At 39.2% G+C, this 57671-nt stretch carries 47 protein-coding genes and 3 other annotated features (2 of these 50 cut by a window edge); of the genes, 7 read left to right on the top strand and 40 right to left on the bottom strand.

Annotated elements, in window-relative coordinates:
* Positions 1–8 (bottom strand) — a binding site (T-box leader); it reaches 202 nt to the left of the window's first position.
* 41 nt (positions 9–49) lie between these two features.
* Positions 50–299 (bottom strand) — a binding site (T-box leader).
* Positions 300–602: 303 nt separating this feature from the next.
* The 3 genes from adhE to R8923_RS02445 all read left to right on the top strand — a co-directional run bounded on the left by adhE (position 603) and on the right by R8923_RS02445 (position 5397).
* Positions 603–3203, top strand: a complete 2601-nt coding sequence (adhE, locus tag R8923_RS02435) for a bifunctional acetaldehyde-CoA/alcohol dehydrogenase (RefSeq protein ID WP_485871160.1) — start codon at positions 603–605, stop codon at positions 3201–3203.
* Between the two features lie 230 nt (positions 3204–3433).
* Complete coding sequence (locus R8923_RS02440) at positions 3434–4348, top strand: ABC transporter ATP-binding protein (RefSeq protein WP_485871161.1); 915 nt, start codon at positions 3434–3436, stop codon at positions 4346–4348.
* Positions 4345–5397 (top strand): ABC transporter permease subunit, encoded by a 1053-nt coding sequence (locus tag R8923_RS02445; RefSeq protein ID WP_485871216.1) that lies wholly within the window; start codon positions 4345–4347, stop codon positions 5395–5397. The genes R8923_RS02440 and R8923_RS02445 overlap by 4 nt, the downstream gene beginning before the upstream one ends.
* A gap of 42 nt (positions 5398–5439) precedes the next feature.
* On the opposite strand, the gene R8923_RS02450 is transcribed toward R8923_RS02445, so the two are convergent.
* The 7 genes from R8923_RS02450 to R8923_RS02480 all read right to left on the bottom strand — a co-directional run bounded on the left by R8923_RS02450 (position 5440) and on the right by R8923_RS02480 (position 17219).
* On the bottom strand, positions 5440–6024 hold the full coding sequence (locus R8923_RS02450; protein WP_485871162.1) for a DNA-3-methyladenine glycosylase I: 585 nt from the start codon (positions 6022–6024) through the stop codon (positions 5440–5442).
* Positions 6025–6031: 7 nt separating this feature from the next.
* Positions 6032–6262: a hypothetical protein gene (locus R8923_RS02455; RefSeq protein ID WP_485871163.1), complete on the bottom strand. Its 231-nt coding sequence runs from the start codon at positions 6260–6262 to the stop codon at positions 6032–6034.
* 109 nt (positions 6263–6371) lie between these two features.
* A complete protein-coding gene (gene acnA, locus R8923_RS02460; protein WP_485871164.1) occupies positions 6372–9068 on the bottom strand; it encodes an aconitate hydratase AcnA in 2697 nt (898 codons plus the stop codon).
* Positions 9069–9324: 256 nt separating this feature from the next.
* Positions 9325–9741 (bottom strand): general stress protein, encoded by a 417-nt coding sequence (locus R8923_RS02465; protein WP_485871165.1) that lies wholly within the window; start codon positions 9739–9741, stop codon positions 9325–9327.
* Between the two features lie 4 nt (positions 9742–9745).
* Complete coding sequence (locus R8923_RS02470; RefSeq protein WP_485871166.1) at positions 9746–12955, bottom strand: DEAD/DEAH box helicase; 3210 nt, start codon at positions 12953–12955, stop codon at positions 9746–9748.
* An 86-nt stretch (positions 12956–13041) separates the two neighbouring features.
* The gene (locus tag R8923_RS02475; RefSeq protein ID WP_485871167.1) at positions 13042–16101 is read right to left on the bottom strand and encodes an AAA family ATPase; all 3060 of its coding nucleotides are present in this window, start codon (positions 16099–16101) and stop codon (positions 13042–13044) included.
* The gene (locus tag R8923_RS02480; protein ID WP_485871168.1) at positions 16098–17219 is read right to left on the bottom strand and encodes an exonuclease SbcCD subunit D; all 1122 of its coding nucleotides are present in this window, start codon (positions 17217–17219) and stop codon (positions 16098–16100) included. The genes R8923_RS02475 and R8923_RS02480 overlap by 4 nt, the downstream gene beginning before the upstream one ends.
* 95 nt (positions 17220–17314) lie before the next feature.
* Here R8923_RS02480 and R8923_RS02485 point away from each other — a divergent pair, with 95 nt between their 5' ends.
* The gene (locus R8923_RS02485) at positions 17315–17923 is read left to right on the top strand and encodes a lysophospholipid acyltransferase family protein (protein ID WP_485871169.1); all 609 of its coding nucleotides are present in this window, start codon (positions 17315–17317) and stop codon (positions 17921–17923) included.
* A gap of 42 nt (positions 17924–17965) precedes the next feature.
* On the opposite strand, the gene R8923_RS02490 is transcribed toward R8923_RS02485, so the two are convergent.
* From R8923_RS02490 to yneA, 9 genes are all read right to left on the bottom strand, one after another.
* Positions 17966–18475 (bottom strand): hypothetical protein, encoded by a 510-nt coding sequence (locus R8923_RS02490; RefSeq protein WP_485871170.1) that lies wholly within the window; start codon positions 18473–18475, stop codon positions 17966–17968.
* Positions 18476–18566: 91 nt separating this feature from the next.
* Positions 18567–19049: a CcdC family protein gene (locus R8923_RS02495; protein ID WP_485871171.1), complete on the bottom strand. Its 483-nt coding sequence runs from the start codon at positions 19047–19049 to the stop codon at positions 18567–18569.
* A 69-nt stretch (positions 19050–19118) separates the two neighbouring features.
* The gene (locus R8923_RS02500; protein WP_485871217.1) at positions 19119–20918 is read right to left on the bottom strand and encodes an ABC transporter ATP-binding protein; all 1800 of its coding nucleotides are present in this window, start codon (positions 20916–20918) and stop codon (positions 19119–19121) included.
* Positions 20902–22659 (bottom strand): ABC transporter ATP-binding protein, encoded by a 1758-nt coding sequence (locus R8923_RS02505; protein ID WP_485871172.1) that lies wholly within the window; start codon positions 22657–22659, stop codon positions 20902–20904. Before R8923_RS02505 ends, R8923_RS02500 begins: the two co-directional genes overlap by 17 nt.
* Positions 22660–22946: 287 nt before the next feature.
* Positions 22947–23378 (bottom strand): hypothetical protein, encoded by a 432-nt coding sequence (locus R8923_RS02510; protein WP_485871173.1) that lies wholly within the window; start codon positions 23376–23378, stop codon positions 22947–22949.
* A gap of 88 nt (positions 23379–23466) precedes the next feature.
* Positions 23467–23706: a YneF family protein gene (locus R8923_RS02515; RefSeq protein WP_007544272.1), complete on the bottom strand. Its 240-nt coding sequence runs from the start codon at positions 23704–23706 to the stop codon at positions 23467–23469.
* A 123-nt stretch (positions 23707–23829) separates the two neighbouring features.
* On the bottom strand, positions 23830–25827 hold the full coding sequence (tkt, locus tag R8923_RS02520) for a transketolase (protein ID WP_485871174.1): 1998 nt from the start codon (positions 25825–25827) through the stop codon (positions 23830–23832).
* Positions 25828–25958: 131 nt separating this feature from the next.
* Entirely contained in the window at positions 25959–26186 is a 228-nt protein-coding gene (locus R8923_RS02525) for a DUF896 domain-containing protein (RefSeq protein WP_485871175.1), read from the bottom strand.
* A 126-nt stretch (positions 26187–26312) separates the two neighbouring features.
* Positions 26313–26642 carry a cell division suppressor protein YneA gene (gene yneA, locus R8923_RS02530; RefSeq protein WP_485871176.1) on the bottom strand — a complete coding sequence of 110 codons (330 nt, stop codon included), beginning with the start codon at positions 26640–26642 and terminating at the stop codon, positions 26313–26315.
* A gap of 155 nt (positions 26643–26797) precedes the next feature.
* Here yneA and lexA point away from each other — a divergent pair, with 155 nt between their 5' ends.
* Positions 26798–27412 (top strand): transcriptional repressor LexA, encoded by a 615-nt coding sequence (gene lexA, locus R8923_RS02535; RefSeq protein ID WP_088808802.1) that lies wholly within the window; start codon positions 26798–26800, stop codon positions 27410–27412.
* A 125-nt stretch (positions 27413–27537) separates the two neighbouring features.
* Here the strand turns inward: lexA and R8923_RS02540 are convergent, their stop codons facing one another.
* The 7 genes from R8923_RS02540 to zapA all read right to left on the bottom strand — a co-directional run bounded on the left by R8923_RS02540 (position 27538) and on the right by zapA (position 36035).
* Positions 27538–28752, bottom strand: a complete 1215-nt coding sequence (locus tag R8923_RS02540; RefSeq protein ID WP_485871177.1) for an aspartate kinase — start codon at positions 28750–28752, stop codon at positions 27538–27540.
* An 11-nt stretch (positions 28753–28763) separates the two neighbouring features.
* A complete protein-coding gene (uvrC, locus tag R8923_RS02545; protein ID WP_485871178.1) occupies positions 28764–30572 on the bottom strand; it encodes an excinuclease ABC subunit UvrC in 1809 nt (602 codons plus the stop codon).
* A gap of 73 nt (positions 30573–30645) precedes the next feature.
* Entirely contained in the window at positions 30646–30963 is a 318-nt protein-coding gene (trxA, locus tag R8923_RS02550; RefSeq protein WP_485871179.1) for a thioredoxin, read from the bottom strand.
* Positions 30964–31039: 76 nt separating this feature from the next.
* Positions 31040–33394: an endonuclease MutS2 gene (locus tag R8923_RS02555; protein WP_485871180.1), complete on the bottom strand. Its 2355-nt coding sequence runs from the start codon at positions 33392–33394 to the stop codon at positions 31040–31042.
* Positions 33395–33409: 15 nt separating this feature from the next.
* On the bottom strand, positions 33410–35119 hold the full coding sequence (gene polX, locus R8923_RS02560; protein ID WP_485871181.1) for a DNA polymerase/3'-5' exonuclease PolX: 1710 nt from the start codon (positions 35117–35119) through the stop codon (positions 33410–33412).
* Positions 35120–35181: 62 nt separating this feature from the next.
* Positions 35182–35724: a CvpA family protein gene (locus R8923_RS02565; protein ID WP_485871182.1), complete on the bottom strand. Its 543-nt coding sequence runs from the start codon at positions 35722–35724 to the stop codon at positions 35182–35184.
* The gene (gene zapA / locus R8923_RS02570) at positions 35721–36035 is read right to left on the bottom strand and encodes a cell division protein ZapA (protein ID WP_485871218.1); all 315 of its coding nucleotides are present in this window, start codon (positions 36033–36035) and stop codon (positions 35721–35723) included. The genes R8923_RS02565 and zapA overlap by 4 nt, the downstream gene beginning before the upstream one ends.
* A gap of 139 nt (positions 36036–36174) precedes the next feature.
* Between zapA and rnhC the strand changes: the two genes are divergently transcribed.
* On the top strand, positions 36175–37092 hold the full coding sequence (rnhC, locus tag R8923_RS02575; protein ID WP_485871219.1) for a ribonuclease HIII: 918 nt from the start codon (positions 36175–36177) through the stop codon (positions 37090–37092).
* A gap of 16 nt (positions 37093–37108) precedes the next feature.
* On the opposite strand, the gene R8923_RS02580 is transcribed toward rnhC, so the two are convergent.
* The 10 genes from R8923_RS02580 to R8923_RS02625 form a co-directional block, all read right to left on the bottom strand.
* Complete coding sequence (locus R8923_RS02580) at positions 37109–37783, bottom strand: uracil-DNA glycosylase (RefSeq protein WP_485871183.1); 675 nt, start codon at positions 37781–37783, stop codon at positions 37109–37111.
* A 133-nt stretch (positions 37784–37916) separates the two neighbouring features.
* The gene (locus R8923_RS02585; protein WP_485871220.1) at positions 37917–41105 is read right to left on the bottom strand and encodes an MMPL/RND family transporter; all 3189 of its coding nucleotides are present in this window, start codon (positions 41103–41105) and stop codon (positions 37917–37919) included.
* Positions 41105–41572 (bottom strand): MarR family winged helix-turn-helix transcriptional regulator, encoded by a 468-nt coding sequence (locus R8923_RS02590; RefSeq protein WP_485871184.1) that lies wholly within the window; start codon positions 41570–41572, stop codon positions 41105–41107. Before R8923_RS02590 ends, R8923_RS02585 begins: the two co-directional genes overlap by 1 nt.
* Before the next feature lie 96 nt (positions 41573–41668).
* Positions 41669–44842: an ABC transporter permease gene (locus R8923_RS02595; RefSeq protein ID WP_485871185.1), complete on the bottom strand. Its 3174-nt coding sequence runs from the start codon at positions 44840–44842 to the stop codon at positions 41669–41671.
* Between the two features lie 11 nt (positions 44843–44853).
* Positions 44854–45555: an ABC transporter ATP-binding protein gene (locus R8923_RS02600; protein ID WP_485871186.1), complete on the bottom strand. Its 702-nt coding sequence runs from the start codon at positions 45553–45555 to the stop codon at positions 44854–44856.
* Between the two features lie 103 nt (positions 45556–45658).
* Positions 45659–48067 (bottom strand): phenylalanine--tRNA ligase subunit beta, encoded by a 2409-nt coding sequence (pheT, locus tag R8923_RS02605; RefSeq protein WP_485871187.1) that lies wholly within the window; start codon positions 48065–48067, stop codon positions 45659–45661.
* Between the two features lie 2 nt (positions 48068–48069).
* Entirely contained in the window at positions 48070–49119 is a 1050-nt protein-coding gene (pheS, locus tag R8923_RS02610; RefSeq protein ID WP_485871188.1) for a phenylalanine--tRNA ligase subunit alpha, read from the bottom strand.
* A gap of 50 nt (positions 49120–49169) precedes the next feature.
* Positions 49170–49393: a binding site (T-box leader), on the bottom strand.
* 43 nt (positions 49394–49436) lie between these two features.
* Positions 49437–49979: an ECF transporter S component gene (locus R8923_RS02615; protein WP_485871189.1), complete on the bottom strand. Its 543-nt coding sequence runs from the start codon at positions 49977–49979 to the stop codon at positions 49437–49439.
* The gene (locus R8923_RS02620; protein ID WP_485871190.1) at positions 49966–50346 is read right to left on the bottom strand and encodes a DUF4430 domain-containing protein; all 381 of its coding nucleotides are present in this window, start codon (positions 50344–50346) and stop codon (positions 49966–49968) included. The genes R8923_RS02615 and R8923_RS02620 overlap by 14 nt, the downstream gene beginning before the upstream one ends.
* A gap of 63 nt (positions 50347–50409) precedes the next feature.
* Positions 50410–50742 (bottom strand): winged helix-turn-helix transcriptional regulator, encoded by a 333-nt coding sequence (locus R8923_RS02625; RefSeq protein ID WP_485871191.1) that lies wholly within the window; start codon positions 50740–50742, stop codon positions 50410–50412.
* A gap of 154 nt (positions 50743–50896) precedes the next feature.
* Here R8923_RS02625 and R8923_RS02630 point away from each other — a divergent pair, with 154 nt between their 5' ends.
* On the top strand, positions 50897–51253 hold the full coding sequence (locus R8923_RS02630; RefSeq protein WP_485871192.1) for a DUF6054 family protein: 357 nt from the start codon (positions 50897–50899) through the stop codon (positions 51251–51253).
* A 22-nt stretch (positions 51254–51275) separates the two neighbouring features.
* Here R8923_RS02630 and R8923_RS02635 read toward each other — a convergent pair whose 3' ends face one another.
* The 7 genes from R8923_RS02635 to R8923_RS02665 form a co-directional block, all read right to left on the bottom strand.
* Positions 51276–52031 carry a TrmH family RNA methyltransferase gene (locus tag R8923_RS02635; RefSeq protein ID WP_485871193.1) on the bottom strand — a complete coding sequence of 252 codons (756 nt, stop codon included), beginning with the start codon at positions 52029–52031 and terminating at the stop codon, positions 51276–51278.
* 146 nt (positions 52032–52177) lie between these two features.
* Positions 52178–53260, bottom strand: a complete 1083-nt coding sequence (locus R8923_RS02640; protein ID WP_485871194.1) for a M42 family metallopeptidase — start codon at positions 53258–53260, stop codon at positions 52178–52180.
* 127 nt (positions 53261–53387) lie between these two features.
* A complete protein-coding gene (locus tag R8923_RS02645; protein WP_485871195.1) occupies positions 53388–54416 on the bottom strand; it encodes a glucosaminidase domain-containing protein in 1029 nt (342 codons plus the stop codon).
* Positions 54417–54672: 256 nt separating this feature from the next.
* A complete protein-coding gene (locus R8923_RS02650) occupies positions 54673–55530 on the bottom strand; it encodes a glucosaminidase domain-containing protein (RefSeq protein WP_485871196.1) in 858 nt (285 codons plus the stop codon).
* A 145-nt stretch (positions 55531–55675) separates the two neighbouring features.
* On the bottom strand, positions 55676–56308 hold the full coding sequence (locus tag R8923_RS02655; protein WP_485871197.1) for an NAD(P)-dependent oxidoreductase: 633 nt from the start codon (positions 56306–56308) through the stop codon (positions 55676–55678).
* A 63-nt stretch (positions 56309–56371) separates the two neighbouring features.
* Positions 56372–56800, bottom strand: coding sequence for an Rrf2 family transcriptional regulator (locus R8923_RS02660; RefSeq protein WP_485871198.1), 429 nt, complete (start codon positions 56798–56800; stop codon positions 56372–56374).
* Positions 56801–56879: 79 nt separating this feature from the next.
* Positions 56880–57671, bottom strand: the 3' portion of a protein-coding gene (locus R8923_RS02665) for a glycosyltransferase family 2 protein (RefSeq protein ID WP_485871199.1). The gene runs 222 nt beyond the window's last position; the window shows 792 of its 1014 coding nt (coding positions 223–1014); the start codon falls outside the window, past its right edge — the gene reads right to left on this strand; its stop codon occupies positions 56880–56882.

A 57671-nucleotide genomic window follows, 5' to 3' on the forward strand; every position in this document is an offset into this window, starting at 1 on the left:
GCTTTTTCTTATAAAACGAAAAAGGTCTCCCGCCCGTGTCTAATTACTAGACAAGGACGGAAGACCCGTGGTGCCACCTTGATTAACTTAAAAATTTTAAGTTCACTTTATTCCATCTGCTTTAAGCTAAATGGTGCCTTGTATAACGATAAGGCTTAATCGCTAAATCCTACTTAGTTTCCCGTTCAGTTTAGAGCTAGAAAGTCCATTCACACTAATCGTTGTTACCGACTCACACCAAACGCCGGCTCTCTTCAAACAATTTTTTAGGCTACTTACTCTTTCATTCACGCTTTTATTTTAAGTTGTTCCTATCTTAACAAAATCAAATTTAAATTGCAAGTATATTTTTTAGTTCTAAAACAAAAGAACCATAAAAGATTCCTAAAATAAGCTATAAGACTTAATTTTAATATTTTGTGAATCTTTTCACGTGAAACTATTTACAAACTTTTTGTGCTGATGTATACTTACGGTGTAATCAAGTCATACCTTAAAAAAAGCTGGTAAAAGTCGACTGCCAATTTTTTTTAAACACACAGGGACATTTTAAGTCTTTGTTGGACGTTTTAAGTCCCTTATAATTTTAGGAGGTTGTAAAAATGGCGATTAAAGAAGAAGCTACTCGCGAAGTTTTAGAAGTTCAAAAAGTGATTGATAAATTAGCAAACAACGGTGCAGAAGCGCTAAAGGCATTTGAGAGTTATACTCAAGATCAGGTTGACTCCATTGTTCATGCAATGGCTCTAGCTGGACTTGACCAACATATGCCACTTGCCAAGATGGCTGTAGAAGAAACTGGTCGTGGTTTGTATGAAGATAAATGTATCAAAAATATTTTTGCCACTGAATATATTTGGAATAACATTAAAACTAATAAAACGGTAGGCATTATTAACGAAGATAAACAAACTGGTGTTATTGAAATTGCTGAACCTGTTGGTGTTGTTGCTGGTGTTACACCCGTAACGAACCCAACTTCGACTACACTATTTAAAGCGATTATCGCTATTAAAACGCGTAATCCAATTATCTTTGCTTTCCACCCAAGTGCTCAAAAGTGTTCCTCTGAAGCAGCACGCGTCGTATATGAAGCTGCCGTTAAAGCCGGGGCGCCTGAAAACTGTATTCAATGGGTTGAAAAGCCTTCTCTTGAAGCAACAAAACAATTAATGAATCACGATAAAGTTGCATTGGTTCTTGCTACAGGTGGAGCCGGAATGGTTAAATCCGCATACTCTACTGGTAAACCAGCTCTTGGCGTTGGACCTGGTAACGTTCCTGCTTATATTGACAAAACGGCGAAGATTAAGCGTGCTGTTAATGACATCATTCTTTCTAAATCATTTGACCAAGGTATGATTTGTGCATCTGAACAAGCTGTCATTGTTGACAAAGAAATAGCAAAAGAGGTTAAAGAAGAATTTACTGCAAATGACTGCTATTTTGTAAAAGGTGCTGAATTTAAGAAACTTGAAAGCTATGTTATCAATCCTGAAAAAGGTACATTAAATCCTGATGTTGTTGGTAAATCCCCTGCTTGGATTGCTGAACAAGCTGGCTTTAAAGTGCCTGAAACAACGAAAATTTTAATTGCTGAAATTAAAGGTGTTGGCGATAAATATCCGCTTTCACATGAAAAATTAAGCCCGGTGCTTGCGTTCATTGAAGCAAAAAATCAAACTGAAGCTTTTGATCGCGCGGAAGAAATGCTTGAATATGGTGGTTTAGGTCATTCTGCTGTTATTCATTCTACTGATAAGGAAGCACAAAAACAATTTGGTATTCGCATGAAAGCTTGTCGTATTATTGTCAATGCACCTTCTGCTCAAGGTGGTATTGGTGACATTTACAACGGCTTCATCCCTTCCCTAACACTTGGATGTGGTTCTTATGGTAAAAACTCTGTTTCGCAAAACGTTAGTGCGACAAATCTTTTAAATGTAAAGCGTATCGCAGATCGGAGAAATAATATGCAATGGTTTAAATTACCACCAAAAGTATTCTTTGAAAAATACTCCACACAATACTTGCAAAAAATGGAAGGTTTAAATCGTGTGTTTATCGTAACTGATCCTGGTATGGTTCAATTTAAATATGTTGATGTTGTAATCGATCACTTAAAACGTCGTTCAAATGATGTGGATTACCAAGTATTTGCTGACGTTGAACCAGATCCGTCTGATGTTACCGTTTATAAAGGTGCGGAACTTATGAAAGACTTTAAACCAGATTGCATTATCGCGCTTGGTGGTGGTTCAGCAATGGACGCGGCAAAAGGTATGTGGCTATTTTATGAACACCCAGAAGCTTCATTCTTTGGTTTAAAACAAAAATTCTTAGATATTCGCAAACGGACATTTAAATATCCTAAACTTGGTGAAAAAGCTAAATTTGTTGCTATTCCAACAACAAGTGGTACTGGTTCTGAAGTAACACCATTTGCTGTAATTACGGATAAAGAGAACAACATTAAATATCCACTAGCTGACTATGAACTTACACCTGATGTTGCGATTGTTGATGCGCAATATGTGACAACTGTCCCTGCTCACATTACTGCAGACACTGGTATGGACGTATTAACACACGCGATTGAGTCATATGTTTCTGTTATGGCAAGTGATTATACACGTGGCTTATCTATTCAAGCTATTGAATTAGTATTTGCTAACTTACGTGATTCAGTTCTTCGGGGCGATGAGGATGCGCGTGAAAAAATGCATAATGCCTCTGCCCTAGCTGGTATGGCCTTTGCTAATGCCTTCCTTGGAATTAATCATAGCTTAGCGCATAAAATTGGACCGGAATTCCACATTCCACATGGTCGTGCGAACGCTATTTTAATGCCACATGTTATCCGCTATAATGCGCTTAAACCTAGAAAACACGCTTTATTCCCTAAATATGAAAGCTTTACTGCTGATGAAGACTATGCTCGTATTGCTCGTATTCTTGGATTAAAAGCAAACACTGCTGCAGAAGGTGTTGCATCCCTTGTTGATGCTATTATTCAACTTGGTAAAGATATTGGAATCGATATGAGCCTTAAAGGGCAAAATGTTGATAAAAAACAATTTGATGCTGTTATCGATACTTTAGCGGACCGTGCATTTATGGATCAATGTACGACTGCAAATCCAAAACAACCGCTTGTAAGTGAATTGAAGCAAATTTATGTAGAAGCTTACAAAGGTGTTTAAAAATACTAGCTCCCACTTTTATATAAATGAGTTAGATGAGTGAAGTAGATTGTTTTTTCATGCCAGATATACAATCACTAAAAACAACCTGTTAGATAAGTATGCCAAGCTTATCTGACAGGTTGTTTTCATCTACTACTAAGGACTTAATAAATAACCAAACCACGGCTTCATGCACATGTAATAGATTTTGTTATAATTAATATATTCTGTGAAAAGGAAGTGGAAAAATGCCTGAAATCATTTTACAGCTTGAAAATGTTTCAAAAAAAATCGGCAAAAAAGAAATCATACATAATATCAGTTTTGAAATTGAAAAGGGAGAAGTTTTCGGACTACTGGGACCGAATGGTGCGGGAAAAACAACTATCATCCGTTCAATTGTAGGGTTAATCTCAAAGACAAATGGTCAAGTTTCTATTTGTGGTACCAATTTAGATGGCAATTTTAAAGAAGCCATTCAAAATATTGGAGCTATTATTGAAAATCCTGAATTCTACATGTATATGTCTGGCTGGAAAAACTTAAAACAGTTTGCACGTATGAGTCGAAAAAATATTTCTGATGAGCAAATGAATGCAATTGTAGATAAAGTAAAACTAAGTCATGCTATCCATAATAAAGTTCGAACTTATTCTCTAGGTATGCGTCAACGCCTCGGTGTCGCACAAGCGTTGATTCATCAACCTGCCCTACTCATTCTTGATGAACCTACGAATGGGCTTGATCCACAAGGTATGGCAGAGTTTCGTTCCCTTATTAAAGAACTTGCTGAAGGCGGAACATCCGTTTTAATTTCAAGTCACTTGCTCGCTGAAATTCAGCAAATTACAGATCGCTTTGCTATCATCGATAAAGGACATTTAACGCATATTGAAAAAATGACAGATTTAAACGCCGAAAAAAACTTAAAAGTCACGCTTGAAGTATCAGATGCTGCTAGCGCAAGACTTGTTTTAGATACGCTTGACCTTGAAATCATTCAGCAAGAAGAGCAGCATTTTGTACTAAATGTAACACGCGAAGTCCTTCCAGAAATCGCCCGCGCGCTTATTCGGGCAAATATAGATATTCTTGAATTATCTAAAGTCCACTTCTCTCTTGAAGATCGCTTCTTAGCACTTACAAACGGGGGTGAAAAATAATGCGTTTAGTTCAAAATGAATTTCAAAAACTAATTCTAAAAAAATCAAGTTGGATGATGCAAATCATTCTCGTTATCCTTGTTTTCTTGATGACCATGCTCATGCTTGCCACTTCTGATACAACTGGTAACGATGAAAAAACACAGCCTCAAGGAATCACAGCCTATTATAATGCTGATGGACAAAGAATTTCAGAAGAAGAGTACTTCAATACTCAAGATAATCAAAAAGACAGTTACTCTAGCGAAATCCTTTCTCCTAAAGAGTCTGTAGCAGCTTTAAAAGTAGCTAAAGAGAACGCTCCAAAAAAAGAACAAGCATCGATTCAAGAGCAAATTGATTATTATCAAGCTTATGCAGATGCTGGCAAGACACCAATCACAGCACTCGGGTCGATGACTGGACCAGAATTTTTTGCAAGTCTTGGTATTATGAACATGATTGCAGGCATTTTAGTCGCCGTAATAGCGAGTATGATTGTTGCCTCTGAATTTTCAGGCGGAACCATTAAATTACTATTAGCTCGGCCGTATTCACGTAGTCAAATTCTCGCCTCTAAACTGTTCGTTGTTATTCTTTACGCCGTAATTACAAGTATTGTACTATTTATTTCGGCCTTTCTATTCTCATTTATTTTACCTGGTGGCGAGTATTTAATGCCCGTATCTCCGGATTCTGGGACATTAAATGCGCTTCAAGCTGCGCTCATTTTGCTTGGCTCTAACTTCATTATGATGATTGTCTATGCAAGTATTGCCTTCTTATTTTCATCCGTTGTTCGCTCTCAAGCACTTGCAGTTGGCGTAAGTTTAGGTGTTTTATTTTCTGGCTCTATTCTTGCAGCATTCTTACCAATTGCCATCGAGAAATATGACTGGTTAAAATGGATTATTTTTAACCTGCTGAATTTAAACAGTGCTGTAGTTGGAAATCCAACACCTGGTGGACTTGATGTGTGGCAAATCATTGTCGGTCTTTCCATATATGTTCTCCTATTTTTATGGATAAGCTTTTACTTTTTCAAAAAGCGCGACGTAGCGCTTAGTTAAAACAAAAATGCCCCTATGCATGTGTATAGGGGCATTTTTAACTTATGAATCGCGATTTTTTTCATTTTGGTAAAAAGCACATGTCACGTTATGATCGTTAATCACACCGATTGCTTGTAAATATGAATAGATAATAACGGGACCGACAAATTTAAATCCTCGTTTTTTCATATCTTTACTAATTCGCTCAGAAAGCTCATCTTTTGCTGGCATTTCCTGATTCCAAGCAAGCTTGTGATCAATCACTTTACCATCTGTAAAATGCCACATATATTTAGAAAAAGAACCGAATTCAGCCTGCACTTTTTGAACAGCCTGTGCATTCGTTCTGACGGCTTGAACCTTCGCTCTATTCCGAATAATCTTAGCATTTTTTAGAATTCCAGCTAACTCTCCGTCCGTTAACTTGGCACAAGCGTCAATATTAAATTGTAAAAACGCTTCTTGATAACCGACTCGCTTATTTAATATCGTTCGCCAAGATAAACCAGCTTGAGCCCCCTCTAAATTTAAAAGCTCAAAAAGATATGTATCCTCGTAACTTGGCTCGCACCATTCATCATCGTGATACGCAAGCATGATTTCGTCCCCACTCTCCGCCCAACTACATCGCTTTATTTCACTCATACAAGACTCACCCCACTAAAATATATTGCATGCACAGAAAAGCACCGCAAAAAAACGCGATATATGCAAAATAAAAATGCTTCGCCCGCCACTCTATTAGCCCCAGCGCAAGACAAATCGCAGTAAAAACAACTAAAACAAGTGGTGGTAACGGAATTTTATAACCACTTATTGTCATGACTAAACTAAGCATCAAACTAATTATAATAAGTAAAATTAATAAAGTTGTTTTTCGCATCTCATCTTCCTTTCTCTCCTATTATAGAACATTAGTTCGCACAATGCAATAGAGAAAGAACCAAAAATTAAACAATACCTTGCTTAATTTTTGGTTCCTAGCCTTCTTATTAATCCTCTAATTTCCCACGTAAAACCATTTGTAAAATGCCGCCATGACGATAGTAGTCAATTTCCACTTCTGAGTCAAAACGAGCAATAGCCTCAAACAATGTTACTTTCCCACTTGGTGAAGTGGCAGTTACTGTTACAGAACCTCTAGGTGTGATAGATTCACCAATTGCCACATGAATAGTTTCTTCGCCAGTAAGACCGAGTTCGTCCGCACCCTCACCTTGTTTGAATTGAAGTGGTAACACACCCATCATCACGAGATTAGAGCGATGAATGCGTTCATAGCTTTTGGCAATAACCGTTTTAATACCAAGTAAATTAGTTCCCTTAGCAGCCCAATCACGTGAAGACCCCATACCATAATCATCACCAGCAAGAACCACTAATCCTGTTCCATCTGCCATATATTTACGCGAAGCATCATAAATGGACATGACTTCTTTGGTTGGGAAGTATGTCGTGTATCCACCTTCTGTGCCTTTGGCGATTTGATTTTTAATGCGAATGTTGGCAAAAGTTCCGCGCATCATCACATCATGATGACCACGTCTTGAGCCATATGAGTTGAAATCACGAATCGCGACACCTTGTTCTTGTAAAAATTTACCAGCAGGTGTGTCTTTCCCAATTGCTCCAGCCGGTGAAATGTGGTCAGTTGTAACTGAATCACCAAACTTCCCGATAACTCGAAGGTCAGATAAAGTTTCTACTTTCCCCTTTTCCTTTGACAGGTTTTCAAAAAATGGTGGGTTGGCAATGTATGTTGAAGCATTGTCCCACTTATACAGTGCTTCATCTGTTGTATTGATTTCGTTCCACGCCTCATTTTCATCAAAAACACGCGCATATTGTTCTCGGAAAAGTTCCGGTGTTACAGTTTCTTCAACAAGTTTCTTCACTTCATCTGAGGAAGGCCAAATATCTTTTAAGAAATAAGCATTCCCGTCATTGCCATATCCAATTGGCTCATTTTCTAAGTCAATATTTGTTGTACCCGCTAATGCGTAAGCTACAACAAGTGGCGGTGAAGCTAAGAAATTTGCTTTTACAAGCGCATGAATACGACCTTCAAAGTTTCGATTTCCACTAAGCACTGCCGAAACTAATAAATCATTTTCTTGAATCGCTGCTTCAATTTCATCTTTTAATGGACCAGAATTTCCGATACATGTTGTACAACCATAACCAACTAAATCAAAACCAAGTTTATCTAAATAAGGAAGTAAGCCAGCTTTTTCTAAATAACCTGTTACGACTTTTGAGCCGGGAGCGAGCGAGGTTTTTACAAATTTAGGCACTTCAAGTCCCAGTTCTACAGCCTTTTTCGCAACTAATCCAGCAGAGAGCATCACATACGGATTAGAAGTATTCGTACAACTAGTAATTGCAGCTATCGCAACAGAACCCGTCTTCATCACAGATTCATCACCGTTTCCATACACGACTTTCGCTGTTTTATTTAGTGCACCAGGCTCTAAACCGAAACCTTGGTTCCCAGCAGGAGCTGAAATGGATTTCTGGAATGTTTCTTTCATCGCGGATAATGGAATCAAATCTTGTGGTCGTTTCGGTCCTGAAAGATTTGCTTCAATTTCACTTAAATTAATTTCTACCGTATCAGTATAATCAGGCTCACGGTTTTCTTTTGTAAAGAATAGGTCATTTTCCTTTAAATAAGTTTCAACTAAGCGAATTTGCGCTTCATCACGGCCAGTTAAACGTAAATATGTGAGTGATTCGGCATCAACAGGGAAAAATCCGCAAGTGGCACCATATTCTGGCGCCATATTGGCCACCGTTGCGCGGTCTGCAAGCGGTAACGTCGACACACCTGGACCGTAGAATTCCACAAACTTCCCTACGACTTTTTTCTCCCGAAGTACTTGAGTCACTTTAAGTGCAAAATCTGTTGCGGTTGCCCCGTTTGGGAGAGAGCCTGTTAGCTTGACACCAATTACTTCTGGAATCGGGAAATAAGAAGGCTGTCCGAGCATACCCGCCTCAGCTTCAATTCCGCCAACGCCCCAACCAAGTACACCGATACCATTAATCATTGTTGTATGGCTATCCGTCCCAACAAGTGTATCAGGAAATGCGATTGTTTCGCCATTTTCCTCTTTTGCAATCACAACACTCGCCAAATATTCCAAATTGACTTGATGGACAATGCCGGTTGCCGGCGGAACAGCACGATAATTATCAAAGGATTTTTGTGCCCAGTTCAAAAATTGATAACGTTCCATATTACGCTTAAACTCAAGCTCCATGTTAATTTTAAGTGCTTCTGGATTCGCATAACTATCCACTTGAACAGAGTGGTCAACAACAAGATCCACGGGAATCTCCGGATTAATTTTTTCTGGATTACCCCCAAGGTCCGCAACCGCTTTGCGCAGTGATGCTAAATCAACAACAGCAGGAACACCCGTGAAATCTTGTAAAATCACTCGTGCTGGTTTAAACGGAACCTCTCCGTCGTTTTGACTCGCTTCTTTCGACCAATTACTAAGCCCCTTAATGTGCTCCTCTGTGATCGTCTTCCCGTCGCTCTGCCTTAAAACCGATTCCAAGAGCACTCGAATCGAATAAGGTAGCCTTTCAATGTTCGCTTCTAACGATTTTAATTTAAAATAGTGATACGTTTTATCATCCAATTGAAAAGATGATTTTGCTTTCATTTTTAAGTTTGCCATCCACGTTTCCTCCTCAATTTCGAAACGATTGATATTCCCTACTTTATTTTACTGGAAACTACTTGATAAGTAAACTAAGTTATTTTGCATAAAAGCAATAAGTTTTAGTTATAAGAAAAAAGGCATACAAGTATGCCCTTAGACTGCTAACAAACGGCCATCTTCGTTGCTCATGCATCCGTTTCAATGTTCACGAGCTTAATAGGCTTCGTACTAGCTTTGCCTAGAATCTTACTGTTTGTCATATGTTTTTTAGTTATCTAGCTAGTAACAATAACTTTCCTTCATCCAGTTCGTTTACAAAATGAGCAATTTGCTCGTCCGTTAAATCGAAGTCTTCTAGTAGTCGCGTTACCGTTTTGTCGTTTGTACGCGAAAACCATTTAGCAAATGGACCCGCCGCATAAAGCGCACCGTATTTTGGATTATAGGCTTGGGGAATAACAATGGCACCACTTAAGCTTTGCAAAATACCTGAAATGATACCAAATGCTTCTTCATTCACTGGACGTTCTTGCTCCGTTTCAGTTCGCTCCGCTACTTCCTCACTCATTTTCTTATTTTTGGCTAAAACAGAAATATCTTCTTTTGTGTAACCTTTTTGAACAAGATATTCAATTTGTTTCACTGCTTCCTCTTCATTTTCTACTGATAAAACTTCCCATTTATCCATTTTTTTACAACATCCCTTCTTTATTAAATGTAAGTAACGCCTTCATTTCATCAATGGTGAGCTTATTAAGTAGCTGTTCACCAGGTTGAATGAGCGCATCCACTAAGGCTTGTTTCTTTTGCTGAAGCTCAAAAATACGTTCCTCAATTGTTCCTCTCGCAATAAAACGAATTACTTGTACAACTTTCTTTTGACCAATTCTGTGCGCTCTACTTGCTGCTTGTTCTTCAATAGCAGGGTTCCACCATAAATCAAATAAAATTACCGTGTCAGCGCCTGTTAAGTTTAGCCCTGTTCCCCCTGCTTTTAAGGAAATTAAAAACACATTTTTTTCTCCTTGATTAAAAGCCATAACATCATCGACGCGTTTTTTAGCATTTGTTTTTCCGTCGAGGTAAAAATACGGAATTTCTTGCTCCTCGCATCCTTCTGCAATTAATTGTAGCATACTTGTAAATTGAGAGAAAATAAGAACACGTTTTTCCCCTTGAAGCGCTGTCCTCAGTGTATCAAACAGCTGGGTAAACTTACTTGATTCCCCTGTGTAATCAGGCATAAATAATCTTGGGTCACAGCAAATCTGTCGAAGGCGTGTCAAACCAGCCAGCAAACGGATATGCTCCTCCCCTTGATTTAAGCCGCCAGAAGCAAGTTCTGCTTGAATTTTTTCCACATAGGCTAAATAAATTTGTTTTTGTTCTGTCGTAAGCTCTGAATAAAGATTCGTTTCAATTTTCTCTGGCAATTCACGTGCAACATCCTTTTTAAGTCGTCGCAGTAAAAATGGCCGAATGAGCGAAGCGATACTTTGATGATCGACCTCTTTAAATTTATGAAGTGCTGGGAAAAAACCTGGTAAAATTGTTTGGAAAATCGTCCAAAGTTCATCTACCGAATTTTCAAGTGGCGTTCCACTAAGTGCAAACATGGATTTTCGATTAAGCTTTCTAACAGCTTGTGAAACCTTTGTTGTATAATTTTTAATCATTTGCGACTCATCTAAAATAATCGTGTGAAACAAATTTCCTTGGAGTAAATCCGCATCTTGACGTAATGTTTGATAAGAAATCAAATACACTTGATTTTTTTTAAGTTTTGCTAATTGTTCGGCGCGTGAAGACTTACTTCCCTCCACTATTTCCACGTTTATACTACTTGCAAACGTTTGAAATTCATTTAGCCAATTATAAAGAAGTGACGCTGGCGTTACAATTAAAATAGGTTCAATGTCCCGCTCAAGCTCAGATAGCAGAAAGGCTATTGTTTGAATGGTCTTTCCAAGACCCATATCATCGGCCAAGACACCACCCAATTGGTATTTCGCGAGCGATTTCATCCACTCAAAGCCAACAATTTGGTAATCGCGAAGTGTGGCATTAAGCGCTTTTGGAACGCTATAATGTTCATCTGAAAAATGCTGAACTTCTTCTAATAATTGGCGATATTTTTTACTGAATTTCTGTCTGTCTTGTTGCCCTTTTTCAAGTTCATAAAGCTGAATTCCTCGGTAGACAGGCAATTGCATCGTTTGTCTCACTTCCGTTTGCCTCACATCAAGGACTTCAAAAATCCGTTTAATTTGCTCAAAACTTTCGTCTTCAAGGGATAGAAATTGCCCATTCTTTAAACGATGATACGTCTTTTTCTCACGTAAAGATAATAGTACATTCTTTGTTTCATCTTCTGGAATGCCCAGAAATTGGAAAGAAACGGATAAAAAGGCATTATCCTCAGCCACATCAAAGGAAGTTATAGGTTGAATATCATGGAAAGCCATATTTTCCATACCATCTGCCATGAAAACCGCAACATATTCGCTAAGCTTTGGTACGATATGCGCATAAAAATGATATAAGTCCTGTTCTTTTGTGCTTAAAACCATACGATTACTGGAAAATAAAATCGGTGCATTTTCAATAAACTGCATAATTTTTGTTTCCGTTTCAATGTCACGGATGACAATTTGTTCGTCACTCACTTTATTTTCTCTTGTGTGAAAGGGTTCAAAAACCCATTCTCCATACTCATATTGCAAGCGTAGTTCATGTTTGTTGTCTTCCGTCATGGAAATAAACAGTTTTGCCTCAAGTGGAAAATTGATTATTCGATTTTGAATCGACTCGTCTACATCGACCGTCCCACTTTTTTGTAGTGCTGGTAAAACGTAGGACACCATTTCGCTTAGTCTTGCTTCATTAAATTGCACAACGTCACTTTTCGTTACTTTTTGAAATTCAAAAAGCGGCATGATGCCCAGCCATTCTTTTCTCACCAAGTAGTGGAAGGTGCCATCTAAAAAGATGAGTTGATATTTTTCTAAAAAAACAGCTTGCTGTAAAGACTCGAGTTCAATTTGGTACTTCCCGTTTGATGCGCTTCTAAAAATATAATTGAAATCCAGTTCTCCTTCGACCATTTTAATAGCGGGATAGCGCATTAATACTTCATTTTTTTCACTCAATATTTGTAAACTCGCATTTTCTCCTATGAGTTTTTGAAGTAATTCCTTTGCCAAAAACGGCGTCACAATAAGCGTTTTACCATCCTCGTAGCTTCTCGAAAAATAGCTATCGGACAACTCATACATTTTTTGGGTGTCAGAAATTTGTGTAAGTAAGTCTAAAATTGCATAATCCTTCTCTGAAAAAGTATGTTCGTTCGGATCAAAGGTGAAATTTTTTGTAAAAACGAGCAGCTGATTGTATCTCACTGCATCAAGGAAAGCTTGGATGTTTTTCACAATATACGTCCGTTCAGCACCTACTTTTATCTCCAGTACCATTTGTCGCTCTTCATTTTCCATTTTTAATGAAAGATGATAGGCAATTCGTAGTTTCTTTTTTGCATCTAAACTTGGAACTTCAAATTGATCTGCTAAACTTTCTTGAAAAAGTGATAAAAGCGTGACGGATTCCTGTTCTAAAATCCGTTCCTTCAAACTTAATTTTTTCTTTTCGTGCAGCAACTCTACTTTCTTCAAATAGGTGCTATACATATGTTTGCAAACACGTTCCCCGTAAATATGGCTGTCACAAGTACAGTCCAGTACATCTTGTTTGGTTTCTGTAACAACTTCTCCGTCTGTAAAATAAAAATTAGTTTGCCCCTCTTTTTCATCTATTTTATATATTGCTTCGTTTTTCATAAGTCCTTTGGCATCTTGCTTTATTTGATAAGGCACCATTTCATCTTGAATGTTGATTTGCCGTTTCATCATTATCCCTCGCTTTAAGAGTCCTCTAAACTTTCATTTTACCACAAAAAAAAGAGACCCGCGACAAAGGGACGTCGCGAGCTTCTTTATATATGGAGCATAAATTCCGTCTTGCTCCCTTGATTCGTTGCTGTTACTTCAAGCCGAGCAGGAATGCGCTCTTTTAGCTCTGGTACATGCGAGATAATTCCAACAAGTCGCCCGTTTTCCTGTGTTTCGAGCAAACATTCAATTGCAGACTCCAAAGATTCAGGATCAAGCGTTCCAAAACCTTCATCAATAAACATCGTATCAAGGGAAATACCACCTGCCATCTCCTGCACCACCTCGGCTAGAGCAAGTGCAAGTGCAAGCGATGTCTTAAAACTCTCGCCGCCAGACAATGTTTTCACATGACGCGTTAATCCTGTATATTCATCGTACACCAAAAGCTCCAGCCCACTCTGTGCATTTCCTTTCGCTTTATCCCGCTTTCGACTAAGCTCAAAACGTCCATTTGTCATCTTTTGCAGTCGCACATTCGCATGCTTTACAATCGTATCAAGGAACGTCGCAAGCACATACCGCTCAAACGTAATACGCAAGTCATTTTTCCCGCGTGCCGTATCCGCAAGAAGCCCTAAATCCGCATACTCTTCTTCAAACACAAGTAATTCTTCTTTTTTGGTAGTAAAAAGCGCATAACGATTCGACGTTTCACCACCACGTTCGCGCACAACTAGCATTTTTTGTTCAGCTTCACTTTGAACTGCTTTCGCTGTATCTAGTTCTGCTTGGAGTTTTGTGACATCTTTTCTATCAACATTTTTTAGTTTTTCTTCTAAAACTTGTTTTCTATCTTCCGCAACAAAAAGCGCTTTTTTATAGTCGGCTATTTCCGTTTCGTTAGCGGGGATTTCATTTTCCTTCGCCAAATAAGTCTTGAAATCAGCTTCGTCTTGGAATCCAAGCTCGACTCGCTTTTCTTCAAAAAGCGTTTGATCCGTTTGCCATTCGTTCGAAAGTTGTTCGAGCTGTTTTTCTGCGGCAGCTAAGCGCGTTTTCATGTTGCTATATAGCTCTTTTTGTGCAGCAATGCCTTTTGAAACTTCCTGTTCCCGATTTTCAAATTCTAATAATGAGGCCGCAACTTGATTTTGCAAACGTTTAAAAGCTTCTGGTTGGCGTAAATTTTCTGGAATATCCGTATAAAGCCAATTGATTTCCGTCTCCAAAAGTTTCAGCTCATGTTGCAAGTCATCTTTTTCAATTTGTGCTTCCGTCATTTGATTCGTCAACTTTTGTTTCGCATTTTGCTGTTCGCCTAGTTGTGCTTTAAGTTTATTTCGCAACTCTAGCTGTTCATTTAGCTTCGCTTGTTTTTGTTTGGCCATTTCAATCGTAGTTGCGAGTTTAGTAAGCCGTTTTGACCAAACTGAAAAGTCATTTCCGCTTAATTCCTCCCACTGCTCCGTTTGCCATTTTAAACGCGTAATATTCTCCTCAACTTCCTTTAATAAAAGCGATTTTGTTTCTACCTCTTTTGAAATTTCATCTAACTTCAAAGTATCAAACGTGCTAGAAAATGTTGCGAGCTCGGGGTGTTCTTTCGCGCCGCAAACTGGGCATGCCTCTCCGTCATGAAGGTGCGCTGCTAACATGGCTGCCTGCTCTTTTTTGGAAGCTGCCAAAAGTTCAGTCTCTTCTTTTTGAAGCAAATCTAAACTAGCCTTTTGCGCCGCTTGTTCTTGCTGCAACTTCACTATTTGTTCCTCTATTTTCGCCAGTTGACTTGTCTTTTCCGTATTTTCAGCTGCTTGTTTACGTTCAGTTTCCAGCTCATTCACTTTCTCCAGCAGTTGAAAACGTTCTTGCTCAATGGTTTCAAGCGCCAAAATGCGATCCTCAAGCGAACTCACATCATGTTTTAATTTCTCAAAATCTATTTCAAACCCTTTAAAAGCCTCTTCCTTTGCAGTAAAAGCAACCTTTTTACGCTCAACTTCTGTCAGATTTTCAGAAAGCTGCTTCATCTTCGGCGCCATTTTCTCAAATTCGATTTGATTACGCCGCCATTTTGCCACACGCTCTGCCATTTCTAAAAGTGCCTTTTGTTGCTCCTCCCAGTTTAAAAGCCCCACGCGCGCCTCTTCCGTCTGATTGATAAGCTGTTCTTCCTCTTGCTTTACAGTACGTATTTTCCCGCTCGTACGCTCTCGCTGCATGAAAGTAGCTTGTAATTCCTTCGCCGCCTTCATTTTCGTTAGCTCCTGCTTTAGCATCTCTATCTGCTCTTGTTTCCCGTATAATTGTTTGAGAACCTCTACTTGCTTTTCAAGTTGAGCATAATCTGCTTCAATATTTTCCGCCACAGCAACGCTTTGAGCCGCTGCAACACTCACCTTTTCAAGTGTCGTGAGTTCCTCTTGCAAGACTATCAGTTGTTTTTTTTGTTCTGCCATTTTGACTTGGAATTGTTCCTCAATTTCGGCAATTGTTAGCGTTTCGTCTCCAAATTCGCCAACAATCACTTTTCCAAGTTCTGCCCTAGTATTTTCAGCTAAAAGCTGTAGCTCCTTTTGTTTATCAAATAAAAGATTTTCAACATACTTATAAAAGTCTGTATGGGCAAGCCGTTGTAAAATCACTTCTTTCTCCTTGCTTTCAGAAATAAGCAATTCACGAAACTCACCTTGCGGAATCATTAAAATTTGCCGAAATTGATCGACATTAAGCTGAATTAACTCCTCCATTTTGACTTTAACATCTCGCACCGAACTAGCAAGTAGCTTCTCTCCGTCATTTGTCAGTTCAAATAACTCGGCTTTTTGATTTAAAGAACGCATCCCGTCGCCACGTGCTTTTTTCACTTCTTGTTGTGGCATGCGTTTAACCAGATATGTTTTCTCTCGTAGCATAAAGGTTAGCGTCACTTCCGTTAAATCCGTATCTGCCGCAAAATCACTTCGCATCGATGCGCCTTCTCGGTCAATAAGATTAGTAACACCAAAAATCGCAAAACTAATCGCATCAAAAATTGTCGACTTCCCCGCACCTGTTTTTCCAGAAATAACAAAAATTCGTTCCGTTCCAAGTTCTGTAAAGTCTATCGTTTCGCGTTTTTTATATGCACCAAATGCCTCCATTGTTAGTTTTAACGGTCTCATTCTTTACCTCCCGAACGCGCTTCTTTGAAAATCTCTGCCATAAGTTCCTTTTGTGCTGCTGTCATGCTTTTCCCTTCAGCAAATTCAAAAAACTGATCAAATAGCGCCACATCGTCTTTTTTCATCAGCTCATCAAACTTCACCTCAAGCTTATCTTCCATCTGATGCCGAATGCGCTCTAAATGCAAAATATTCGGATAGAACTTACGCAGTTGCCCCATCGGATCAAGAAGCGCACCAGAATCTTCTAATTTCACCTGTAAATAATCCTCATTATTGTCTAAAATATTGGTCGTAAGCTCCTTCAAGCTTCCGCTCACAATTCGCATATCACGTTTTGGTTTTAAGAATACTTCACGTACGTCTAGTGTTTCCTCGAGTGTTACGATGCGCACACTTTTTTTATCCTTGCTTTCTGAAAAAGAATATTTTAATGGTGAGCCGCTATAATGAATGGTGGGATGCGTGATAGCATGTGGGTGATGCAAATGACCAAGCGCAACATAGTCAAAACCTAGAAAGCAATTTGTTGAAACACGGTCGACATTTCCGACAGCCAGTTGACGTTCAGAGTCACTTGGAATACCGCCAGCCACAAAGGCATGACCAACTAAAATTTGCTTTTTCGTTTTATCAGCACGCACCCAAATTGAATCGGTTATTTTTTGCATCGCTTCTTCATAAGTACGAATCTCTCTATCATTAAATTTTTCGCGCACAATTGCAGGCTCGTGAAACGGAACAAGCCAAATTTCAGCATTTTTGAATGCTACTTTTTGAACTGGGTCTGTGATTTTTCCCGCCAAATAAAGGGCTGTTTTTTCATACCATGCCGCACCAAATTGGAGTCTTTCCGAACTATCATGATTACCACTAATGGCAAAAATTGGCAAGCCGAGCGTCACATTCCATTCATAAAAAATATCATTCAAAACATCAACAGCACTTGCCGGGGGAACCGCGCGGTCATACAAGTCCCCGGAAATAATAATACCGTCCACTTTTTCTCGTTTTATGATTTCGGTTATTTGATTTAAAATATATTTTTGATCCTCAAGCATCGAAACACCTGATACAATTTTTCCAAGGTGAAGATCAGCTGTATGTAAAAGTTTCATTCCGGCCTCTTTTCTACTGCTTTATTTTTTTAATGCAAAAATCTACGTTTTTGAGTATACTTATACTAGTTGATGTCTTTTAGGGAGTGAAGAAGTTGTTTTATAAATTTGCTAAAACCCTCGTCCATATTATTTTAATCATCATTGGTGGACGATTTCAAGTACAAAACAAAGAAAAAATACCTGCGGCCCCTTATGTTGTTGTATCGCCGCATACTTCATGGATTGAAATTCTTTATCTTGGTTTTGCCATCTATCCTGTATCTGTCCATTATATGGCGAAACAAGAGTTATTTAAAGGAAAGTTCCTTAATTGGCTGATGACGCATTTAAATGCCTTTCCAGTTAACCGCGACAATCCAGGTCCTAGCGCCATTAAAGCGCCAATTCGCTTGTTAAAACAAGGTAAAGTGGTTGGTATTTTCCCAAGTGGTACACGTAAACAAACGAACTTACATTTAAAACGCGGGGCGGTTACCATTGCGCTTAAAGGAAAAGTACCGATGTTACCAGCCTTCTATGATGGTCCAAAAAACTTCAAAGAAATTTTAAAAAGAAAGAAGGTCATCATTCGCTTTAGTGACCCGATACATTTCAATGACACGGAAAAAGAACAAAAAGAAGTTTTAGAGGAAAAATCTCTTGAACTAATGGCGACATTCGAACGATTGGAACAAGAAATTCAAGCAACGAAGAAAAAATAGGGTTAAAAAAAGCATTTTGGGTGAGCCCAAAATGCTTTTTTATTACATTGTATCAGTTAAAATATCAGAACCTGCTAAACCATTGTCCTCTAGGATTTTTGAAATTTCAGCAGATGCTTTTTGAAGTTTTTCATCAGCGCTTGTTGTATCAACAGGCGTTGTTTTTAATGCTGTTGCTTCATCGGCATAGGCAGCACTTAAATCAGAAACGGCTTTTTTAAAGTCCTCCGTAGATTTCCCTAAATCTGGAACTTTTTCATCTGCTAAAGCATCTGAAACAGCTTGTGCAGAAGTCGATGCTTTTTTAGCAAGTTCTAAAAGCTCAGCTTCAGAAGGCATTGGATCTGCAGTTGAAGCACTCAAATAGGCAGTGTAATCTGCATTTTTATCACTAATTGTCGAAACTAAATCCATATAATAATTTAGTACATCTTCACTCGATGTTTTCTTTGAATCCTCTTTTTTGTCTGCATCGCTATTCGTTGAAGACGAACAAGCAGCAAGCGTGAAAGCTAACACAAACATAAGTAATGCAATTAACGTTTTCTTCAAAATATTTCCTCCTTTTTGTCACATAAATGTAACCTTTCTCATTATAACTTTTACACAAATCTTGCACAAGCTTTTTTACAATTTAATCGTCTTATTCGACCATTTCTTTAGTAGGTTCGAGATTTTTAGCTACAATTTTATATTGAAAATACATCGCAACTCGCCACGGAACGATCATCGCAAACGCCATAATCCAAAACATTCCTGACAACTCCCCAACTTCAAGGCTTCCACTGATTAAATATTTAATTAAAATGCGAATGAGTAACAGAGACATTAAAATAACAGGGAAAGCCTTCGTTCGTTTAATAAAAACAAAACCCTCTTTAATTTCAAATTTCGTCGTCCAAATGAGAATGGCAGAAAATACGAGTCCCATCAAAATTGCTTCGATAATATCAATACCTGATACCCGAAAAAAAGGGACGACGAACATGAGTGCACCAGTCGACATCATTACTGGCGGCAAAATAATACCTTTTATAGATGCAGGACGTTTCGACGCTTTCATTCGAATTAAAATAATCATTGAACCAAAAACAAGTGTGACAACAATTGATAAAATAAGTGACATATCTGATTCCCCCTATAATGCTTCGATAGCCATTATAGCGCTTATTTTAAAGAAAAGAAAACAAAATGTTTACAATTCCATCCCACTATTTTGAAGTTGATACATTGAATGATAGACCCCTCGGTTCTTAAGAAGTTCATCGTGTGTGCCACGTTCGATAATCTCACCCTTACTTAAAACTAAAATCAAGTCAGCATCTTTAATTGTCGAAAGTCGATGCGCAATCGCAATGGTTGTCCGACCTGCACGCATGCGTTTTAAGCCTGTTTGAATTAAACTTTCCGTTTCTGTATCAATATTTGCTGTTGCTTCATCTAAAACAAGAATTTGCGGGTTTGTCACAACCGTACGTGCAAAAGAAATAAGTTGCCGCTGTCCGCTAGAAAATGATGCACCACGTTCAATCACTTTATGATCATAAGTATTTTCTAAAGTTTGAATAAAATTGTCCGCCTGAACAAATTTTGCCGCATCTTCCACTTCTTTATCAGAAATAGCCTGATTATACAACCGAATATTGTCACGAATATTACCATAAAACATAAAGCTATCTTGTAACACAAGACCTGTTTTTTTACGCAGTTCACTCGTTTCATATTCTTTAATCGACTTTCCGTCAATTAGAATTTCACCACGTTCAAACTCATAAAAACGCATCATTAAGTTAATAATCGAACTTTTCCCGCTCCCTGTGTGCCCTACAAGCGCGACAGTCTGCCCTGATTCTGCCGTGAAACTAATGTTTTTCAAAACATCATGCTCCCCGTCATAGGCAAAGGATACATTTTTAAACTCAATTTTCGCGCTCTCAATTTTCGCTTCCGCATTATTTTGTTGGACTGGTACTTCTTCCGTTTCATCCATAATACGGAAAACACGTGCAGCAGCAGTAATTGCTTCCTGATACATTGCAAGACGCTCCATCACATTATAAATTGCTTCTAAAAAGCGATCAAAATAGCTTACGAAAGCATAAATCGTACCAATGGCAACTGGACCAATGAGTGATTCTGCCCCAAAAAAACCAAGAATAATGACAACTGCAATCGCATAAATAAAATCAATTGCCGGACCAAGTAAGAGCGCATTAAATTTAATATTTTTCATTCCAACATCGTAATAATCCTTGTTGATAACTTCAAATTCACGCGCCAAACGTCTTTCTTGGTTGAATTGTTGAACAATTGACATACCTGAAATGGACTCGCTAATATTTGCATTTAATTGGCTTAATTTTTCGCGCTTGGCTCGATAAAATTTCGAACTTTTTTTTCTGTAAACGATAATAATAAAAGCAATTAGCGGAAATAGTGCTAAACAATAAAGTGCTAGTTGTACATCTAAAGCAAACATCGCCACATACATTCCAATTAGCATGAAAAGACTTTGAATCGCGGTAGATAGCACATTAATAAACATATCTTTAATCGCTTCCGTATCATTTGTCACACGAGATACAATACTGCCCGCAGGGGTCTTATCAAAATAGCGCATGCCGAGAGTGTGTAGCTTTGAAAAAATATCAATACGAATGCGTTCGACAATCTGAAAGGCAATCTTTTGGAAGAAAAAGAGTTGGAAATACCAAATGATAACCTTCGCTAGCGCAAGACCAAGGTATCCTGCCACAAGAATTGTAATCGCTTCTGTCGCAAAATTCATCGGCGTCAAATAATCATCTAAAAACTTCCGAATAATTAGCGGTGACACAACGTCGATAATGGTCACAAACAATACTAGAAAGCCAGTTAGAATTAACAATGGAATATGGAAACGTGTATAGCTCATCAGGCGTTTTAAAACTTGCCTATGCTCTTTTCCTGTCATCGTTAATAAATCATCATTCATTTGCTCATTCATACTTCTCACCGCCTTCCAAATGTTCTGCGAGTTGTTGTTCTCGGTACATTTCGGCATACCAACCATTTTCGTTAAGCAATTCATGGTGCGTACCACGTTCAATAACCCGCCCCTTATCAATCACAATTATCAGGTTAGCGTGTTCTACTGAACTCAGGCGGTGTGCACTAATGATAGTTGTTTTTTTCGCACGACTTGCCTTTAAATTTTCCAAAATCCGCTCTTCCGTCTTAGCATCAACTGCAGACAAGGCATCATCTAAAATAAGCAATTCTGGATCCATAATTAAAGCACGAGCAATTGCAAGACGCTGTTTCTGACCGCCAGAAAGCGAAACCCCACGTTCACCTACAACCGTTTGATAACCTTCTGTAAACCCTTCAATATCATCATGAACAGCCACCGTCTCAGCAATCGCCACCACTTCTTCTGGTGCCGCTTCTGGTACCCCAAAGCGAATATTATCTAAAACAGTTGTTGAAAACAAAAACTGGTCTTGAGGCACATAACCAATTGCTTTTCGAAGTGCATAGGTCTTGTAATCTTGAATTTTGACACCGCCAAACGAAATCGCACCAGTATAATCATCGTATTCACGAAGCAAGAGTTTTAAAAGCGTAGTTTTACCTGATCCCGTTCGCCCAACAATTCCCAGTGTTTCACCTGCATTTATCTGGAAATCAATATTTTCTAACACTGGCTCTTTTTCATCTGGATAAGAAAATCGGCTAATATGTGCTGTTAGAGCTCCGCTAGGCATTTCGACTCGCGCGTCTTCGTGATCTACAATATCTTCTTTCTCATTTAAAAGTTTCGTGATGCGGTCATATGAGGCGCTTCCGCGTTGAATGATATTATACAAAAAGCCAAACGCGAGCATCGGCCAAATGAGCAAGAATAAATAATTGACGAATGCAATGACTTGTCCAATGGTAAGCGAACCTTGGATAACAAATTTTGAGCCAAATCCAATGGCAAGCACAAAAGAAAGACTCACAACAATCGAAATCATCGGATCAAACATAGCATCAACACGTGCAACAGCAATATTTTTCTTCACTACCGCATTCGTCTGTTTGGCAAAGTCAGAAATGTCTTCTTTTTCCTGTCCGAACGTACGCGTCACTTTAATACCTGAAATACTTTCCTGTGTTTTATCATTTAACTTTGAAAAAGCTCTTTGTGCGCCGTGAAAGCGCTCGTGCAGCTTCTTTCCTAAAATAGACGAACCAAAAATCATAATCGGCATTGGAATAAGTGCAATGAGCGTGAGACGCCAATCAATGCTAATCGCCATCATTAAAATAACCGTACTGCCAGTTAAAAATGAATCGGCAAGCGTTAAGACCCCAATACCCGCAACTTGTTGAACAGCCGCAATATCATTTGTCGCATGCGCCATTAAATCGCCCGTTCGATATTTTTGAAAGAAAAACGGTGACATTTTTGTTAAATGTTCAAATAAGCGCAAGCGCAAAGTTCGTTGTAATTTATTATCTGAACCAAAAATCATCAAACGCCAAACATAACGACCAACATAAGTCAAAACAGCGACAACAACTAAAATCACAATCCATTTAAGTAACGTTTCTTTCGTAAGTGTTGACTCCGCTATTGCATCTACAACTTTCCCTATAACAAATGGCGGTATAAGTTGTAAAAGCGCGATGATGAATAAAATAGAAACCCCAAAAATATAGTGCATTTTTCTTTCTTTAAAAAACCAACCTAAATCTTTAAAAATTTTCAAGCGGTCCCCTCCTTTTCTTTTTTTAGACAACAAAAAATAATGGACAACACTTCTGCCCATTATTACTTAAAATGTATTATTTGCCATCTTTTTTCCGCGCACAAAGCCTACTTAGAGAGGTCTATATATTCCCTTTGCTCTTAAAGAATCGGTACGGAGTGGTACAAATAATGAAATTTTAAGTAATAACGATTTTCCAACATAGTTACGCATCTCTCATACCTCCTTTAATTTTTATGCAACGCTTTCATTTTACAATATCTTGAAAAGAATTACAATACCTTTTTTCACAATTTTTCGCCATCTAACTTCTCCGCAACAATAAAAAGTTGTAAATCGAGCGCAAGCTGATGGAGCTCAGAAAGAGAACAACTCAGTAAATCCTCTGGAATAAAAACGTAATCCATCGCTTGCTGTGCAAGCACCAACCTCCCTACATCTTCCTCATTCTCTACCACAAATTGCCGCCCTAAAAGAGCCAGCACCTTCGCTTCCGCACCATGCCCTAACTCCTCGTCCAAAAGTAGCCGAATGACACCATTTTTCCTTATATCGCGTTGAAACCGCGTCGAAAAAAACAATGCATAGCCAATTTTTAACCGATTATCCGAATTATCCCCTAAAAATGGCGTTACATAGCCAGATAAGGTTTGTTCCACTTCTGATTCTAATCGATTTAAACTTCGTTCTAAAATTAATGCTGCCTTAACTTGTTCCATATGCCTCTCCTTTCTCCATATAAAAACGCCCTTTTTAGTAAAAGGACGATCTTTATATTCTCAAAAAATGAAATTTGCGAACAGAAAATTATTTTTTCTTTTTCTTTCCTGTTTCTTTTTCTGTTTGTTTATTCATCGCGCTCATCATCTGATTAATTTTTTTCTGAGACGGTTTTTGTCCCATTTGTGCCATCATCATTTGAAGCATTTGCTCATTGATAGGCGGGTTGTTTTTTAAATAGCTCATCATGTAGCGTCTTGCGATAAAGAAGCCACCAGCAAGTCCTGCAAGTAAGCAAACAAGACCAACAAGAATGTAAATCCACATAGTTTCTTTCTCCTCCTTGAACGAATATACCTTCTTTATTGTACTTGATTTAGGCCAGACAAACAACACTTTTTTACAAAAGAAAAAAGCGGACATCCAGTAATCGAATATCCGCCTTGAAAATTATAAACTTTCGACAGTTTTTACAATATTTTCAACAGTAAAGCCATAGTTCTGAATAATCGTTTCACCTGGTGCAGAAGCGCCAAATTTATCAATACCAATGACTTTACCGTCAAGCCCCGTATATCTTTCCCAACCAAAGCTTGCGCCCATTTCAATGGCAACGCGTTTACGTACAGTATTTGGCAATACACTTTCTTTATACTCAGCAGATTGCGCTTCAAAAAGGTCAAATGATGGTACAGAAACGACAGAAACATCAACGCCTTTCTCAGCTAGTTCAGCTTGCGCTTCTACTGCTAGATGTACTTCAGACCCACTTGCAAGTAAAATCGCATCAGGCACATCTTTTTTCGCATTAGATAAAACATAAGCTCCTTTACGCACCCCATCTTCAGCAAGACTACTTGTATTTGGAAGCACTGGCAATCCTTGGCGCGTTAATACTAATGCATGAGGTTTATTTGTCGATTCCACCGCTAATTTCCAAGCCACGTTCACTTCATTTCCATCAGCTGGACGAAGAATTGATAAGCCAGGCATTGCACGTAGCGATGCTAATTGTTCAACCGGTTCATGTGTTGGTCCGTCTTCCCCAACTGCAATACTATCATGCGTTAAAACGTAAGTTACTGGTAAGTGTTGGATGGCTGCAAGACGAATAGATGCACGTAAATAATCCGAAAATACGAAGAATGTTCCACCGTAAACTTTGAGTCCTTCGTGAAGAGCCATACCATTTAAAGCCGCTCCCATCGCAAATTCGCGAACACCAAACCAAATATTACGTTCTTTAGGAGTTTCTTTTGTAAATTCACCGTCTGTTTTGATTGTCGTGTTATTTGAACCAGCTAAATCAGCTGAACCACCAAATAATTGTGGTAATGTTTCGGCAAGCACATTAATTGCCTCACCACTAGTTGCTCGGCTAGCAAGCGCTTTATCACCAACCTCATATTTTGGTAAATTATTCGCATAACCTTCAGGCAGTTTTCCATCTAGGCTATATTCCAATTGTTTTGCAAGCTCTGGATATTTTTCTTTATAAGAAACAAACATATCCGACCATGCTTTTTCAGCTTTTGCACCGCGGCTAGCAATTGTATTACCAAAACGTTCATAAACTTCATTTGGCACATAAAAATCTTCTTCATATTCCCAGCCATATACCGCTTTTGCTGCTTTTACGCCATCAGCGCCTAAGGGGGCACCATGAACTTTACTTGTACCCGCATTAGGAGCACCAAAACCAATTACAGTTTTCACTTCAATCATAGTTGGTTGCGACGTATTTTGTTTCGCTTTTTCAATAGCTGCTAAAATTTCAGCAGTATCATTGCCATCTTTAACAAGTAAATGTTCCCAGCCGTAACTTTCAAAACGTGTTTTCACACTTTCAGAAAAAGACTTATCTAAATCACCGTCCAAGGAAATATCATTAGAATCATAAAGTACAATCAAACGACCTAATTGTTGATGGCCTGCTAAACTTGCTGCCTCAGCTGAAACACCTTCCATTAAATCACCGTCGCCACATAGTGAATATGTATAATGATCGACAACTTTAAATTCATCTCGGTTATACATGGCTTCTAAGTGACGTTCAGCCATCGCCATTCCAACAGCCATCGCAATACCTTGACCGAGCGGTCCTGTAGTTGCATCCACACCGTCAGTATGATGGTATTCAGGGTGTCCAGGTGTTTTGCTGTCCCATTGGCGGAAGTTTTTCAAATCATCTAGACTTAGCTTATAGCCACTCAAATGAAGCAAGCTGTATAAAAGCATCGAACCATGTCCAGCAGATAAGACGAAACGGTCACGGTTAAACCAGCGTGAATTAGCTGGATTAGCATTTAAAACTTTAGACCACAATGTATATGCCATCGGTGCTGCACCCATAGGTAAACCTGGATGACCTGAATTTGCTTTTTGAATGGCATCCATTGAAAGGGTACGAATTGTATTAATCGCTAATTGATCAGTTTTATCGAACAAATGAAACATCCTCTCTTAGTTTAAAATTTTAACTACCTCCATTTTATTCCTAAAACATAAATTACACAACCAAAAAAGCATAAATGATCAAATTATTTGTTCGTTTGTTCATTTATGCTCATTTCGGCATTTTATTTTCTTTTTTTGCGCATTTGCTTCACTTTGGACGGTGTAATATCATTTCCATTCGGATCTAATATCGTCGTATTTTCTATAGTGCCTTTCATATGTGTTCGAAATGATTTCAAATATTCTTTGCGCAATTGTTCCTGCTCTATTTTTTCATCAGTCGTTAAGCCAACTGATTTTTTCTTACGAGAAAGTTCATTAATTCGATTAATTTTCATTTTTTCCAACATAAATTTCATCCTATTCATCAATGTGTTTCTTTTATTATAGCATAAAATGTAAAACAGTTCGTTGCGACTGATTGCAACCAAATAAATTTTTGGCACACACAAAGAATGAAAAACAGACGAAATTACTTACTCATTGGCCAATTGAATTGTAGAGTCTTGCTTGAATTCATTTTTCTTCACCGGAATAACAATTTCATCCCCTGCTTTTAATGAATTGTTAGTTAAATGATTTTCTTTTTCCACCCACTTAATAAAAGTCATTTTATCCATGTTTGCTTTTTTCGCATGCTCATCCGCAAGAACCCATAATGAATCTCCAGATGCTACATCAATTGTTGAATATTTATTTTCATTCGTTGCACTTGCATAAAATAATAATGTTAACCCCATAAGTACAGAAGCTACAACAAAAATAATCGCAATATAGTATTTATCCCAAAATAATTTCAAAGTCATCTGAATCCCCTCCAACGGAATATATGTTCGCTTTTTTATCATTATAGAACGCCCGTTCGTTTTTGTCAATAAAAAAATCGAACCTTTGTTTGCATATCTAAAAAACATTTGCTATACTGGTGGTATCAACTAATTAATATAACGGGGTGAAAACCATGAAATTATCGAAACGTCAACAAGATATATATGAATTTATAAAATCTGAAGTTAAAGACAAAGGGTATCCGCCGTCTGTTCGAGAAATTGGTGAGGCTGTTGGTTTAGCTTCAAGCTCAACTGTCCATGGCCATCTTGCTCGTTTAGAAACAAAAGGACTTATTCGACGCGATCCTACAAAACCTCGTGCGATTGAAATTTTATCAATGGAAGATGATGTTCCTACTCCTGCTGTTGTAAATATTCCATTAATTGGAAAAGTTACTGCTGGTATGCCAATTACAGCAATTGAAAATATTGATGAATACTTCCCACTACCTGAAAGCATGGCGGCTGGTGAAAAAGATATTTTCATGTTAGAAATTGATGGTGAAAGTATGATTAATGCTGGTATTTTAGACGGAGATAAAGTGATAGTCCGCAAGCAAAGCAATGCGACTAATGGTGAAATTGTTGTGGCGATGACTGACGAAGACGAAGCAACTTGTAAACGTTTCTTTAAAGAAGCGAATCATTTTCGTTTGCAACCCGAAAATGACACGATGGAGCCAATTATTTTGAATCAAGTCTCGATTTTAGGAAAAGTAATCGGTTTATTCCGTGATATTCGTTAAAAGACACATAGATGAAACCCTCGGCCAAGATAGGCGGGGGTTTTAATTTGTAAGTAGAAAAAAATACACTACCAATCTTCTAATGCAGAAAGATTGGTAGTGTGATAGAAACTAACCTTATTCACTTAGTTTTCTAATTCAAACGTATTATGCAAAACTTGGGCAGCTTCGACCATTTTGCGTTCTGGTACAACAGTAGAGACTTTAATTTCCGATGTGCTAATCATTTTAATGGCTATATCATTTTCCGTGAGCGCTTCAAACATTCTGGCAGCTACACCAGGATTTGATACCATGCCAGAACCAACAATGGAAACTTTAGCTAATTGTTGTTCAGATTCAAGCTTTTCATATTGGATTTCCGCTTTTTTATTTTCAAGAACTGCGAGTGTATTTAAAAGCGATGCCGATTTAATTGTGAAGGAAAGATTGCCGTGTCCCAGTCCAGTAATACCTTGAATAATAATATCCACATCAATATTATTTTTTGCCAGTTCAGAAAACACCTTGGAAACACGCATATTTTCTTTTTCGCTCCAATGAATGGTCACACGTGTTATTTGGTCTTCAAACGCGATGCCGCGAACTACTTTTGCACTTTCCACATAAATCTCCTCCTCAATCATCGTTCCATTTTCCACCCCGTGGCTTAGCCGCACCTCAAGCGGAATTTTAAAATTTTTTGCGTATTCTACAGAACGCGGATGTAACACACCAGCCCCTAAATTCGCAAGCTCCAACATTTCATCGTATGTTAATTGTGTTAGTTTTTTTGCTTTTTTAATAAATCTCGGATCTGTTGTATATACGCCGTCCACATCTGTACATATCGCACATTTTTCGGCTCTAAACTCGGCCGCAAGCGCAACTGCCGTTGTATCGGAGCCACCGCGACCAAGTGTTGTAATTTCACCGCTTTGTGTCACACCTTGGAAACCCGCAACAATGACAATTTTTCCTGCCTGAAGTGCACTGCTAATTTTTTCCCTTTCGATATCTAAAATTCGGGCATTGCTGTGTACTTCTTCCGTTTCAATTCCCGCTTGCCAACCAGTAAAGGAAACTGCCTGCTGCCCGGTTTCTTGAAGCGCGATGGAGAGAAGGGCAATTGTTACTTGTTCACCGGTTGAAAGTAGTACATCCATTTCGCGTTTACTAGGCGTTTTGGAAATTTCTTCTGCCATTTGTACAAGTTTATCCGTAGATTTCCCCATTGCAGATACAACGACAATCACTTGATGCCCTTTTTCATATTCACGAATTGCCTGTGCGGCTGTTTTTTTTATTTTATCAACAGAACTTACCGAAGTTCCGCCAAATTTTAAAACGACTAGACCCATTTAATTCCCCTCTATTCTTTTTTTTCAGCTAACTTTTCATTAACATCGCGAACTTTTTGATAGACGGCTTCCGCCACTTGTTTTGGAATTCCACTTTCCATAAGTTCTTCAACCGATGCGGCTTTAATTTTTTTCATCGAGCCAAAATGACTGAGTATTTTCTTTTTACGACCAGGACCGACCCCTTTAATACCGTCTAAAATAGACTGGAAACCAGATTTACTGCGTAGTTGTCTGTGAAAAGTGATAGCAAAACGGTGGACTTCATCTTGAATGCGTTGCAACAAGTAAAATTCTTGGCTATTTCTTCCAAGAGGAACGATTTCGAGCGGATCTCCAAATAAGAGCTGGCTCGTTCTGTGTTTATCATCTTTAGCAAGTCCAGCAACGGGAATATCGAGCCCTAGTTCATTGATTAATACATCTTTGGCACTATCGATTTGCCCTTTTCCACCATCAATTAAAATTAAATCTGGTAGTGGTAAGCCCTCTTTTAACACGCGCCAGTATCGTCTTCGTACAACTTCACGCATCGTTGCATAATCATCAGGTCCTTCGACCGTTTTAATTTTATATTTGCGATAATCATTTTTGCTTGGTTTCCCATCTAAAAATGTTACCATCGCAGAAACTGGATCAGTCCCGTAAATATTGGAATTGTCGAAAGCTTCAATACGAGAAGGCGTGGGGATACCCATTTGTTCCCCTAATTTTTCAACAGCGCCGACTGTTCGTTCTTCATTTCGTTCGAGCATCATAAATTTCTCATTTAGTGCAATTTTGGCATTTTTATATGCTAATTTTACAAGATCTTTTTTGTTTCCTCGTTTTGGTACGATGATTTTCGTATCGGGTAAAAGTGCTTGTACTGCCTCATGATTAATATCATCAGGTAAATAGATTTCTTTTGGTGGAATATGGTTCGCTTTTTGATAAAACTGACCAATAAATGTCAAAAAATCATCTTCTGCTTCTGTATAAAATGGAAATTGCGATACATCACGTTCGATCAATTTTCCTTGGCGAATGAAGAAAACTTGAACACACATCCAGCCCTTGTCAATGGCGTAACCAAATACGTCACGATCTACAAAATCATTCATCGTCATTTTTTGTTTTTCCATCGTCGTTTCAATCGCTGTAATTTGATCACGAAACTCGGCTGCTTTCTCAAATTGCATGTCAGTCGCTGCCTCTTCCATTTTCAAAGCCAATTCTTTTTTGACCTCTTTATAGCCACCATTTAAGAAGCTGACAATTTCGTCAGACATTTTTTTATAGGTAGCTTGGTCAACTTCAAAAACGCACGGCGCCAAACACTGGCCTAAATGGTAGTATAAACAAACTTTATTCGGCAAGGTTGTGCATTTGCGAAGCGGATATAGCCTATCTAATATTTTTTTTACTTCATTTGCGGCGTATACATTCGGATATGGACCAAAATACTTCCCTTTGTCTTTTTTGACTTGTCTTGTGATAATAAGACGCGGGTGCCTTTCATTCGTAATTTTAATAAAAGGATAGGTTTTATCATCTTTTAAGCGGATATTAAAGCGTGGATCATGCTTTTTGATCAAGTTAATCTCAAGGAGAAGTGCCTCTACATCCGAGCTTGTTACAATATATTCAAAATCCTCTATCTCTTGGACTAAACGCTGCGTTTTGATGTCGTTTGCGCCAGTGAAGTAGGAACGCACACGATTTTTAAGTACCTTGGCTTTGCCCACATAAATGATAGTTCCTTGTTTATCTTTCATTAAGTAGCAACCTGGCTGATCAGGCAGAAGTGCTAATTTATTTTGCAGGTGTGCAGATACCATTTGATCAACTCCTTATCATACAAAAGACACCGCAAAATTTGCGATGCCTTCATTTTACCATAATTTGGTAGCTTTATACATATTTATTAATGACTTCATCAAGCTCTTCTTTTGGACGGAAACCAATAATTGTATCTACTACTTTGCCGTCTTTTTTAATAAGAAGAGTTGGGATGCTCATAACACCAAATTTACTTGGCGTTTCTTGATTTTCATCTACATCCATTTTGACGATTTTCAAACTTTCGCCTCGTTCATTTGCAATTTCTTCTAAAACTGGCGCAACCATGCGGCAAGGACCACACCAAGTTGCCCAGAAATCTGTAAGCACTAGACCTTCATTTGTTTCTTGTTCAAAATTTGCATCGGTAATTTCAAGTATATTAGCCATGCCTGTTTCAACTCCTAACACAATTTGTATACTTAGTATAGCATCAGCTAGATATATAGAGCTATTTTTTTGCTCACTACTTCAATTCTGCAATCGTAATGCCATTACCGCCCTCAGCCGCATCACCAAAACGAATGCTTTTCACCATACGATGGTTTCTCAAAAAATCGGTGACGCCCGTTCTAAGCGCTCCCGTTCCTTTCCCGTGAATAATTGCAACACGCGGATAACCAGCAAGCAACGCCTCATCAATATATTTATCCACCTCAAAAAGTGCATCCTCATAACGCATACCACGAAGATCAAGTTCGGCACGAACCGGTTCTGTATTTCGAACATTTGTCACTACGCGCTGTTTTTTCGGCTTTTCAGGCTGAATAAATTCCAAATCGGTTTCTTTTATTTTCATTTTAATAATCCCAATTTGCACGTTCCATTCCTTTTCGCTTAGTTTGTCTAAAAGCACACCTTTTTGGCCTAAAGAGAGCACCCGGACAGCGTCTCCCTCCTGATAGTTATGTGCCACTTTTTTGACAGGATGAACAACATTTTTTTGAATAGTTTTCGGTTTTGCGCCAGCAAGACGTGTTTTTGCATCAATCAACTCATGTTCCTTAACGCCTGCTGCCCCCCGAAGTTGTAGTTCCCGAAGCTCCCGAATGATAGATTCTGCTTCCAATTCAGCCGCTTCTACAACTTCGTTTGCCTTTTCATTTGCGCGCTCAAGTAACTTCTCTTTTTGCGCATAATACGTCTTAATTTCTTTTTGTAAGTCTTTCAAAAGTTTTTCGGCATCACGAGCAATTTCGACCGCTTCATCATACTCTTTTTCAGCTAAATTGCGTTTTTCTTCCAGACTTGAAATCATTTCATTTAAATCGGCACTTTCCGTATCAACAAGCGCCCTAGCACCATCAATGACACCCGCATCAAGCCCCAAACGGCGAGAAATTTCAAACGCATTGCTTCGTCCAGGGATACCAATAAGCAATTTATATGTCGGGCTTAGCGTTTCCACATTAAATTCAACCGATGCATTTGTTGCAAAAGATCGATTGTATCCATATGCTTTTAATTCTGGATAATGGGTTGTCGCAACGACACTTGCACCACGCTTTGCAACCTCATCTAAAATGGCAATCGCAAGTGCGGCCCCTTCTTGCGGGTCCGTTCCCGCACCAAGCTCATCAAACAGAACCAGTGAACGATGATTCATTTTCTTTAAAATCGAAACAATATTGGTCATATGCGAAGAAAATGTACTCAAACTTTGCTCAATCGACTGTTCATCCCCAATATCTGCAAACACATCATCATAAATGGCAACCATCGACTCTTCCTGTGCCGGAATTTGTAGCCCAGCTTGCGTCATAATCGTAAGAAGACCTAGCGTTTTTAGCGTAATCGTCTTCCCACCAGTATTGGGTCCCGTAATTACAATGGCAGAATAGCCATCACCTAATAAAATATCATTTGAAACCACATGATCTGGGTCTAAAAGTGGGTGTCTAGCCGCATACAATTGGGTTAAGCCTTCTTCATTCAAGTGAGGTGTAATCGCTTTTAGTGACTTCCCAAATCTTGCTTTAGCCAAAATAAAGTCAAATCTCCCTAAAATGTAAGAATTATGATGGATTTCCTGAATATACTCAGCCAGTTTCGCTGATATTTCGGCTAGAATGCGCTCAATTTCTTGATTTTCCTTTGCTTGGAGTGCACGGCGTTCGTTATTTAAATCAACAACACTTTGCGGCTCAACGAATAGTGTTTGACCTGAAGCCGATTGGTCGTGAATGACACCACCGTAGTGACTACGATATTCTTGCTTTACGGGAATGACATAACGGTCATTTCGAATCGTAATAATCGCGTCACTTAGCATTGTAGCTGCATTTCTGTCGCGCAGTAAGCTTTCCAATTTTTCACGTACGCGACCTTCCGTACGCAAAAGCGAAGATCGAACAGAACGAAGCGTTTCACTTGCCGTATCCAAAATATAACCAGCTTCATCAACTGTCAAATTGATTTCTTCTTCCACCTCACGCAATACTAAAATCTCTTTAGCAAGCTCGAATAACAGTGGCAATGAGACGCCAATTTCTTCTAAATCGTCCATAAAATTTTTCATTAGCCGACTGACACGCAAGTTACTCCCCACCTGGTAGACTTCAAGGCCGTTTAAATCTCCACCGATTTCTAAACGCTTTAGGTGCTTTGCTACATCGCTCAAGCCTGTAATTGGCGCACTTCCTTTTAAGCGAATAATCTTAGCGCCTTCTTCTGTTTCACTTTGCATTTTTTGAACCATTGCCAGTGAAGTTTCAGGCTTTAAGCTTCGAATTGCCTCCTCACCAAGTGCGGAAACAGCAAATGGTTCCAGTAATTTTTTTATCTTATCAAACTCTAAAACCTGTTCAACTTTTTTCTCCATATTTTTTTCATTCCTTTATTTCTTATGCAAAAATTGCTTAAAGGCTTCTTTTGTCATTGTATTGATAACATCCTCTTTTGCAAGCCAACCTTTTGTAGCTGCACGTACGCCAAGTTCCATAAAATCTAAATGGCGTATATCGTGCGCATCTGTATTAATGGCAATTTTCACATGATTTTCTTTTGCAAGTTGTAAATGTTCTGCGTTTAAATCAAGACGCTCTGGATTCGCGTTTAATTCAAGTGCAGTACCAGTTCCTTGCGCCAATTTAACGAGTTCTTCCATATTGACTAAATACGGGTTGCGCCTGCCAATTACGCGTCCAGTTGGGTGCGCGATTAAGCGAACATACGGATTTTCTACGGCTACCGTAAGACGCTTCATAATCTCTTTTTCCGACCCTGAAAATCCCGAATGAATCGATGCAATCACAAAATCGAGCTCGCTTAAGGTTTCATCTGAAAAATCAAGCGTGGCATCAGTTAAAATATCCATTTCTACACCATGATAAATATCAATTTCAGGATATTTCACTGCAATTTTTCGAATTTCCTCCGTTTGTTTTTTGAGTCGCTCTTCATTTAAGCCATTAGCAACACGTAAAAATTTACCGTGGTCTGTTATCACCATATATTCATACCCTTTTTGAATACATGCTTCTATCATTTCCGAAATGGAATGAGCGCCGTCTGACCAAGTTGAGTGCATATGCAAATCACCACGAATATCTGCTAACTGCACGAAAGAATGTTCCTTTACAATTCGTCCCACTTCTGTACCATCACGTCTCACCTCAGGTGGAATAAAAGGTAAACCAAAATGCTTAAAAAAAGCCGCCTCAGATTCAAAAACAAGATTTTCATCTGATTTCATCACACCATATTCGCTAATTTTTTCAGATTTTTCCTTCGCAATTTGACGCATTTTAATATTATGTTCTTTTGAGCCTGTGAAATGGTGAAGTGTCGTCGCGAAAAACTTTGGCTCCACTAAACGAAAATCAATCGAGATTTTAATTCCCGCATCTAGCTCTGCCGAAACTTTCGTATCTCCTGCACCGATTACTTCGTCAATTAATTCGAAAGAAAGCAATTTTTCGCGTACTTTTTCGATTTCCTTTGTCGCAATCACAAAATCCAAATCCTTAATTGTTTCCCGTAAGCGTCGTAAACTTCCAGCTTCCTGATACGTTTCAATTTCAGTTATGCCTTTTAGAAACTCTGCCACTTGCTTTGCGACAGGGAGCACTTCTTTAATGGGATAGCGCTCAGGGCGATCGCCTAAAGCCTTGACCCCTTCTACCATTTTATCGACCGATTTTTGTCCAAAACCAGAAAGTGCAGCAATCTGCCCTTTTTCAGCCGCTTCTAAAAGCGAAACTTTATCCGTAACACCTAGTTCATGATATAGACGCGCTATTTTTTTGCCTCCAAGTCCTTGCACATCTAAAAGCGGGACAAGACCAGCTGGCACCTCTTTTTTTAGTGCTTCTAGTTCAGGCGATTCTCCAGTCGCTAGAAAATGCGTGATAATACTTCCTGTTGTTTTTCCAATTCCAGAAAGCTTCGTAATATCATCTATTTCATTCAAACTCCGATCATCAAGTTCAATGCTTTGGGCCGCTTTTCTAAATGCCGAAGTTTTAAAGGCATTTTCCCCTTTTAATTCCATATAAAGCGCTATTTCCTCAAGCAAACGAATAACATCTTTTTTACTTTTTGTCACAATCATCACCTCTTATGTGGCTTTTCTTAAAAAGACCAGCTTTTTCAGCTGGTCAATTTAGGTTATTCAGGTAAGACGCCTGTCATCCAGTCATAAAAGCGTTCAGAAAGGATAGGCGTATTTTCAAGTATCCATTCTGAAATACTTGAGCTATGAATTAAGTTTTCTGCCCATTCGGCTGGGAAAATAGCCGTTAAATATAGGACAACAAAGATAAATAAATAGATGGCTATAACACCTAGAACCCCTCCGATTAAACCATTTACTTGGCTAATGACAGGGATTTTTGTACGATTTCCGATCAGTGAACTTATCATATGAACAATAATAATCGCCGCTAAAAATATAATAATAAAGGCAATTGCATTATAGTAAGCTTCTTCTGTATGCAAGACTTCAAGCAACTTATAAACAGAATCTGTTGCATCCGTTCCTGGATATGGTATAAAACTTAAATGCGGCGCTAGGTCTGAGAAATAATGATAGGCCACAAAGAAAGATAAAAAATAACCTAATGTGACAACGAGTTGCCTAATAAATCCATTTCGGTAACCGGTGAAAAAACCACCTATAAGTAAAATAATAATGATAATATTTACAATCATACATCTCTTCCTTTAAATCTCGCTAATTCATTTTTTAGCGCATTGTATTTTTCTTCTAACAACACATAATCATGAGTAGCATTAATAGCCGTCAAGACAGCTAATCGCCCACTATCTAACGCACGATTTTGAGCATTAATCTCATGCATTTTCGCATCCACTAAATGCGCAACGTGTTGTAAATGCTCGGTCGGTTCAGAGCCTATAATCGTATAATCACGTCCGTAAATGGATGTTGTAATTCTATTTTTTTCATTTTCTGCCACTCTGTTCCTCTCCTTACCTCGCATTTTTAAACCGCTCTCGTAAATTCATATTATCATGAAAAGCGTTCCATGAAAAGGCATTGCTTCTAATTTCTAAATAATCAGCCTCTAGTCTTAAAACTGTTTTGGTGTCCTTCAAATTATGTTACAATACGATTGACCAAATGTGAGAGGAAGAAGACTTATCGCAAATACAGTAATTCAAGTAGCAACCAATCAATTAGCGGAGATGAAACGGGTATACGCTACACATCTTAACGCAAAACTCCCTCCTGGCGCAGTTTTTTCTGCAAAAAAAGGAAGTGTTTCAATAACTGCCTATAAATCGGGAAAAGTCATGTTTCAAGGAGCAGGCGGTGAAAATGAAGCGGCAAAATGGGGGCAGACGCTTTCAAAACAAGCGCCTAAAGTAGCGACCAATCCGTTACCTTCTGGCTTTGCACAAAAAAATGTTTTAGGCTCTGATGAAGTCGGCACGGGAGATTTTTTCGGCCCGATTACCGTTTGTGCGGCTTATGTGAAGAAAGAACAAATGCCACTACTCACATCGCTTGGTGTTAAAGACTCAAAAGCAATGAAAGATCCTGAAATTTGCCGTATTGCCGAAAAAATCATGCCTATTATCTCGCATAGTGTCCTGCTTTGTCCAAACACAAAGTATAATGAACTCATCGATGCGGGAATGAATCAAGGGCAGATGAAAGCCATGCTACATAACCGAGCGCTTGGGAATGTCTTGCGTCGCATGTGGCCAGAACAGCCAGAAGCCATTTTAATCGATCAATTTGCCGAAAAAAACACCTACTATCGCTACTTAGCGAAAGAACAAGATGTCGTTCGTGAAAATGTTTATTTCGCCACCAAAGCAGAAGGCCTTCATCTATCGGTCGCTGCCGCATCGATTATCGCGCGCTATAAGTTTGTCGAAGCATTTAAAGAAATGGAGCAGGAACTCCACACACCTCTTACAAAAGGCGCTGGCGCAAAAGTTGACCAAGTTGCTGCTCAAATTATTAAAACATACGGAGAAGCTACTTTGGAAAAATATACGAAAAAACATTTTGCCAACACAGAAAAAGCAAAGCGACTCGCTAAGTTATGAAGAAATCAGGCAAAATTTATAGGTTTGGAATCTGCCAGTTTATTGGCGTTACGCCGTGTTGGGTGAGGTATTGATTCGTCTTGGAAAACGGTTTAGACCCGAAAAAGCCATAGTTCGCTGAGTACGGGCTTGGATGCGAACTTGTGAGTATGAGGTGATTCGGATTTGTGAGCACGGCTTGTTTTTGTTTTGCATTTTTTCCCCAAAGTATAAAAACGACGGGGTCTTCTTTTTTATTTAAAAGTTCAATGATTTTGTCTGTTAGCACTTCCCATCCGCGATTATGATGCGAATTTGCTCGCCCTGCCTGAACAGTCAAAACAGTGTTTAACAAAAGTACGCCTTGATCTGTCCACGGTTTTAAATAGCCATTATTTGGAATCAAACAACCTAAATCCTGCTCGAGCTCTAGATAAATATTTTGTAGTGACGGCGGAGTAGGAATTCCTTTTTGTACGGAAAAAGAAAGCCCATGCGCCTGATTCGCGCCGTGGTACGGGTCTTGACCTAAAATGACAACTTTCGTATCAGCATAAGACGTATATTTGAGCGCATTAAAAATTGAATACATATCTGGATAGATTTGCCGCGAACCATATTCATATTTTAAAAAGTCGCGGAGTCTTAAGTAATACTCTTTTTGAAACTCGCTGTCTAAAAGTTCATCCCAATCATTTCCCAGTTGAATCATATTTTATGCCTCCATCTATCTGTTTTATTCTTTTTATTATAGCTAAAATAGATACATGTTGCCAAATTAAAAAGCAAAAATCAAGCTGAAGCCATTCTAAAAATGACCTCTCAGCTTGATTTTTGCTTTTGTTTTAACGTTCTTCGTGTCGTTCACCTTTTGTCGGTATGAACGGCCACCAGTTGCTACGACCAAATAGTTTGACCATGACCGGAACAAATAGTGGTAAGACGACAAAGGCGTATAGGATAAGCCCAATTAAGACGACTGTCGCAATTTCAAGAAGCGAAAGCACACCAGCGGGCATCATCGCAGCAAAAGTTCCGCCTAGAATGAGGACCGCAGAGAAAATAACACCGCCCATATTTTTCATCGTCAAAATCATACGATCTTTAATAGGCATACCTGCATATTCGTTGAAACGACTCATAAGGAAGATGGAATAATCAATCCCAAGTGCAACGAGCACGACAAAGCCAAAGAATGGCGTCGCCCATGTTAGGCCGTTGTAATCAAAAATTCTTGTGAAAATAATTTCCGTAAAGCCAAGCGCTGCGTAATACGTTAGCACGATAGAGCCGACAAGATAAAGTGGCATCACAAGCGAACGGAGTAAAATGACTAGGGTCACAAAAACACTGACGAGAACTAAAATAACTACTAGATGATAATCAGCTGTTGACATATCACGCGTATCATAGTTTGTACTTGTCATGCCTCCAATACCAATATTCGCATTTTCTAATTTTGTGCCTTTTAAACTTGCATCTAGTTGTGCATTAATATCATCAATGGAATCCATCGCCGCATTGGAATATGGGTTTTTCGTTAATACGACATTAATTGTCGCAAGTTTCCCGTCACTAGAAATATATTGGCTTAGCGCTCTTTCATACGTTTCATCCTGAAGAAGCGCATCAGGGACAAATACACCTGACTCCGAGTACGGTGCCTCAGCCCATTCACCAACAAGCCCGCTTGCACTTGTAAGCCCGTTTTGCACTTCGTTAAGTCCGTTAACACTCGCTTCTAATCCAGTCGAAAGTTGACCAATTTGTCCACTCATTTTTGAAAAGCCGTCTTTCAAACTTCCTTGCCCCTGTTCAATTTGAGTGAGCGCTGATTCAATTTGCGGCATCTGACTGACAACTTGTTCCTGCCCCGCTGCCGCTTGATTTAGGCCTGATTCGAGGCTAGAGAGACCCGTTTCAATTGCCGCCAAACCACTATTAAACTGGCTAAGTCCGTTTGAAATCTGTTCAGACTGCGCGTTCAGTTGTTGCATCGCATCTGAAAGCGCGGCAATGCCTGCATTCAATTGTTCCATTTGCGTTTTAATTTGTGCCATCTGCTGCCCGATTTCCGATTTAAACTGAGTTCCAGCCGTTTCTAGTCCCTGTACATCTTGAACCAGTTGATTAAATTCCGGATTTTGAGCCGCTTGTGGGTGTGCCGCTGCAAATGCTTGAAGTGAGTCACCAATTTTTTTAATTTGATTTGTAAGCATAGAGGTATCAATCGCTGAACCGTCTGTGTTTTGCATACTGGAAAGTTGATCCGAGATTTTCTGCAAATTCGCCTGAACTTCCTTGTAACCAGCTAAAAGTTGCGTTTGCCCATTTTGAAGTTTCGTAAGCTCTGAACGCGCCGTTTTAACACCAGCTTCGAGTTCACCTGCTCCGCTTGCGCCGCTCTCAATTCCGGATTGGATTTGCACTAAAGCACTTTCAAGTTTAGATACGCCCGCTTTTGTTTCGCTTGTTCCTGATTGAAGTGCATCGACACCTGAAATGGCGGAATTTAACGCCGGCCCCGATTTACTCATCTCGGAGCTCGCCTCATCAAGCCCATTTTTGATTTCACCAATGCCGTCGTTTGCTTTTCCGACACCTTGATTTAGTGCGTCAGCCTGATTTTTTACATATAAATCATCAAGCCGTTTTCCAGCCGGCCGTGAGGCGCTCATCACCATGTCGACTCCTTTTAAATTAGCGAGGTCTGCCGAGATGTTTTCTATTAACGCGATATATTCGCTCGTTTTCATGTTATCGTCATTTTCTAGATAAATTTGTGTTGGAGCTACTTGACCTGCGCCAAAGCTATCTGATACAATCTCAAAGCCTTTTTTGGATGGATATTTATCGCTAATTTCATCAAGGGAGTTAAAGCTCTCTTCGCCCGTATGCATAATGATTGGTGGGATTGTAATAAGCCCAACGATAAGTAATGCAACAAATGGTCGTAGAAATGCTAAAGTCCCAGCAGCGCCCCATAGTTTATTTTCTTTATGCTCAATATTTTTATTAAGCGGCCAGAAAAGGTGCCGCCCAAGTGTCGCCATGAAAAATGGTACGAGCGTATATATTGCTAGCATAAGTACAATGATACCAACACCAACAGCAACCGCTGAGCGATATAAGTCAAATTGTACAAAGTATAGGGAAAGAAAGGCGACAAGAACAGCAATGGCACTATAAATCACCGTTCGCCCAGCTGTACGGTAAGTTTCGATTACGGCTTCGCGAACAGAAAGTCCACTACCAACCTCTTCTTTAAACCGACTCATCAAGAGAATACAATAATCGGTTCCAATCCCGAACATAATACAAACCATGAAGATTTGTGTATATGTAGAAACCGGGAAATTTAAGTATTGCACGAGAAAAGCAACTACACTTTGCGCCGCTAAATAACTAATTCCAACGGTTACAAGTGGAATGAACGGAGCGATAACTGAACGGAACACGAGAAACAGCACGACGAGGATAAAGATTACGGTTATACCTTCTGTTTTATGTAAACCATCCTCTGAACCTTGCACAACGTCCTCTTGAATGAGCGCATTACCCGTTAAATACGTGTCAACACCTTTTACACTCATTTTTTTGTCTAAATCAGCACGAATTTCTTTTACCGGTGTGTCGCCTGCGTCGACCGTCAAAGTTGCGACAAGCGTCTTGCCATCTTTCGATAAAAATTGATCCTTTAATTCTGGCGTATCAAAACTGTCAAGAACTTCGGTGACGTGTAACTGTTCTTTATCCGCTTTGATTGAGTCCAGTGATTTTTCAATATTATCAAAGTCTTTGTTTGTAAGTTTTGTTTCTGATGTATAAACGGCGATGTAAGCTTCCCCTTTACGATCTGGATTATGCTTTTTCTGAAGCTCTGTTGCCATGGTCGACGGGTAGCCGTCTGGCAGTTTTAATTCCCCTTTTTCACGAACAAGATCTGGCATACTTGGTGCAACTAGTATCAAGATAGCTGCTGCAGCAATCCAAGCGACCAAGATGCCCCATCTTAATTTCATGACCCAATTCATCATACTTTTTCCCTCCTTACCTGCGTCATAACAACTGAATCAATCACTTTATCATATAAGTTCATAAACAATTCCGCGTCCTCATCACCAAGTTGTTGCAACCACTTATAAACAAGGCTCTTCAATTCCATTTCGCACAGTTTAAAAATAGTATTCCCACTTTCTGAAATATGAAGCATTATCGCACGTCGATCGGTAGGATTTTCAGTGCGCACGAGGAAACCTTTTTCCTCTAAATTATGAATTTTAGCAGAAATCGCACTTTTATTTACGTTCAATGAATTTGAAAGTTCGGTTGCGCTTGTATTCCCGTTTTGCGCGAGCTCTCGCAAAACGAAAAACTGCTCAACAGAAATCGTTTTCTGTTCAAAATGAACATTTTCAATCGCTTGATTTACTTTTTTAAAAGCAAAAATATATGTACGCATGTAACTATTTACAAAACGATTAATTTGCTTCTCATCCATAATGATTCACCCCCTGAACTAAATTTAATATACGCTACTTCTTTTAAAAAGTAAAATAAAAAGAATGAGCTAGCGCAAAATGGGCCAGCTCATTCTTTATTCTACTGATTTCAATGCTTCAATCATGTCAATACGTTTGAGTTTCATATGCATGACAAGCATAACAATTGTGGAAAAAACAAGGGTCAAGATGGCAGAATACAAATAACTTGGCCATCTAATTGTCGGACTAAACATCATATTATCGATTTCTGCAGTTGTAATCACATATTGGTGTAAGAAAAAGCCTAATACAAAGCCGCCTAAAATCCCCATCATGCTTAAAATGATATTCTCACGGTAGACGTACATGGTCACTTCTTTTGGATAGAAGCCTAGTACTTTAATGGTTGATAGTTCACGTATTCGTTCAGAAACATTAATATTTGTCAGATTGTACAGCACAATGAAGGCTAAAATTGCTGCTGAAACAATTAATACGACCATTACAACATTTAAGCTGTTTAATGTATCTGTTAGTAGCGAACTAATCGTGTTTGAATAGGTGACTTGAAGTGCAGCACCATCATCAATGAGTTTTTCTGCAAAAAGATTCTCGGTTTTTTGTGACGTATCTTTTAGGTTTAGTAGGTCGGTGTTGTATTTTGGCTCCTCATGAAAGATTTTCGTGTAGTAGGATTTTGTCATATACGCATAGTGTCCGGCATAATTTTCGGTAATTCCGCTTACTTTCATTCGATGTTCGTCATTATTTGCATCTCGAACGACTAGCGTATCCCCAGCTTGTAAATCAAATAAATCCGCAAGCTTTTCCGTGATTACGACACCATTATTTGAAAGTGGCAAAGAAGCGTGTGTTTTCCGGTCGCGTAAAACAATGAAATCAGCTAGATCAGTTGTCGACTCAAATGCGGTTACGTTAACGCTTTGATTTCTCCCCTTTTGAATCGCATCCATGGCATGAAGGGCAGCTTTTTTCCGTTCAGCAATATTTGTGTTTTCCATTAGTTTCTCATATTCTGTATTTTGCGTTTTCGTTGCCGTAGTATCTCGCGAAACAAGTGCATCGTATTTCATAATGTTGCCGTATTGAAGCGTTGCAATATCACTAATCGAGTCGCGCAAACCAAAACCAGTCAAAATAAGTGCCGTACAACCCGCAACCCCGATAACTGTCATCAGCATACGCTGCTTATAACGGAAAATGTTGCGTGCAGTTACTTTGTCAGAAAAACGCATTCGCTTCCATATTGGCGTGACTCGCTCAAGTAAAATGCGCTTTCCTTTTTTAGGTGACTTCGGACGCATTAGTGTGGCTGCACTTGCTTTTAGTTCCGCATAGCAAGCAACAAAGGCCGTTACAGTTGTACAAACAAGTGCAACAATTAGTGCAATGAGACTATAGCTTGGATAAAAGGTAATTTCAATAGGAGGCATTTCATACATCGTCCCGTAAGCATTAAAAATAACATTTGGGAATAATTGAAAGCCAATGAGAAGCCCCATAATCGTGCCCACCAAACTAGCGAGCGAACCATAAACAAGAAACTTCTTCATAATATCCATATTATTGTATCCGAGCGCTTTGTAAGTCCCAATAAACGTTCGCTGCTCCTCAACCATGCGCGTCATTGTTGTCAAACAAACGAGCGCAGCAATTAGGAAGAAGAAAGCAGGAAAAGCTGTGGAAAGTGACGTCAAGCGTTCTGTGTTTTCGTAATATTCGTTGTAACCCGGATAACTAGAACGGTCAAGTACATAATATTTCGGTTTTGCTATATCCGCCAGATTTTCCTTCGCAATTTGCAAATTCTGTTCAGCATCTGCCATTTCAGATTCCGCTTTTTTCTTTTCCGTATTAAACTTCGCCAAATTCGCTTCATATTCGATCTGACCAGCATTTAATTTCGCAAGAGTAGCATTTAATTCGCGCTCACCCGCTTCACGCCCAGCACGAAGTTTTTCGTCGCCAGAATTTAATTCCGCAACACCTGCCGCATATTCCTTCTCAAAAGCTGCAAGTTTCACTTTTGCCTCACTTAATTCACCTTGCTTCGTCGCTAGCTTTTTTTCTGCTGCATCTAATTTTGTCCGCTCTGTCGTCAACTTTTGATTTGCCGCAATAAATTCCTGCCCATAGAGCATACTAAGCGACTTACGTTTTTCACCGAGTTCGACTTGCGAAGCGTCTAGTTGGGACTTTGTGGCCGTAAGTTTTGCCCGCGCTTGTTCGCTTTCCAGTTCACCCGTTGAGATTTTCGCCTTGGCATCTTTTATATTTTGCTGTACAATGCGCAATTTTTCGCGCCCTGCCGCAAGTTCACTCGTACTCGCAACCATTTGCGCATCAAATTTTGCCTTCGAAGCTTCATACGTAGAAAAACCACTGTCTATCTCCTGCTTTGCCTCATTTAGTTTTGCTTGGTTTTCTGCTAGCTCAGCACGTCCATCACGCAACTTTTGTTCGCCCAGAGCTATTTTAGTTTCTGCTTCCTTTTGGACTTTAGCAAAACGTTTATCTATTTGGTCATCTAAGACCTTTTCAATTTGTTTTTTATTCGTATCTGCTGCATCATTATATGCATCTGAAAAAGCCTTTTCAAAAGACGTATTCGTAAATGTCAAATTGGCCTGTGTATAAACTGGCATATTGAAATCTTGCTTTGGCACAACGGCAATGGCATCCGTCTTCCCTTTTCCAATTGAACTTGTTCCACGCCCGCTCGTTTCAATAAACATGGGCGTGTTCACAAAACCGACCACCTTGTATGTGTTACGCTTTAGCGTATCGTTTGGCTTGGCGCCATTATTTTTAACAAAAGTAATCTCGTCTCCGATTTTAAAGTCTTTTTTCATCGCCTTTGTCGCATCAAGTGCAACTTCACCCGACTTTTTAGGGAGGCGACCAGCTTCTACTTGATATTGGTTAATCTTTTGCGCTTCGGTATATGAATAAAGGCGCATCACCGCTTTATTTTGCTTCAAAAGTAAATCTGCAGTGTATTGCATTTCAACTCGCCTAACGCCTGGTACCTCTTTTAGCGCTGCCTCATCCGTTTCATCCAAACCATAAGTGGATTGAACGATGTCATCTGTCAGGTTGTAGTCCGTATAATACTGATCTGCTGTTAATAGCATATTTGGCCCAGTCGCTTTTAAACCAGCAAAAAATGCAACCCCTAGCATGATTAAAGCTAAGATTGAGAAGAAACGACTTTTTGTTTTCCATACTTCGCGCCAAATATCTTTCCATAAAGCTTTTTTATTCACAAAAATCCTCCTTACCACTCGATGCTATCAATCGATACTGGATTTTTGTTTTCTCGAATGTCTCGCACCTTTGCATTGTTGATTTCAATAACACGGTCGGCAATCGGTGTAATCGCAGAATTATGCGTAATAACTATGACCGTTGTTTTTGTTTCACGACACGTATCTTGCAATAGTTTTAATACCGATTTCCCCGTTTCATAATCAAGTGCGCCAGTCGGCTCATCACATAAAAGTAATTTTGGCGCCTTCGCAAGTGCTCGTGCAATCGCAACACGCTGCTGCTCACCACCTGAAAGTTGCGCTGGAAAATTGTCCAAACGATGCGCCAAACCAACATCCATTAAAACCTTTTCTGCGTCTAAAGCACCGGGTACAATTTGCGCTGCAAGCTCCACATTTTCCTTTGCCGTTAAATTAGGCACCAAATTGTAAAACTGAAAAACAAAACCAACGTCCGTTCTTCGGTAACCCGTCAATTTCTTCGCCGAATAAGTGCCAATGTCCACCCCGTCCACAATGATAGCACCCTCATCCGCCGAATCCATACCACCAAGTATATTTAAAACCGTTGATTTCCCAGCGCCAGAAGGTCCAACAATAATGACAAATTCACCTTTTTGAATTTGGAAATTAATACCATCGTTTGCAACAACCGTCGTTTCGCCCATTTCGTAACGTTTGTACACATCTTTTAGTTCCACAAATGCCATTCTTCATCCTCATTTCTATTGAAATTCCTTAATCCATTATAGCTGAACATTGTGAAATTGCATACAAAAAAGTTGCAGAAATATTTCCTGCAACTTTTTATAACTAACGAATCACTGCGCCTAGTTTTTCGGTCAAAGCCGCCATCACTTTTTGATTTGCCGCCGTAACTTCTTCTTCGATAAGCGTTCGCTCTGGATCCAAATAAGTGAGTGTATAGGCCATTGATTTTTTATCTTTCCCAATATTTTCCCCTTCGAAAATATCAAATAATTCCACAGCACGGAGCAATTTGCCACCATTTTCTAAAATAACATCTAAAATAGCACTTTGCGCTGTTTCTTTTGACACAAGTAGCGCTATATCGCGTGTCATTTCAGGATAGCGCGGAATCGTCTCATACATCACTTTCTTTTTATCCGCTTTAATAACAGCTTCTAAGTTTAGCTCAAATACGTACGTTTCTTTTAAATCATATTCTTTTTGAAGCGCTGGATGAATTTGACCAATGAAACCGATGGACACATCGCCTAAAAACACTTGCGCTGTGCGCCCAGGATGCATTTCTTCTTTGACCATTTTCTCAAAACGAAATGGCTCTTTTAACCCTAAACGCTCGTGCGCTATTTCCAGTATGCCTTTTAATACAAAGAAATCCACAGGTTTTGTCTCTTTTTGCCAGTCAGGTTGCACACGGTTGCCCGTTATAAGGCCTGCAAGATGCTCCTCTTCGGTAGGTAATGCATCGCCTTCTGTGCCGTAAAATACGTTTCCAACTTCGTACAGTGCGACGTCTGTATTTTTACGCGCCACATTATAACTTGCCGCATGCAAAAGCCCAGGAATAATGCTCGTTCTAAGTTTACTACGTTCCTCACTCATCGGCATTGCAAGACTTACAACACGCTCTTTTGATAAAGCGAGCCGAGTTGCTTCTTTTTCTGAAGTTAATGAATAGGTGAGCGCTTGATTTAAGCCGGCCCCTTGCAAGACATCATGCAGTTCACGCTTAAGCGTTTGAGCGGGCGTCAGACTACCTGCAGTCGCCGTTTCTGGTAGCGTCACCGGAATTTTATCGTAACCATAAATTCGTGCAATTTCTTCCAGTACATCCGCCTCAATCGTAATATCCCAGCGTCGTGATGGTACGCTAACTTCAATTTGGTCACCTGAAATGGTTGCCAGAAATCCAAGACGCTCAAAAATAACTTGCACTTCCTCGTTTGAAATAGCCGTACCTAACAAGCGATTCACTCGCGTTAACGTGGTTGTCACAACATTTTTATACGCATCGCGGTTATCTTCTTCAACAGAACCAGAAAGCATCTTCCCTCCGCTAAGAAGCGCAATTAAAGCAGCTCCGTGTGCAAGCGCCTGCTCCACCTTGAATGCGTCACTTCCCTTATCATACCGAATGCTCGCCTCCGTACGAATACCCAGTTCACGGGACGCTTGGCCGATATACTCACTTGCAAAAATTGCACCTTCAAGTAAAACGGTTTTTGTCGTATTTGATACTTCTGAACTCGCGCCACCCATGACGCCGGCAATGGCAATAGGTTCTTTTCCATTCGTTATAACCGTATGCCCCGCATTTAACGTTCTTTTTTGCCCGTCAAGCGTCGTGATTTCTTCACTAGGAGTCGCTAGACGCACAACGATTTCTTCACTTCCGATTTTCTCATAATCAAAAGCATGTAACGGTTGGCCGTAAAGCAAATTGATGTAGTTTGTTACATCAACAACATTACTATGTGGGCGAATTCCTGCTTTCATGAGCATCACTTGAAGCCAAAGTGGCGAATCCTTAATTTCAATATCTTCCACCATTCGCACTGCATAATAAGGCGTCGTTTCCGCATCTTTAATCTCAACAGAAATGCGGCCTTCAATCGAACCCACTTCTGACACATCAGGCTGTTCAGGAAGCGCCGGTTTCGCGTGCACAATCGCTCCAACTTCGTGCGCCACCCCCGTCATGCTTAAAGCGTCGGCCCGGTTTGGTGTAATCGCCATATCAAGAATCGCGTCATTTAGACCGAGTAGTTCCACCGCACTCGCCCCTACAACCACATCATCTGGTAAAACAAAAATACCGTCTTGATATGCTTTAGGTACAACACTATTATCAAAACCAAGCTCTTGCAAGGAACAAATCATACCCTCTGAAACTTCACCACGAAGCTTCGCGCGTTTAATTTTCAAGCCGCCTGGTAAGCGCGCCCCAACACGTGCCACAATGACTTTTTGTCCAGCCGCTACATTCGGTGCCCCGCAAATGATTTGCACAATTTCATCGTCGCCAACTAAAACCGTTGTCTTATTCAGCTTATCCGCACTCGGATGCTTTTCACACGTCTTAACTTCCCCGACAACAATATTTTTTAACTCGGCATCTAAATAATCAACGCCCTCAATTTCAATACCGGTGCGTGTAATTGCCTCCGCTAATTCGTCCGCATTTAAAGATAAATTTGGGAAAAATTCCTTTACCCAATTATAAGAAACTAGCATTTTTATTCCCCCATTTCTTTCGTGGCAAATTGCTTAGTAAACCGTAAATCATTCGTGTAAAGATGACGAATATCATCCACTGCGTATTTCAACATCGCCACACGCTCAGGGCCAAGCCCGAATGCAAAGCCGCTATAGCGCGCGGAATCAATGCCCGACATTTCAAGAACGCGCGGGTGAACCATACCTGCACCTAGAATTTCAATCCATCCCGTGCCTTTACAAACACGACAACCCTCACCGCCGCAAGAAAAACAAGAAATATCCATCTCAACTGACGGTTCAGTGAACGGGAAGAAACTTGGACGCAAACGAATTTCGCGCTCCTCACCAAACATCCGTTTCGCTAAAATCGTAAGCGTCCCTTTTAAGTCGGAAAACGTAATTTTTTCCCCAACAACAAGCCCTTCGATTTGAGTAAACTGGTGCGAATGTGTGGCGTCATCGTTATCGCGACGATAAACTTTTCCTGGGCAAATAATTTTAATCGGCCCATTTTTAAAGTCGTGTTTCTCCATCGTCCGCGCTTGGACGGGTGACGTTTGTGTCCGTAAAAGCGTATTTTCTGTAATATAGAAGCTATCCTGCATATCACGTGCTGGATGCCCTTTTGGAAGGTTTAGCGCTTCAAAATTGTAATAATCAAGCTCAACTTCCGGTCCTTCAGCAATTTTATAGCCCATCCCAATAAACATATCTTCAAGCTCACGAATGACCGACGAAAGCAAATGCGTTGCGCCAAGCGTTACTTTTGTCCCTGGAAGTGTCACATCAATGGTTTCATTTTCGAGTTGCGCCACCTCAGCTTCCTCTTCTAAAAGCGTTTGTTTTTCTTGGATTTCCTCACTAATTTTTGTTCGTACTTCATTAGCTTTTGCTCCGACAAGTGGGCGCTCCTCATTGGATAGCTTTCCCATTTGTTTCATGATTTCAGTCATCGGTCCTTTTTTACCAAGATATTTGACGCGCAAATCATTTAACTCTTTCAAATTTGTTGCCGCGCTCACAGCCAAAACGGCTTCTTTTTCCAAAGTTTGCAGTTGCTCTAGCATTTAAAAACACTCCTTTTCGTTTTTAGACAAAAATAAAAAACCTCTATCCACAAAGGGACGAGATTTTGCTCGCGGTACCACCCTAATAGAAATGCCAAACATTTCCACCTTCATTGAAATAACGGCTAAACACCGATCTGCCTTTCAAAAAATCCCGGCAGCGACTCGTGGAGCTGAAATTTTCGCCAAGTTTACACGCAAAATGGCTTTCAGTCTTTGGCCACTTCTCCCTGTCCAGTAAAACAAAGTTACTTGTCTCCGTCATTGTCTTTGTCTTATTTAATTACTTTCTATTATAGAGGGAACTTCGTGTGAATTCAAGTATATTTTATAAGCCACTTATCAATTAGCGGTAAAAGAATATGCGCAAGAATAGCATAAAACGCCGCATTTCCAGTGGCGTGAAGAAAATCAAACGGTAAACCAGATACGTAATAAGCAAGAAAATATTGAAACCCGTAAAGCGGTGCAATGAACAGTCCTTGAACGAAGCCATACAAAAATCCAGTAAAAAAAACATATAAAAGCATCTGCCAAAACGGGATTTTATCAAAGTGCGGGCGAATAACAGTTGCTGTTAAAGCAACAATACAAAGATAACCAGCAACTTGTCCAAGCGTCCAAATCCCCATACCTAAAATCAAGTTTGAACTAATCATGACAAGTGTCGCAAAAATCGCGCCGTAACGAAAACCAATTAATAGCGTCACTAAAATGACAAGCGTTGTCACAGGCTGAACATTTGGAATAAAAGCAAATAAAAGCCTCCCGGAAACAGTAAGAGCTACTAAAATCGCCATAAGCGTGATGACTTTTACATCCGTAAGCCGTAATTTCTCAAACTCATTATTTAGCTTCATGCAAATCAAAACTCACTTCATCACCATTTTTAAGTTTCAGTTCTTTAGCACCTTTAGTCGCCATTTCCCCGTTCACCTCATACATCCAGTAAAGCCCTTTTAATTCATTTTGCGAAACACCTTCGATAGTTGTTATAAACCCGTCAGTATCTTTTAGTTTAAAGTTCTTGTTCATAGCATCATACACGGTACTGCCAGAAACTACCTTCACCTTTTTTGTCCCCACCACGTCCAGGCCACTATTCCTCGTCACATGTAGCGAAACCGAAATTGTATCCGCACTTTCCGTTTTTGCTCCACCGTCTGAACAGGCGACGAGTGTCAGAGCCAAAATTACCGAAAGCGCAATGAAAATCCCTCTTCTCATCATCTTTCTCCTTTTTTAAACAAAATAAAAGACATAACCATCGTTACGTCTTTCATTATCGCATTAGCTTTCCACTTTCTCAAGTGCAATCCACTTATCTGCCCAGCACTGAACTTGTCCCATGACTTCTTTAAGATCCCGGCCTTTTTCTGTTAAATCATATTCAATTCGAACAGGAGTTTCGGGATAAACGTGACGTGTCACGATTTCCATTTCTTCCAGTTCTTTTAAACGTTCTGCAAGTACGCGGTCGCTCATTTGCGGAATCTCACTCGCGACTTGTTTAAAGCGCTTTGGACCAGTAAGCAAGACATTGATGATTAACCCTGTCCAGCGTTTACCAAGGAGTTGGAAAGCAGACTCAAATTTCGGACAAACTTTGTGTGCTTCATTCATAACTCTCACCTCAGAGCTATTGTATCACAAAACCACACAGAAAGTAACTAATTAATATCAATTTACTTATTTTTAGTAAGTTTTCAATTCAACATTGAAAAAAATGATTTTTGGGTCTACAATAAAAGTAAGCAAGGTGAAAGGATGAACGCAAATGCCAAGTCATCGCTATGTTGTTAAAAGCTCTGTCGAAGAAACAATGGCCATGATTAAACTTTCGCAATCCGCAGCTACACCTATTTTTGATGAGATTCGCTCATTTGCTGACGGAAAAAAGCTTGCCACTCTAGCTTATGAAAAATACTATTTCCGTGCAAGCCATCGTGCCGCTTTATTTATTACCATCCATAATTTCCACGGCAATTCTGAAGTCACAGCCATTTCAACCGGAAGTTCAGACAACTCCATTTTCAATTTCGATTGGGGTAGTACAAATCACTACATTAAAAGTGTCAAAAAAGCCCTCTCCCCAGTCCTCATTAGCGAAACAAAAATAGACGTGCCAAATTGATTTAAAATTTGGCACGTCTATTTTATTTCCGTAAATGATACATTAAAATCCCAGCCGCAACCGCCACATTTAAGGATTCACTCTGGCCAAAAATGGGAATGTATATTTTCTCATGAATACGTTCTTCTACCTCATTTGAAATGCCACTACCTTCATTTCCAACAATGAGCGCTAATGTTTCTTGGCGCGAAATGGTATCATAAACTTTTGCCTGCTCATCAAGAAATGCACCGAAAATAGGTACGCCCTCCTCTTCCAAACGACCAATCCACACAAGTAATTGATCCTGAATAACTGGAATATGAAAATGGCTTCCCTGAGCACTACGAATCACTTTTGGATTGTATAAATCAGCGCAACCACGTCCTAGCACAACCGCATCATAACCCGCAGCATCCGCCGTCCGAATAAGCGTCCCTACATTTCCAGGATCTTGTACACGGTCAACTAACAAAAGCTTTTTCCCGTATAAAAGAAGTATATCTGCTGCCATCATATTCACAACCGCAAAGATACCTTGCTCCGTTTTAGTCTCACTAAGAAAATGACTGACCTCTTTTGACACGTAAAACGTTTCTATCTCCTTTGACCATTCAAATGGCACATATACTTCCTCCGAGATAATCAATTGTTGGACAAGTCCATCTTGTCGAAGTGCTTCCTCCACCAAATGAAATCCCTCTACCATATATGTTCTGGACTTTTGTCGTCCTTTTGTGGTGAACAATTTCTTCCAATTTTTTACGCGTTCGTTTTTTGTCGACCGTATTGTATCCATACACCGCTCCTTGTAACATTTTCGTAACATAAAAGTGGTTTTACTAAACAAATATAGTAAATGCTTCTTCATGCTAGTAGTCCAAAAGACTCAATATCAATTTCAATAAATTAATAAATAGGCAATTTATGTCTATTTTGTGTCATTTAATTTTGATACGTGATTTCTTTAACCTTATCTTTATCGAGTCGTTTAACTACTTCTGTAATCAGTTTGACCGCAGCATCAAAATCATCACGATGTAAAATAGAAGAATGCGAATGAATATAGCGCGTTGCAATTGTAATTGGTAAAGAAGGAACACCATTTCCTGTTAAATGCATTGGCCCCGCATCAGTCCCACCGCCTGGAATTGCTTCAAATTGATAAGGGATACCAAGCTCATCTGCAACATCTGTGACGAAATTTCGTAAACCAGCATGACTAACAAGCGTTGCATCATAAATGACAATTTGTGGCCCTTCACCCATTTTACTTTGGGCTTCTGTCGGCTTAATCCCTGGTGTATCACCAGCAATACCAACATCTACGGCAAAACCAATATCTGGCTGTATGAAGTGTGCTGACGTTTTAGCACCTCTTGTCCCAACTTCTTCCTGAACCGAACCAACACCATAAACGATATTCGCATGTTGTTCTTTCCTTAGATTTTTTAATACTTCAATCGCAATGGCTAAGCCAATCCGATTATCCCACGCTTTAGCCAAAAGGTATTTTTCATTTTTCATGACTGTAAAATCAAAAGCAGGTACAATCATATCCCCTGGTTTAATTCCAAAACTTTCGGCTTCTGCTTTGTCTTTTGCACCAACATCAACAAACATTTCTTTAATATCAAATGACTTTTGACGTTCAGCTGCTGTCATTAGATGAGGCGGTTTAGAACCAATGACACCAATAATTTCTTCTCCATCACGAGTCACAACGGTTACTTTTTGTGAGAGCATGACATGTGGCACCCAACCACCTGTTGTTTGAAACTTAATAAATCCGTTATCATCAATTTGTGTCACCATAAAACCAACTTCATCTAGATGCCCTGTAATCATAATTTTCGGTCCGTCTTCCAAACCTTTTTGAATCGCAATACTGCTTCCTAGTCCATCACGTGTCATTTTGTCAGCAAAAGGCGCAATGTATTGTTCAAATACTTGTCGTACTTCGCGTTCATTTCCTGGGATGCCTTTTGCATCTGTTAAATCTTTTAACATCTTTAATTGCTCGTCCAAAAAAAAACCCTCCTTCATTCATACTTTCTATTCCGTATTATAGCAGAAAAATGGCAAAAAGGGATAGATAAGCATAAAAGCCGAAAATTAGGAGTGAAGTAAATTTCCTAATTTTCAGCTTTTATTTTTATAATGCACTTGAAAAAGTTTCGTTTCTTAAAAGTGGTATCATACTTATCACTTGATGATGTCTTTCTTTCTCATAAGTCATAGCAATTTCCGATGGATTGAATATTTGTTGTGATGCAATTGTCGTTTCGTTTGTAGAATAATCAAACAACGAGACCGTTTTATATCGAAGCGGAGAATGACTCTCTGAACTGTATAATACTTCGACTTTATCACTTTCTATCCAGCCACTTACAAAATTAGAAAGTTCTACTTGATACCAAATTTGATTGTTCGCAATTTTGACTTCACGTTTAATCTCAAATTTAGGGCTCACACCATCTGAAAGTTTTGCCATTAATACAGCATCTTTCGTACCGCTTGGGTTACTCCAAATATCTACAGTTTTTCCAGTTTTCACCTGCCCCAACGCATGGAAAATTTTATCAGATGTTTTTTCAGCATACATCGTATTTAACGTATCATACTTATCTAAATCAAATTTTTCAATGACTTCTATTAATTTTTTGGAATAATTAGGATCCGTTGAATAGCCCGTGTGATCTAACGCCTTAGCCGCAAGACGATAATCAGTTTGGTTGATTAAACTACTATACAAATCTTTATTCCAACTTGGACCATTCACAAATAATGTCGCATGATCATTTAATGATTCATACCATGTCGGGTAGGCTTTAAATCCTGCACTTGTTCCAACGTAAGAAGTACCATCATGTTCCCTTGTTCCCATCACAATGGAGTTCCCTTTATAAGAACCTTTAATCCCAAATAAATTCTTCCCTTTTTGCGCAAGCTCGCTTTTTCCCCAGTTTGATTCGAGGATAGCTTGAGAAATTGTAATACTTGCCAGAATACCGTTTTCCTTCTGTACGATCTCTGCGTGCGGCGCAATCTCATTAATAAACGCTTGTTGCGAGGAAGTAGTGAGGCTAGCATCAGCCTTTACTTGCACAGGAAGGACCATTACAGTAATTGAAAAACTGATTAACCCCACTTTAAGCAAGTGCTTCTTTGCAATATGTAGCATAATGAATTTTGCACATCCTTGTCTTTTTGAATTATAAAAACGTGTGTTCTTTCTTAGCAACCACTTCATTCTAGCAAAACTTTTATGTAATATATATTTCTTTTAAGTAACAAAGATGACAAAAAAATAAAACACTTAGGCGTTAAGTGCTTTACTTCCTCAAAATATTTTTCTTTTTTTGTAAAAAAAGGGTGCGGATAGGTCTAAGTTCCTACTAATAAGACAAACTATTTATAGCGTTGTTCGCTATTTTCTCCTATTTTAGCGTAATATAATCTGCTTTTATCCAACCAATGACTTGATCATCTACTCCAAATTGAAACCATTTTCCACTGCTCGTTTGGGCAACTTGAACAAGTTGCAATTGATCACGACTATAGTATTGAATATCTTCAACTTTTTGTGCACCAACAAGGCCGTATGGTACCGTCCACACCGTTATATGCTCGTTTGTACTTACCTCAGCCACTTTTGAAATTTTTTTATTAGAAAAAAGTTGATCTTGAATATGATCATAAAGCTGCAAATCATATTTTTCTACAATATTCACCAATTTGCTAGCATACTCTGGATCAGTCGCATAGCCTGCTTTCATAATTTCTTCCGCTGCTTCTTTGTAACTTTTGGCAGAAATAACGCCGTGATACTTTGTTTTTGACCAAGAAGTTCCATTTAGAAATAAATTTGCGTGGTCATCAAGTGATTCATTCCAATTGGCATATTTACGAAAATTAGCTTGAATTTCAATCCATTGCCCGTCCGTAAATTCTTTCGTTGTCATATTTACAACTGGCTGGCCCGCTCTTCCTTTCACACCAAATAAATTATTCGCTTGAACCGCAAGCTCGCTCTCCCCCCAGTTTGATTCCAAGATTGCCTGCGCAAGAGTCACACTCGTTAAAATTTGATGCTCTTTCTGAATTTCCTGAGCATGTTTTGAAAGCTGATTGATAAACTTCTCTTCTTTTGTATTAAAAGCAGGTTCTGGCGCTGTTAAATCTAAGTATGCTTCTCGTATAAAAGATGCGATGACACCAATTAGAATGAGACCGATGAACACACCTAAGGTCATAAATAGCTGACGCTTCTTTTTTCGTTTCATTTTTTTTCGCAATCGTGCCTCACACCTTTCCGTTCCCCGTCCCTGACTACACAATACGTCAATTTATAATGAAAAGCAATCCTTCTCTAGCCTAATTTAACTTTTCTTAAAAAGCCCAATATTTCGCTAGCAATTATTTATATAGTAGAAACTCGATTTACTTGTTTCGCACTGTAATACGTTCCTTGAGATGTTTCGGTTCTTCTATTTCATCAAGCATCGCCTTAGCAAAGTTTGCATAACTCACTTCGCTTTGCCCTGCTTTATCAACTAAAAGCTTGTTTTCCCCTATAATATAATTTCCAGTTCCCTCACCATCTGGATTAAAGAAAGCAGACGGACTCATATAAGTCCAGTTTACTTCTGACTCCTGTTTCAATGCATCAAAAGCTTTCCCCATATGGCTTGCAGTCGGCAAAAAGGCTACTGGAAAATCAGGTGTATCCATAAGGCGCAGCTTTTCAGTTTCATCTACATATAAACTACCTGCTCCTCCGACGACAAGTAGCCGATTCGGTTTTCCTTTTAAAAGGGATGTTAAGTAGTTTAACGATGTTTCATGCAGTTCTTCTTGACCGAACGGGGCGTTGAATGCATCAACCACGACGTCTTGGTCTTGAATATCTTCAAAAGTTAAATCAAATAAATCTTTTTCTAAAACTCGAATGTTCGGATTTGATATTTTTTCTTTATGTCGAACAATGGCTGTCACTTCCACCCCGCGACGAACCGCTTCTTCTAAAATTTGCTTTCCAGCTTTACCACTTGCCGCGATAATTGCTACTTTCATTTTTATTCCTCCTAATTTTGTAACCAAATTAGTTACAATAAATATTATTTTTAGGGCAAACCTTTATTTTGGGCTTGCCTTTGTTGTCACCTCTACACTAATATCTGCTAGTGTAACTTGCTTTAACTCAGCTTCCATCTTTTGCTGGGCTGTTTGAAAAGTTTCATTTAACGCATCTTGAATATTAGCACCAACCAAACAATTTGGATTTGGGTTTTGGTGGATGTCAAAAATCGTTTGTGAACCTAAAGTTGCTACATAAATTTCGTAAAGACTAATTTCATTCGGTTCTCTCGCCAAATAGGTGCCACCAATACCAGGTTTTGAGTGCAATAAATTAGCTTTTTTCAAACGACTCATGATTCTTCGAATGACGACCGGGTTTGTGCCAACGCTTTCCGCAATAAAATCTGATGTAATTTGTTTGTCGCGATTTAAATGAATAAGTGTCAAAATATGCACAGCGACGCTAAAACGTGTTGAAATGGCCATTTTCTCACCCCTTTGTAACCATTGTAGTTACAACTTTTTTTCTTGTCAACAAAAAAGGATGAATATTTCATCCTTTTAATCAACTTTTTCCTAGGACCCGCTTAAAAGCCTTGCGCACAAACCATTCGAGGCTTGCAATTTGGAAACGCAGATGCGCGTTTTTAGTAAGCTCGCGGAACATTTTTTGCTTGGTTTTTGGGAGTGTTTCCATTGCGCTCGTTTGAAGATTTTTTTTCATGTAGGCAGAAACCCATTTTTGTACGGTATGGTAGTCTTCCTTTTTAGCCAAGAAAAGCCATTCAATCATTGAGAAAAGATCGATTTCAAGATATTTCTGCTCTTTTTTATAGTGTAGTGCGTTATCTTGAATCGTATGGAAAACATCATCACAAACATTTAGCGCATCTAATCGGTCACGCACCATACGCAAATTATTTTTTTGTTGTGTGATAGATTTATCGCCTGAAACTCTGTGACGCCAGTAATAACCGACATTTTTCAAGATGTTGACATGTTTTGCTTTTAAATAGGCAGGAATTACAACAGGAATATCTTCATACGTTTTCCCTACTGGAAATGTTAGTTTTTCCTCTTTCCAAAAAGAGGCACGGTAAATTTTATTCCAGCTCGTCGTGTCAAATAAAAGCTCTGGCGTTTCAAAAATTGTCGTATCGAATTTATCCGTTTGCATAAAATGTTCATGTAGCACCGAACGGTAAACATCTTCGCCAGCAAGACGAGCCACGCCAATCGTGACAATATCTGCGCAAGAAATTTCCACCGATGCCATCATCTTTTTATACATATCTCGGTCGATAATATCATCACTATCAACAAACGCAAGAAAATCACCCGTCGCAAAATTTATGCC

Source organism: Listeria tempestatis, assembly GCF_963575625.1.
In the GTDB taxonomy this organism is placed as follows: domain Bacteria; phylum Bacillota; class Bacilli; order Lactobacillales; family Listeriaceae; genus Listeria; species Listeria tempestatis.

Coding starts and splice junctions, on each gene's coding strand:
- adhE (WP_485871160.1), top strand. CDS start 603: ATGGCGATTAAAGAAGAAGCTACTCGCGAAGTTTTAGAAGTTCAAAAA.
- R8923_RS02440 (WP_485871161.1), top strand. CDS start 3,434: ATGCCTGAAATCATTTTACAGCTTGAAAATGTTTCAAAAAAAATCGGC.
- R8923_RS02450 (WP_485871162.1), bottom strand. CDS start 6,024: ATGAGTGAAATAAAGCGATGTAGTTGGGCGGAGAGTGGGGACGAAATC.
- R8923_RS02455 (WP_485871163.1), bottom strand. CDS start 6,262: ATGCGAAAAACAACTTTATTAATTTTACTTATTATAATTAGTTTGATG.
- acnA (WP_485871164.1), bottom strand. CDS start 9,068: ATGGCAAACTTAAAAATGAAAGCAAAATCATCTTTTCAATTGGATGAT.
- R8923_RS02465 (WP_485871165.1), bottom strand. CDS start 9,741: ATGGATAAATGGGAAGTTTTATCAGTAGAAAATGAAGAGGAAGCAGTG.
- R8923_RS02470 (WP_485871166.1), bottom strand. CDS start 12,955: ATGAAACGGCAAATCAACATTCAAGATGAAATGGTGCCTTATCAAATA.
- R8923_RS02475 (WP_485871167.1), bottom strand. CDS start 16,101: ATGAGACCGTTAAAACTAACAATGGAGGCATTTGGTGCATATAAAAAA.
- R8923_RS02480 (WP_485871168.1), bottom strand. CDS start 17,219: ATGAAACTTTTACATACAGCTGATCTTCACCTTGGAAAAATTGTATCA.
- R8923_RS02495 (WP_485871171.1), bottom strand. CDS start 19,049: ATGTCACTTATTTTATCAATTGTTGTCACACTTGTTTTTGGTTCAATG.
- R8923_RS02510 (WP_485871173.1), bottom strand. CDS start 23,378: ATGGAACAAGTTAAGGCAGCATTAATTTTAGAACGAAGTTTAAATCGA.
- R8923_RS02515 (WP_007544272.1), bottom strand. CDS start 23,706: ATGTGGATTTACATTCTTGTTGGTCTTGTTTGCTTACTTGCAGGACTT.
- R8923_RS02525 (WP_485871175.1), bottom strand. CDS start 26,186: ATGTTGGAAAAAATGAAAATTAATCGAATTAATGAACTTTCTCGTAAG.
- yneA (WP_485871176.1), bottom strand. CDS start 26,642: ATGACTTTGAAATTATTTTGGGATAAATACTATATTGCGATTATTTTT.
- lexA (WP_088808802.1), top strand. CDS start 26,798: ATGAAATTATCGAAACGTCAACAAGATATATATGAATTTATAAAATCT.
- R8923_RS02540 (WP_485871177.1), bottom strand. CDS start 28,752: ATGGGTCTAGTCGTTTTAAAATTTGGCGGAACTTCGGTAAGTTCTGTT.
- uvrC (WP_485871178.1), bottom strand. CDS start 30,572: ATGGTATCTGCACACCTGCAAAATAAATTAGCACTTCTGCCTGATCAG.
- trxA (WP_485871179.1), bottom strand. CDS start 30,963: ATGGCTAATATACTTGAAATTACCGATGCAAATTTTGAACAAGAAACA.
- R8923_RS02555 (WP_485871180.1), bottom strand. CDS start 33,394: ATGGAGAAAAAAGTTGAACAGGTTTTAGAGTTTGATAAGATAAAAAAA.
- R8923_RS02565 (WP_485871182.1), bottom strand. CDS start 35,724: ATGATTGTAAATATTATCATTATTATTTTACTTATAGGTGGTTTTTTC.
- R8923_RS02580 (WP_485871183.1), bottom strand. CDS start 37,783: ATGATTCAACTGGGAAATGATTGGGATGAACTTTTAGACAGCGAGTTT.
- R8923_RS02585 (WP_485871220.1), bottom strand. CDS start 41,105: ATGAATTGGGTCATGAAATTAAGATGGGGCATCTTGGTCGCTTGGATT.
- R8923_RS02590 (WP_485871184.1), bottom strand. CDS start 41,572: ATGGATGAGAAGCAAATTAATCGTTTTGTAAATAGTTACATGCGTACA.
- R8923_RS02600 (WP_485871186.1), bottom strand. CDS start 45,555: ATGGCATTTGTGGAACTAAAAGATGTGTACAAACGTTACGAAATGGGC.
- pheT (WP_485871187.1), bottom strand. CDS start 48,067: ATGCTAGTTTCTTATAATTGGGTAAAGGAATTTTTCCCAAATTTATCT.
- pheS (WP_485871188.1), bottom strand. CDS start 49,119: ATGCTAGAGCAACTGCAAACTTTGGAAAAAGAAGCCGTTTTGGCTGTG.
- R8923_RS02615 (WP_485871189.1), bottom strand. CDS start 49,979: ATGAAGCTAAATAATGAGTTTGAGAAATTACGGCTTACGGATGTAAAA.
- R8923_RS02620 (WP_485871190.1), bottom strand. CDS start 50,346: ATGAGAAGAGGGATTTTCATTGCGCTTTCGGTAATTTTGGCTCTGACA.
- R8923_RS02625 (WP_485871191.1), bottom strand. CDS start 50,742: ATGAATGAAGCACACAAAGTTTGTCCGAAATTTGAGTCTGCTTTCCAA.
- R8923_RS02630 (WP_485871192.1), top strand. CDS start 50,897: ATGCCAAGTCATCGCTATGTTGTTAAAAGCTCTGTCGAAGAAACAATG.
- R8923_RS02635 (WP_485871193.1), bottom strand. CDS start 52,031: ATGGATACAATACGGTCGACAAAAAACGAACGCGTAAAAAATTGGAAG.
- R8923_RS02645 (WP_485871195.1), bottom strand. CDS start 54,416: ATGCTACATATTGCAAAGAAGCACTTGCTTAAAGTGGGGTTAATCAGT.
- R8923_RS02655 (WP_485871197.1), bottom strand. CDS start 56,308: ATGAAAGTAGCAATTATCGCGGCAAGTGGTAAAGCTGGAAAGCAAATT.
- R8923_RS02660 (WP_485871198.1), bottom strand. CDS start 56,800: ATGGCCATTTCAACACGTTTTAGCGTCGCTGTGCATATTTTGACACTT.